This window comes from Bradyrhizobium sp. BRP23, from assembly GCF_020194135.1.
GTDB lineage: Bacteria > Pseudomonadota > Alphaproteobacteria > Rhizobiales > Xanthobacteraceae > Bradyrhizobium > Bradyrhizobium yuanmingense.
This window is the reverse complement of the sequence record NZ_JADYVW010000003.1, coordinates 550,510-605,290: the sequence shown is the minus strand read 5'-3', so window position 1 is coordinate 605,290 and position 54,781 is coordinate 550,510. Positions and strand designations below refer to the sequence as shown.

General features: G+C 64.7%; 58 protein-coding genes (1 of these 58 cut by a window edge). 38 read left to right on the top strand and 20 right to left on the bottom strand.

All coding sequences use genetic code 11. The features are described 5' to 3' along the window. Positions 1 to 98: 98 nt before the first annotated feature. Genes I6F24_RS11040 through I6F24_RS11030 form a run of 3 tightly spaced genes read left to right on the top strand, consistent with a single transcriptional unit; the run spans position 99 to position 2,733 of the window. Positions 99 to 425: a rhodanese-like domain-containing protein gene (locus tag I6F24_RS11040; RefSeq protein ID WP_036022412.1), complete on the top strand. Its 327-nt coding sequence runs from the start codon at positions 99 to 101 to the stop codon at positions 423 to 425. A gap of 7 nt (positions 426 to 432) precedes the next feature. Beyond that, positions 433 to 1,614: an aminotransferase gene (locus tag I6F24_RS11035; RefSeq protein ID WP_036022308.1), complete on the top strand. Its 1,182-nt coding sequence runs from the start codon at positions 433 to 435 to the stop codon at positions 1,612 to 1,614. A 6-nt stretch (positions 1,615 to 1,620) separates the two neighbouring features. Then, positions 1,621 to 2,733, top strand: a complete 1,113-nt coding sequence (locus tag I6F24_RS11030) for a polyamine ABC transporter substrate-binding protein (protein WP_036022311.1) — start codon at positions 1,621 to 1,623, stop codon at positions 2,731 to 2,733. Between the two features lie 99 nt (positions 2,734 to 2,832). Here the strand turns inward: I6F24_RS11030 and I6F24_RS11025 are convergent, their stop codons facing one another. From I6F24_RS11025 to I6F24_RS11000, 6 genes are all read right to left on the bottom strand, one after another. Further along, the gene (locus tag I6F24_RS11025) at positions 2,833 to 3,765 is read right to left on the bottom strand and encodes a lipid A biosynthesis lauroyl acyltransferase (protein ID WP_036022313.1); all 933 of its coding nucleotides are present in this window, start codon (positions 3,763 to 3,765) and stop codon (positions 2,833 to 2,835) included. A gap of 8 nt (positions 3,766 to 3,773) precedes the next feature. Further along, the gene (locus tag I6F24_RS11020; protein ID WP_036022315.1) at positions 3,774 to 5,051 is read right to left on the bottom strand and encodes a beta-ketoacyl-ACP synthase; all 1,278 of its coding nucleotides are present in this window, start codon (positions 5,049 to 5,051) and stop codon (positions 3,774 to 3,776) included. Positions 5,052 to 5,072: 21 nt separating this feature from the next. After that, positions 5,073 to 6,278, bottom strand: a complete 1,206-nt coding sequence (locus I6F24_RS11015) for a beta-ketoacyl-ACP synthase (protein WP_036022319.1) — start codon at positions 6,276 to 6,278, stop codon at positions 5,073 to 5,075. Continuing rightward, positions 6,275 to 6,745, bottom strand: a complete 471-nt coding sequence (locus I6F24_RS11010) for a 3-hydroxyacyl-ACP dehydratase FabZ family protein (RefSeq protein WP_036001387.1) — start codon at positions 6,743 to 6,745, stop codon at positions 6,275 to 6,277. Before I6F24_RS11010 ends, I6F24_RS11015 begins: the two co-directional genes overlap by 4 nt. 10 nt (positions 6,746 to 6,755) lie before the next feature. Further along, entirely contained in the window at positions 6,756 to 7,043 is a 288-nt protein-coding gene (locus tag I6F24_RS11005; RefSeq protein WP_007592476.1) for an acyl carrier protein, read from the bottom strand. 234 nt (positions 7,044 to 7,277) lie between these two features. Further along, a complete protein-coding gene (locus I6F24_RS11000) occupies positions 7,278 to 7,619 on the bottom strand; it encodes a hypothetical protein (protein WP_128262271.1) in 342 nt (113 codons plus the stop codon). A gap of 323 nt (positions 7,620 to 7,942) precedes the next feature. On the opposite strand from I6F24_RS11000, the gene I6F24_RS10995 reads away from it, so the two are divergent. Next, a complete protein-coding gene (locus I6F24_RS10995; RefSeq protein WP_225149446.1) occupies positions 7,943 to 8,572 on the top strand; it encodes a ParB-like protein in 630 nt (209 codons plus the stop codon). 11 nt (positions 8,573 to 8,583) lie between these two features. On the opposite strand, the gene I6F24_RS10990 is transcribed toward I6F24_RS10995, so the two are convergent. Then, on the bottom strand, positions 8,584 to 8,739 hold the full coding sequence (locus tag I6F24_RS10990) for a hypothetical protein (protein WP_165637160.1): 156 nt from the start codon (positions 8,737 to 8,739) through the stop codon (positions 8,584 to 8,586). Positions 8,740 to 8,998: 259 nt separating this feature from the next. Between I6F24_RS10990 and I6F24_RS10985 the strand changes: the two genes are divergently transcribed. The 3 genes from I6F24_RS10985 to I6F24_RS10975 all read left to right on the top strand — a co-directional run bounded on the left by I6F24_RS10985 (position 8,999) and on the right by I6F24_RS10975 (position 12,098). Continuing rightward, the gene (locus tag I6F24_RS10985) at positions 8,999 to 9,142 is read left to right on the top strand and encodes a hypothetical protein (RefSeq protein WP_167361652.1); all 144 of its coding nucleotides are present in this window, start codon (positions 8,999 to 9,001) and stop codon (positions 9,140 to 9,142) included. A 239-nt stretch (positions 9,143 to 9,381) separates the two neighbouring features. After that, positions 9,382 to 9,549 (top strand): hypothetical protein, encoded by a 168-nt coding sequence (locus I6F24_RS10980; RefSeq protein WP_167361653.1) that lies wholly within the window; start codon positions 9,382 to 9,384, stop codon positions 9,547 to 9,549. Further along, positions 9,546 to 12,098 (top strand): cation-translocating P-type ATPase, encoded by a 2,553-nt coding sequence (locus I6F24_RS10975; RefSeq protein WP_225149447.1) that lies wholly within the window; start codon positions 9,546 to 9,548, stop codon positions 12,096 to 12,098. The genes I6F24_RS10980 and I6F24_RS10975 overlap by 4 nt, the downstream gene beginning before the upstream one ends. On the opposite strand, the gene I6F24_RS10970 is transcribed toward I6F24_RS10975, so the two are convergent. From I6F24_RS10970 to I6F24_RS10960, 3 genes are all read right to left on the bottom strand, one after another. Then, positions 12,095 to 12,598 (bottom strand): MgtC/SapB family protein, encoded by a 504-nt coding sequence (locus I6F24_RS10970; protein WP_036001373.1) that lies wholly within the window; start codon positions 12,596 to 12,598, stop codon positions 12,095 to 12,097. The two genes, I6F24_RS10975 and I6F24_RS10970, sit on opposite strands and share 4 nt — an antisense overlap. A 10-nt stretch (positions 12,599 to 12,608) precedes the next feature. Then, positions 12,609 to 13,190, bottom strand: coding sequence for a peroxidase-related enzyme (locus I6F24_RS10965; protein ID WP_036001422.1), 582 nt, complete (start codon positions 13,188 to 13,190; stop codon positions 12,609 to 12,611). Positions 13,191 to 13,404: 214 nt separating this feature from the next. Continuing rightward, positions 13,405 to 15,144 (bottom strand): DUF87 domain-containing protein, encoded by a 1,740-nt coding sequence (locus I6F24_RS10960; RefSeq protein WP_036022326.1) that lies wholly within the window; start codon positions 15,142 to 15,144, stop codon positions 13,405 to 13,407. Positions 15,145 to 15,513: 369 nt separating this feature from the next. Between I6F24_RS10960 and I6F24_RS10955 the strand changes: the two genes are divergently transcribed. Beyond that, positions 15,514 to 16,479: a catechol 2,3-dioxygenase gene (locus I6F24_RS10955; RefSeq protein ID WP_036022415.1), complete on the top strand. Its 966-nt coding sequence runs from the start codon at positions 15,514 to 15,516 to the stop codon at positions 16,477 to 16,479. A 116-nt stretch (positions 16,480 to 16,595) separates the two neighbouring features. Here the strand turns inward: I6F24_RS10955 and I6F24_RS10950 are convergent, their stop codons facing one another. After that, positions 16,596 to 20,123, bottom strand: a complete 3,528-nt coding sequence (locus tag I6F24_RS10950) for a molybdopterin cofactor-binding domain-containing protein (RefSeq protein WP_036022328.1) — start codon at positions 20,121 to 20,123, stop codon at positions 16,596 to 16,598. Beyond that, positions 20,123 to 20,605, bottom strand: coding sequence for a (2Fe-2S)-binding protein (locus I6F24_RS10945; protein ID WP_036001419.1), 483 nt, complete (start codon positions 20,603 to 20,605; stop codon positions 20,123 to 20,125). Before I6F24_RS10945 ends, I6F24_RS10950 begins: the two co-directional genes overlap by 1 nt. 265 nt (positions 20,606 to 20,870) lie before the next feature. Between I6F24_RS10945 and I6F24_RS10940 the strand changes: the two genes are divergently transcribed. The 9 genes from I6F24_RS10940 to I6F24_RS10900 all read left to right on the top strand — a co-directional run bounded on the left by I6F24_RS10940 (position 20,871) and on the right by I6F24_RS10900 (position 29,617). After that, positions 20,871 to 22,328 carry a 6-hydroxynicotinate reductase gene (locus I6F24_RS10940; protein WP_193375175.1) on the top strand — a complete coding sequence of 486 codons (1,458 nt, stop codon included), beginning with the start codon at positions 20,871 to 20,873 and terminating at the stop codon, positions 22,326 to 22,328. After that, positions 22,325 to 23,221 carry a UPF0280 family protein gene (locus I6F24_RS10935; RefSeq protein ID WP_036022330.1) on the top strand — a complete coding sequence of 299 codons (897 nt, stop codon included), beginning with the start codon at positions 22,325 to 22,327 and terminating at the stop codon, positions 23,219 to 23,221. The genes I6F24_RS10940 and I6F24_RS10935 overlap by 4 nt, the downstream gene beginning before the upstream one ends. 15 nt (positions 23,222 to 23,236) lie before the next feature. Continuing rightward, positions 23,237 to 23,821 (top strand): amino acid synthesis family protein, encoded by a 585-nt coding sequence (locus tag I6F24_RS10930; RefSeq protein ID WP_025035619.1) that lies wholly within the window; start codon positions 23,237 to 23,239, stop codon positions 23,819 to 23,821. A 32-nt stretch (positions 23,822 to 23,853) separates the two neighbouring features. Further along, positions 23,854 to 25,056 carry an ABC transporter substrate-binding protein gene (locus I6F24_RS10925; protein WP_036022333.1) on the top strand — a complete coding sequence of 401 codons (1,203 nt, stop codon included), beginning with the start codon at positions 23,854 to 23,856 and terminating at the stop codon, positions 25,054 to 25,056. Between the two features lie 150 nt (positions 25,057 to 25,206). After that, positions 25,207 to 27,096, top strand: a complete 1,890-nt coding sequence (locus I6F24_RS10920) for an ABC transporter permease (protein WP_036022335.1) — start codon at positions 25,207 to 25,209, stop codon at positions 27,094 to 27,096. After that, positions 27,093 to 27,884: an ABC transporter ATP-binding protein gene (locus I6F24_RS10915; protein WP_036001349.1), complete on the top strand. Its 792-nt coding sequence runs from the start codon at positions 27,093 to 27,095 to the stop codon at positions 27,882 to 27,884. Before I6F24_RS10920 ends, I6F24_RS10915 begins: the two co-directional genes overlap by 4 nt. Then, positions 27,881 to 28,585: an ABC transporter ATP-binding protein gene (locus I6F24_RS10910; protein ID WP_036022338.1), complete on the top strand. Its 705-nt coding sequence runs from the start codon at positions 27,881 to 27,883 to the stop codon at positions 28,583 to 28,585. Before I6F24_RS10915 ends, I6F24_RS10910 begins: the two co-directional genes overlap by 4 nt. 24 nt (positions 28,586 to 28,609) lie before the next feature. Continuing rightward, the gene (locus I6F24_RS10905) at positions 28,610 to 29,065 is read left to right on the top strand and encodes a MarR family transcriptional regulator (RefSeq protein ID WP_036001344.1); all 456 of its coding nucleotides are present in this window, start codon (positions 28,610 to 28,612) and stop codon (positions 29,063 to 29,065) included. A 162-nt stretch (positions 29,066 to 29,227) separates the two neighbouring features. Beyond that, the gene (locus tag I6F24_RS10900) at positions 29,228 to 29,617 is read left to right on the top strand and encodes a hypothetical protein (protein ID WP_036022340.1); all 390 of its coding nucleotides are present in this window, start codon (positions 29,228 to 29,230) and stop codon (positions 29,615 to 29,617) included. A 4-nt stretch (positions 29,618 to 29,621) separates the two neighbouring features. On the opposite strand, the gene I6F24_RS10895 is transcribed toward I6F24_RS10900, so the two are convergent. Then, a complete protein-coding gene (locus tag I6F24_RS10895) occupies positions 29,622 to 30,323 on the bottom strand; it encodes a hypothetical protein (RefSeq protein WP_036022343.1) in 702 nt (233 codons plus the stop codon). 124 nt (positions 30,324 to 30,447) lie between these two features. Beyond that, positions 30,448 to 31,644, bottom strand: a complete 1,197-nt coding sequence (locus I6F24_RS10890; RefSeq protein ID WP_036022345.1) for an amidohydrolase family protein — start codon at positions 31,642 to 31,644, stop codon at positions 30,448 to 30,450. A gap of 157 nt (positions 31,645 to 31,801) precedes the next feature. Between I6F24_RS10890 and I6F24_RS10885 the strand changes: the two genes are divergently transcribed. The 8 genes from I6F24_RS10885 (at position 31,802) to I6F24_RS10850 (ending at position 35,785) form a co-directional block, all read left to right on the top strand. Next, entirely contained in the window at positions 31,802 to 32,575 is a 774-nt protein-coding gene (locus I6F24_RS10885; protein WP_225149448.1) for a ferredoxin--NADP reductase, read from the top strand. Positions 32,576 to 32,766: 191 nt separating this feature from the next. Continuing rightward, the gene (locus I6F24_RS10880; RefSeq protein ID WP_036001330.1) at positions 32,767 to 33,090 is read left to right on the top strand and encodes a hypothetical protein; all 324 of its coding nucleotides are present in this window, start codon (positions 32,767 to 32,769) and stop codon (positions 33,088 to 33,090) included. A gap of 101 nt (positions 33,091 to 33,191) precedes the next feature. Continuing rightward, a complete protein-coding gene (locus tag I6F24_RS10875; protein ID WP_225149449.1) occupies positions 33,192 to 34,463 on the top strand; it encodes a cytochrome P450 in 1,272 nt (423 codons plus the stop codon). 146 nt (positions 34,464 to 34,609) lie between these two features. After that, positions 34,610 to 34,795: a hypothetical protein gene (locus I6F24_RS10870; protein WP_036001413.1), complete on the top strand. Its 186-nt coding sequence runs from the start codon at positions 34,610 to 34,612 to the stop codon at positions 34,793 to 34,795. Between the two features lie 14 nt (positions 34,796 to 34,809). Then, entirely contained in the window at positions 34,810 to 35,010 is a 201-nt protein-coding gene (locus tag I6F24_RS10865; RefSeq protein WP_036001325.1) for a hypothetical protein, read from the top strand. A gap of 1 nt (position 35,011) precedes the next feature. Next, positions 35,012 to 35,239, top strand: a complete 228-nt coding sequence (locus tag I6F24_RS10860) for a hypothetical protein (RefSeq protein WP_036001323.1) — start codon at positions 35,012 to 35,014, stop codon at positions 35,237 to 35,239. Between the two features lie 15 nt (positions 35,240 to 35,254). Beyond that, positions 35,255 to 35,518: a hypothetical protein gene (locus I6F24_RS10855; RefSeq protein ID WP_036001319.1), complete on the top strand. Its 264-nt coding sequence runs from the start codon at positions 35,255 to 35,257 to the stop codon at positions 35,516 to 35,518. A 24-nt stretch (positions 35,519 to 35,542) separates the two neighbouring features. Beyond that, positions 35,543 to 35,785: a hypothetical protein gene (locus I6F24_RS10850; RefSeq protein WP_036001316.1), complete on the top strand. Its 243-nt coding sequence runs from the start codon at positions 35,543 to 35,545 to the stop codon at positions 35,783 to 35,785. 35 nt (positions 35,786 to 35,820) lie between these two features. Here I6F24_RS10850 and I6F24_RS10845 read toward each other — a convergent pair whose 3' ends face one another. Continuing rightward, positions 35,821 to 37,071: a DUF763 domain-containing protein gene (locus tag I6F24_RS10845; RefSeq protein WP_225149450.1), complete on the bottom strand. Its 1,251-nt coding sequence runs from the start codon at positions 37,069 to 37,071 to the stop codon at positions 35,821 to 35,823. A gap of 126 nt (positions 37,072 to 37,197) precedes the next feature. Between I6F24_RS10845 and I6F24_RS10840 the strand changes: the two genes are divergently transcribed. The 6 genes from I6F24_RS10840 to I6F24_RS10815 all read left to right on the top strand — a co-directional run bounded on the left by I6F24_RS10840 (position 37,198) and on the right by I6F24_RS10815 (position 42,638). Beyond that, positions 37,198 to 38,340, top strand: coding sequence for a mechanosensitive ion channel family protein (locus I6F24_RS10840; protein WP_225149451.1), 1,143 nt, complete (start codon positions 37,198 to 37,200; stop codon positions 38,338 to 38,340). An 84-nt stretch (positions 38,341 to 38,424) separates the two neighbouring features. After that, positions 38,425 to 39,135, top strand: a complete 711-nt coding sequence (locus tag I6F24_RS10835; protein WP_036001304.1) for a TetR family transcriptional regulator — start codon at positions 38,425 to 38,427, stop codon at positions 39,133 to 39,135. Between the two features lie 31 nt (positions 39,136 to 39,166). Further along, on the top strand, positions 39,167 to 40,051 hold the full coding sequence (locus I6F24_RS10830) for an amidohydrolase family protein (RefSeq protein ID WP_225149452.1): 885 nt from the start codon (positions 39,167 to 39,169) through the stop codon (positions 40,049 to 40,051). 75 nt (positions 40,052 to 40,126) lie between these two features. After that, positions 40,127 to 40,840, top strand: coding sequence for a PIG-L deacetylase family protein (locus I6F24_RS10825; protein ID WP_225149453.1), 714 nt, complete (start codon positions 40,127 to 40,129; stop codon positions 40,838 to 40,840). Next, a complete protein-coding gene (locus I6F24_RS10820) occupies positions 40,837 to 41,715 on the top strand; it encodes a hypothetical protein (RefSeq protein WP_225149454.1) in 879 nt (292 codons plus the stop codon). The genes I6F24_RS10825 and I6F24_RS10820 overlap by 4 nt, the downstream gene beginning before the upstream one ends. Then, a complete protein-coding gene (locus I6F24_RS10815; RefSeq protein WP_225149455.1) occupies positions 41,715 to 42,638 on the top strand; it encodes an NAD(P)-dependent oxidoreductase in 924 nt (307 codons plus the stop codon). Before I6F24_RS10820 ends, I6F24_RS10815 begins: the two co-directional genes overlap by 1 nt. Here the strand turns inward: I6F24_RS10815 and I6F24_RS10810 are convergent, their stop codons facing one another. Both I6F24_RS10810 and I6F24_RS10805 read right to left on the bottom strand, forming a co-directional pair. Next, complete coding sequence (locus I6F24_RS10810; protein ID WP_346656905.1) at positions 42,639 to 42,893, bottom strand: hypothetical protein; 255 nt, start codon at positions 42,891 to 42,893, stop codon at positions 42,639 to 42,641. A 264-nt stretch (positions 42,894 to 43,157) separates the two neighbouring features. Next, positions 43,158 to 44,393 (bottom strand): amidohydrolase family protein, encoded by a 1,236-nt coding sequence (locus tag I6F24_RS10805; protein ID WP_225149456.1) that lies wholly within the window; start codon positions 44,391 to 44,393, stop codon positions 43,158 to 43,160. A gap of 150 nt (positions 44,394 to 44,543) precedes the next feature. On the opposite strand from I6F24_RS10805, the gene I6F24_RS10800 reads away from it, so the two are divergent. After that, the gene (locus tag I6F24_RS10800; RefSeq protein ID WP_036022379.1) at positions 44,544 to 44,960 is read left to right on the top strand and encodes a nuclear transport factor 2 family protein; all 417 of its coding nucleotides are present in this window, start codon (positions 44,544 to 44,546) and stop codon (positions 44,958 to 44,960) included. Here the strand turns inward: I6F24_RS10800 and I6F24_RS10795 are convergent. Beyond that, positions 44,957 to 45,715, bottom strand: coding sequence for a GntR family transcriptional regulator (locus tag I6F24_RS10795; protein WP_025035646.1), 759 nt, complete (start codon positions 45,713 to 45,715; stop codon positions 44,957 to 44,959). The genes I6F24_RS10800 and I6F24_RS10795 overlap by 4 nt on opposite strands. 195 nt (positions 45,716 to 45,910) lie before the next feature. Here I6F24_RS10795 and I6F24_RS10790 point away from each other — a divergent pair, with 195 nt between their 5' ends. The 5 genes from I6F24_RS10790 to I6F24_RS10770 all read left to right on the top strand — a co-directional run bounded on the left by I6F24_RS10790 (position 45,911) and on the right by I6F24_RS10770 (position 51,097). Continuing rightward, positions 45,911 to 46,768, top strand: a complete 858-nt coding sequence (locus tag I6F24_RS10790) for an ABC transporter ATP-binding protein (RefSeq protein ID WP_036001404.1) — start codon at positions 45,911 to 45,913, stop codon at positions 46,766 to 46,768. Beyond that, positions 46,768 to 47,544 (top strand): ABC transporter permease, encoded by a 777-nt coding sequence (locus I6F24_RS10785; protein ID WP_036001283.1) that lies wholly within the window; start codon positions 46,768 to 46,770, stop codon positions 47,542 to 47,544. The genes I6F24_RS10790 and I6F24_RS10785 overlap by 1 nt, the downstream gene beginning before the upstream one ends. A gap of 39 nt (positions 47,545 to 47,583) precedes the next feature. Then, entirely contained in the window at positions 47,584 to 48,609 is a 1,026-nt protein-coding gene (locus I6F24_RS10780; RefSeq protein WP_036022384.1) for an ABC transporter substrate-binding protein, read from the top strand. A gap of 16 nt (positions 48,610 to 48,625) precedes the next feature. After that, positions 48,626 to 50,059 carry an amidohydrolase family protein gene (locus I6F24_RS10775; protein ID WP_036022386.1) on the top strand — a complete coding sequence of 478 codons (1,434 nt, stop codon included), beginning with the start codon at positions 48,626 to 48,628 and terminating at the stop codon, positions 50,057 to 50,059. Positions 50,060 to 50,188: 129 nt separating this feature from the next. Beyond that, positions 50,189 to 51,097 (top strand): amino acid ABC transporter substrate-binding protein, encoded by a 909-nt coding sequence (locus tag I6F24_RS10770; RefSeq protein ID WP_036022387.1) that lies wholly within the window; start codon positions 50,189 to 50,191, stop codon positions 51,095 to 51,097. A 21-nt stretch (positions 51,098 to 51,118) separates the two neighbouring features. On the opposite strand, the gene I6F24_RS10765 is transcribed toward I6F24_RS10770, so the two are convergent. Beyond that, positions 51,119 to 52,330: an acyl-CoA dehydrogenase family protein gene (locus I6F24_RS10765; RefSeq protein ID WP_225149457.1), complete on the bottom strand. Its 1,212-nt coding sequence runs from the start codon at positions 52,328 to 52,330 to the stop codon at positions 51,119 to 51,121. A gap of 31 nt (positions 52,331 to 52,361) precedes the next feature. Continuing rightward, on the bottom strand, positions 52,362 to 53,987 hold the full coding sequence (locus I6F24_RS10760) for a long-chain fatty acid--CoA ligase (RefSeq protein WP_225149458.1): 1,626 nt from the start codon (positions 53,985 to 53,987) through the stop codon (positions 52,362 to 52,364). Positions 53,988 to 54,163: 176 nt separating this feature from the next. Here I6F24_RS10760 and I6F24_RS10755 point away from each other — a divergent pair, with 176 nt between their 5' ends. After that, positions 54,164 to 54,781, top strand: partial view of an NAD(P)/FAD-dependent oxidoreductase gene (locus I6F24_RS10755; RefSeq protein WP_225149459.1) — the beginning only. 1,236 nt of this gene lie beyond the right edge of the window; 618 of the gene's 1,854 nt are visible here — the first part of the coding sequence; it begins with the start codon at positions 54,164 to 54,166; the stop codon falls past the right edge of the window.

The following is a 54,781-nucleotide window of genomic DNA, read 5'->3' as shown; positions in this document are numbered from 1 at the left end:
CTCAAGCCTTTGTGGCGCTTGATTTTCGTCTCCCGAGAGGCGAGGTTGCCGCCGGCCGGGATCGCCCCGGTACGCGGCCCGCGACGTTGGAGGATGATGTGGCAAATCAAGTGCAGGATCTGACCCCGGACGAGGTCGCCAAGGGTGTCGCGGAAGGGCGCTATCTGCTCGTCGACGTCCGTGAGCCGAACGAGGTCGAGGCCGAGGCGTACCCTTACGGCGTCGTGGTTCCGCTCTCGACCTTCGATCCCAAGGCGATCCCCGATCCGGCCGGCAAGGAGGTCGTGTTCGCCTGCCGTTCGGGCAAGCGCTCGGTGACAGCCTCGCTGGCGGCACAGGCGGCGGGCCTGTCTTACGACAAGCATCTGGCCGGCGGCATGCTGGGCTGGAAGGCGGCCGGGCTTCCCAGCAAGGTCGGTGGCTAACCGCGCAATGACGACCAAGAGCTCTTCGCTGAACAAGGTCTTCGCCGACCTTCCCGTCACCATCTTCGAGGCGATGTCGCAGGCCGCGCGCGACAACAATGCGATTAATCTCGGCCAGGGCTTTCCCGACGATCCCGGCCCCGAGGACATCCGCCGCGCCGCGGCCGAGGCCTCGCTGAACGGCTACAACCAGTACCCCTCGATGATGGGCCTGCCGGAGCTGCGCCAGGCGATTGCGACCCATTACGGCCATTGGCACGGCCTCAAGCTCGATCCGATGAGCGAGGTGATGGTCACCTCCGGCGGGACCGAGGCGCTGACCTCGGCGATCCTCGCGGTGGTCCAGCCCGGCGACGAGGTGGTCTGTTTCCAGCCGGTGTACGATTCCTATCTGCCGATCATCCGCCAGGCCGGTGGCATTCCGCGCTTGGTGCGTCTCGAGCCGCCGCACTGGCGGCTGAATGAAGACATGCTGAAAAGCGTTTTCAATTCAAAGACCAAGGCGGTGCTCTTCAACAACCCCTTAAATCCCAGCGCGGTGGTCTATCCGCGCGAGGACCTCGAGGTCTTGGCGCGCTACTGCCAGGAGTTCGACGTCATCGCGATCTGCGACGAGGTCTGGGAGCACGTCACCTTCGACGAGCACAAGCATATCCCGCTGATCACCATTCCCGGCATGCGCGAGCGCACCATCAAGGTCGGCTCGGCCGGCAAGATCTTCTCGCTGACGGGCTGGAAGATCGGCTTCGTCTGCGCGGCGCCACCGCTGCTCCGCGTCGCGGCCAAGGTGCACCAGTTCCTGACCTTCACCACCGCGCCGAACCTGCAGGCCGCGGTCGCCTATGGGCTCGGCAAGTCCGACGACTACTTCCTGTCGATGCGCAAGGACCTGACGCGGAGCAGGGACCGGCTGACCAAGGGACTGGAGAGCCTCGGCTTCCCCGTGCTGAAGTCGCAAGGCACCTACTTCCTCACCGTCGACCTGTCGCCGCTCGGGCTCAACGAGAGTGACACTGAGTTCTGCTGGCGCATCGTGAAAGACTACAAGGTCGCCGCGATCCCGGTCTCGGCGTTCTACGAGCAGGACCCGGTCACATCAGTGGTGCGCTTCTGCTTTGCCAAGAAGGATGAGACGCTCGACACCGCACTGGAGCGGCTGTCGGACGCGGTGCGTGGACGCAAGAGGTAGACAGAGATGACGAACGTCGGCCGCTCCGGCTTTGGCCTTGGTTTCGCGATCGCCGCCGCGCTGACGTTGCTCTCCGCTCCCGCAGGTGCCGAGGAGCGGGTCGTCAATTTCTACAACTGGTCCAACTACATGGCGCCTGACGTCCTTGAGGCCTTCACCAAGGAGACCGGCATCAAGGTCGTCTACGATACCTTCGACGCCAACGAGACGCTGGAGACGCGCCTGATGGCCGGCAAGTCCGGTTATGACGTCGTGGTGCCCACCGCTTATTTCCTGCAGCGCCAGATCAAGGCCAATATCTTCCAGAAGCTCGACAAGTCGAAGCTCCCGAACCTCGCCAATGCCTGGCCGGTGGTGACGCAGCGCCTCGCCACCTACGACCCCGGCAATGTCTACGCCGCCAACTACATGTGGGGCACGACGGGCATCGGCTACAACATCGCCAAAGTGAAGCAGATCCTTGGGGCTGATGCGAAGATCGACAGCTGGGACATCGTCTTCAAGCCGGAGAACCTCGCCAAGTTCAAGGACTGCGGCGTGCACATGCTCGACTCCGCCGACGACATCTTCCCGGCGGCGCTGAGCTGGCTCGGGCTCGATCCGAACTCGACCAAGCAGGCGGACCTGGAAAAGGCCGCCGATGCCGTGGCGAAAGTCCGCCCCTCCGTGCGCAAGTTCCACTCGTCCGAATATCTAAGCGCGCTCGCCACCGGCGAGATCTGCTTCGTGGTCGGCTGGTCCGGTGACATCATGCAGGCCCGCGCCCGCGCCGCGGAAGCCAAAAGCGGCGTCGAGATCGGCTACACCATTCCGAAGGAGGGCGCGCAGATGTTCTTCGACAATCTCGCGATCCCCGCCGACGCCAAGAACGTCAAGGAAGCCTACGAGCTGATCAACTATCTCTATCGCCCGGACGTTGCCGCCAAGAACTCGGACTTCCTGTCCTACGCGAGCGGCAATCTCGCCAGCCAGAAGCTGGTGGATCCAAAAATCCTTGATGACAAGAACATCTATCCGGACGAAGCGACGCTCGCAAAACTGTTCGTGATCACGGCGCGCGAGCCGGCCACGCAACGGATCATCAACCGGCTCTGGACGAAGGTGAAGACGGGGCGGTAGTAGCGCCTGTCATTGCGAGGAGCGAAGCGACGAAGCAATCCAGACTGCTTCCGTGGAACGATTCTGGATTGCTTCGCTGCGCTCGCAATGACGGAGTATTTACCGCCACCTTCTATGCAGCCACAGCCACTGCTCGGGATGTTCTCGTACCCAGCTTTCCACCACGCTCGTGATCGCCTGCGTGGTGCCCTGGATGTCGATCCTGCCGTCGGCATCGCGCACCGGCGGGATCTCCTCGGTCAGCTCGCCGCGGAAGCGGCCGTCGGGCAGGCGGATGATGCGCACGCCGTGGATTGGGCATTCGACCTGGCGCAAGAGGCGCGCCAGCATCGGATTGGCGCGGGTCTTGCGGCCGAAGAACGTGACCTCGACGCCGGCCGTCAGATACTGGTCGATCAGCATGGCGACGTGCTTGCCGTCCTTCAGCGCCTGCGCGAGCCGCAGCGGCGCGTCGCGGCCGGCCGGGATCAGCGTGCCCATGTTGACCTGGCGCATCTCCTGGATGATGCGATCGGCCGAGGCGATGTTCGGGCGGCGATAGAGAATCGCGGTGTCCAGGCCATGCGCGACCGCGGCGAGCGCCGGCAATTCCCAGTTCGCAAGATGTGCGGCGAAGATCAGCGCCGGCTTGCCGTCGTCGCGGATCTGGTCGAACAGCTCGATGCTGCGCGGGGAAATCTCGATGCGACTCTTCTCGGGGACATCGCGGGCGTAGTCCCAGACCTGGTCGATATGGGCGAACTCGGCGCCGACGCGGCCGAGATTGTCCCAGACGCCCATCAGGATCCGTTCGATCTCCTCCGGTGACTTCTCGGGGAAGGCGGCGGTGAGGTTGGCGCGGCCGATGCGGTGCTCGCGCAGGCGCGGCCCGATCAGCTTGACGGCACGCGCGAAGAAGTCCGAGGTCTTGGCCGGATCGAAATAGCGCGTGGTGCGCAGCATCGCGACGGTCGCGCCGCCGATCAGGCTGCCGCCGAGCGATTTGGCAGCCTCCCGCGCGCGGGCCTTCGTGCTCGCAGGAAGCAGCGCCATGCGTCCGGTCAGGCCGGTTCGCGGGTCAGGATCAGCGAAGCGTTCTGGCCGCCGAAGCCAAATGAGTTCGACATCACCGCGGTCACGCGCGCATCGCGCGCCTTGTTGCCGACGACGTCGAACAGGATCGTGGGATCTGGATTGTCGTAGTTGATCGTCGGCGGAATGCGCTGATGCTCGAGCGTGAGCAGCGAGAAGATCGCCTCGACCGCGCCGGCGGCCGAGATGGTATGGCCGACCATCGACTTGTTGGAGGTGACCGGAATCTTCTGCGCGAGCTCGCCGAACACGGCCGACGTCGTGTTGAACTCCATCTTGTCGTTCTCGGGCGTCGCGGTGCCGTGCGCGTTGATGTGGTCGATCTGATCCGGCGTCATGCCGGCATCGGCCAGCGTCTTGTTCATGCAGCCGATGATCGGCTTGCCGTCGGGCGAGGAGCGGGTGCGGTGGAAGGAATCGGTGAGCTCGCCGCAGCCGGCGATCACGCCGAGAATTTTTGCGCCGCGCGCGGTGGCGGCTTCATAGCTCTCCAACACCAGCGCGCCGGCGCCTTCCGCCATGACAAAACCGTCGCGGTTCTTGGAGAAGGGACGGGAGGCCGCCTGCGGCGGATCGTTCTGGGTCGACAGCGCCGAGAGCAGCGAGAAGCGCACCAGCGCTTCCGGGTTCACGGTGCCGTCGGTCGCGACGCAGAGCGCTGCGTCCGTCTCGCCGCGGCGGATCGCCTCGACGCCGAGCTGGATCGAGGTGGCTCCGGACGCGCACGCCGTCGACAGCGAGATCGGCGAGCCCTTGGTGCCGAAGGTCTCGGCAAGATAGGCGGCAACCGAGCCGAACATGAAGCGATGATGATAGGCGCTAAACTTGCCGCCGCCGGAGATGCGGAGCAGATCGTCATAGGTGATGTCTTGCTGGCCGACGGCGCGACCGAGCTCGCGACGCTGCGGCCATTCAACCTCGACCGGCGCCACCGCGAGGAAAAGCGGACCCGGGAAATCGGCCTTGGCGCCGATGCCGGCTTGCTCCAGCGCTTCCTGCGTCACCAGCTCGGCCATCCGCTCGGACAGAGCGGTGGAAGAGAACGGATCGGCGCTGACGAAATCGACCGTTCCGGCCATCGTGGTCTTGAGACCGTCGATCGGAAAACGCGTGATCGTGCGGATACCGGATTCGCCGGCGACGAGCTTTGCCCAATTGTCGGATTTGCCGGCGCCGAGCGAGGTCATGATGCCCATGCCGGTGACGACGACGACGGGACGCCCGAGTTTGTCGCGTGGTGCAATCATGTCGATCCCCGCTTGAGCTGATTAAATCGCCTCGACCAGCGCCATGCCTTCGCCGCGCCAGTGTCCGGCTCCCACCACCACGATCTGGGTGGGCGGGCCCTGCATTTCAATCTCGGTCCCCGTGGAATCATTCGGCGGGAACAGCGCGCCGCGCGAGATCGACAATGCGGCGAGGGCAATGCCGAGCGGGAATTGCGTTTCCATGGCGTGGCCGAACACCGTGCCGGTCGAGCGCACCGGAAAGTCGGCATGGTTCTTCAGGAAGTCGCGCTCGTCCGAGGTCGCAGGCTCCGCGCCGGTCGCCCCGGTGATGATCGCGCCCTTGCCCTCGCGCCTGGGCAGCTTGTCCCACAGTTTCTCGAGCGTCGCGGTCATGTCGCCGGGCTGCTTGCGTTTGGCGAGGTCGGCGACGACGCTCGACAGCTTTGCGAACGGCTTGGCGCCGCGCGCTTCCGCATGCGCCTTCGATTCCAGCACCAGGAAGGCGCCGGCCGAGCCGAGCGCGAAGCCGGGATGGTCCTTGCGCGCCCACACGGGCGCGAACTTGTCCTTCAGGTTGAAGTCGCCGAACTCGTAGAGGACGAGCAAGTCCTTGCGCTCGCCGTTGTACGAGCCGCCGACCAGCGCGATGTCGCTCTCGCCCGAGGCGATGCGCGCGAGCGCGATGCGGGCGGCGTCGGCGCCGGCGACCTCTTCGCCCATGAAGGTGCGCGAGGTGCCACCCAGACCGTGCACGATGGCGATGTTGCCGGCGAGCAGGTTGGAGAGCTGGGCCAGGAACAGCGTCGGCCTGAGATCGCTCATCAGCCGTTCGTTGAGGAAGCCCGGCGCGTTAGCGCCCTTGGCCTCGGCGGTGAGAATGCCGCTGTCGACGTTGATGTCGCGCTCTCCGCCGCCGGCGGCGACGACCATGTCGATCTTCGACAGGATGTCCTTGTTGCCTTTGATGCCGGCGGAATCGAGCGCAAGACCGGCGGCATAGGTGCCGATGCGCTGCCAGGCTTCCATCTGGCGCTGGTCGCCCTTCTTCGGGATCTGGCTGTCGAAGGATACCGGCATCAAGGGATGCACGATGTAGGGCGCAAAGCCCTTCTCGTCGACATTGATGCGCTTCTCGGAAAGCGCGGCCCAATTGGCGTCGAGGCCCTCGCCGAGCGAGGTGGCGAGCCCAATGCCGGTGATCCAGACCTCGGTCTGGCCCGGCTTCAAAGCGGGAGTGTCAATCATGACGATACGGCCTGTTGCGGAAAGCCGACGCGCTCGGCGACCTTCGCCATGTATCCGCGCATATCCGCATTGGGGAAGGGAATCAGCGTGAAGGTCAGCGCCGAATTGGCGCGCAGCTTGCCGCCGACCCGGATCTTGGCCTCGGTCATGGCATAGCCGGAGCCTTCATGGGTGAGGCTCGCCTCGATGCTCATGAGGTCGCCGGGGAAGACCGAGCCGCGGACCTTGGCCTCCTTCACGGCGGCCAGGATCGGCATGCGTTCGAATCGGAACACGCCGAGTTGAAGCCAGCCCGAGGCCTGCGCCATCGATTCGATCAGGAGCACGCCGGGCATCAAGGGATAACCCGGGAAGTGCCCCTCGAAGATGGTGCTTTCCTGCGGGACCTGCGCTTCGACGACGATCGTCTTCTCGTCGACCTTGAGGTCGACGATGCGATCGATCATGTGGAAGTATTCGAGTTGCATGACTGCGCCCTTAGGCGCTCGCGCCCTTGGCCGCAACCAATTCGTCGATGCGGGCGCACAGGTTCTTCAGCACGAAATATTGCTCGGTGGTCGCCTTGCCGTCGTTGACCTCCTGAGTCCACTTCTCCAGCGGCAGCTTGATGCCGAACTGCTTGTCGATCGCGAAGGCGATATCGAGGAAATCGAGGCTGTCGATGCCGAGGTCATCGATGGCATGGCTATCCGGCGTGATCGTGTCGCGCGGGATGTCGCAGGTTTCAGCGATGATCGTGGCGACCTGATCGAATGTGGAGGACATCACTAAGCCTTTGATATATTGTAGGTATTTGTCAGATTGTCCAGAGTGGCACGGTGGCTGGGCATCGCGCCCCTGATGACGCCCTCAAACCCCCCTCTGGCCGGGTCGAAAGCCCGTATATCGGAGCGCCGCCCTGAGTTCAATGGAGCCGGGCAGGCCTCCGGGGACGGCACCGGACGCGGCTGGGGATGCGGGCTGGGTCCGTCCGCTATGAGGTCCGTGCCGGGCCGGGCCTTAGATATGCGGTGTCGTGATCTTGACGCAGTCGCGGCGGCCCATCAGCACGCAATCCTGGGTCCGGCGCAGGTCGGCGATGCTGACCGCGAGCCAGATCCCGATCGCCGTCAGCGCGATTGTGAAGGCGAGCGCTGCGATGTTGGCAAGCATGCGCTGCCGGTAATTGTCGGGCTCGGCACGCGGCTGCTCGTAGCGCGACAGGTCCAGCCGTTCGGGCGTGAGGCGAAGCGGTTGCACGGAGCCATTACCGCGCTGGACCCTTGGGGCAGGCGGGGTGCGCGGCCTGAACTGGAGCACCCGGTGCTCCTCATCAGAGCTTATGGGCCGCTGGTTGTTCATGGGGCGGGGATCACTCCGAAGCAGCGATCTAGATAGCATAGGTGAGGCACGCGTTGCAGTAAATCTTTGCAATGCCAGGATGCATTTGTGCCTCCGTACTATTTGCGCATGGACCGGTGTGCCGCGATCCAGCAACGGGCCATCGTGTCCGTCGCGAGCTTTGCGCTGCAACGCGGGCATAGCGACAGCCATTGAGGACGTCTTTTTACCGGTCGGCATCGACTTGTGATCTGCGCGTCTTCCGAACGGATTTTGCCACCGCGGGACCCGTGGCATAGTCGCGGGAACCCGAACCGTTTCGTTGCTGCCAGGGGCCTTCGATCATGACCACGACCAACGCGCGCGAGCCGAGAGTGCATCCGGTTCCGATCTTGTCGCTCCGGCCGACGCAGATGACGGTCGGCATGCGCGAGGTCAAGGAGAAGCGCAGGCGCTGGCGCGAGCACGGCAAGAAGAAGCAGGCGGATCTGCTCGGCAAGCACATGATCCCCGTCGTTTACGGTCCCGACGCGCGCTACTACGTGATCGATCATCATCACCTCGGCCGCGCACTGCACGATGAAGGCGTCAAGGAAGTGCTGGTGACCGTCGTCGGCGATCTCAGGATGGTGGAGCGCGAGGCGTTCTGGGGCGTCATGGACAACAAGCGCTGGGTCTATCCTTACGACGCCAAGGGTGAGCGGCGCTCGTTCCGCGACCTGCCGAAATCCGTCGCTGACCTCAAGGACGATCCGTTCCGCAGTCTTGCCGGCGAATTGCGCCGCATGGGCGGCTTCGCCAAGGACACCACACCGTTCTCCGAATTCCTGTGGGCCGACTTCCTGCGCCGGCAGGTCTCGCGCAAGGCGGTGGAGGCCGATTTCGATAATGCGCTCGAGAAGGCGATGGCCGCGGCCAGAAGCAAGAATGCGATCTATCTGCCCGCCTGGTGCGGCCCGGCGGACGACGACTGAGGGTATTCACGTCAGTCGCGCTGGAAGATCCTGGCGCCGGGATAGGCGCGGCGGGCGTAAGTGACCACCAGCGCGCGGTCCTGGGTGTCCAGGAACGGCGTTCGGATCTGGCTCGATCCGACGATGAGGTGCCACAGGCCATTGAGCTTCTGGATCACGATCTTCATTTGCGTAGTCCTCGATGACTCCCATCCCGGCGAATGTTGCCGCCGCAGTGCCTAGGATAGCGCTCGCGGGTATCAAATTCCCAATACGGCCGGCGCTGCAAAACACGTCCACCCTTGTTAGTTGGTTACGGAATGTGCCGAGATAAGCCGGATCTCATCACAGCCGCTTGAGCGAAATCAATTTCCCCGCCCACGAAACCATCCTGAAACAGAGCGGCCCCATCTCTATGGGGTAGTCGAGCTCATACAGGAGGCGAACATGCGCCGTCTGGCTTTCGTAGTTGGCTTGCTCGCGGTCGCTTCGGCGGGAATCTCTGCATCCTTTGCCGCAGTCCACCACGCCAAGACGTTGACGTTCGCGGAGCGCTTTGCTCCGGCGCTCGAGTTGATGGCGAAGCGCTAGCCGCATACGCCTCGCAGCCGTGAGCGATGCAGCGGCTGTTGACTGTTGGCTGCTGGGTGGACATCACGTCGCAGTCGTCGACCGATGATGGCCGGGTCAGGTTTGACCTGTCGCAAACCTGCCTCGCCCTGACCGGCTAAGGTCTGCCTGCATGGTTGCAGAGACAGCGTTGTGCCCGATGGGAGGGCCCGGGCTCCAAGTCATGCAGATCTTGTCATGCAGATCTTGGAGGCACGGCCATGAGCGTCATCTTTCGCATCCTCTTTGTCCTCGCCGGCGCGATCACGGCGCTGTTCGTCGCGCGCGACGCGCTGAACTTCACCATCATACAGACCTTCGTCGCCGTCCTGCTCGCCACCGCAATCGTCGGTGCCGGCAGCTTCTGGAGCCTGCGGCGGAAACCGTGAGCGAGGTGCAACGCGGAGGTGCGGCCGGTCTGAGTGAGACCGAGGCGCGGGCGAGGCTCGCGGCAGACGGCCCCAACGAACTGCCTCGGCCGGAACGACGCAGTCCGCTGCGCATCGTGGTGGAAGTGCTGCGCGAGCCGATGCTGCTGCTGCTGCTCTGCGGCGGGCTGATCTACCTCGTGCTCGGCGATCTCAAGGAGGCGGTGATTCTGCTGGCGTTCGGGGCGATGTCCATCGTCATCACGGTGGTGCAGGAAACCCGAACCGAACGCGTGCTGGAAGCCTTGCGCGACCTGACCAGCCCGCGGGCGCTGGTGGTGCGTGACGGTGCGCGCCGGCGAATTGCCGGCCGCGAGGTCGTGCAGGGCGACCTTCTCGTCCTCGGTGAAGGCGATCGCGTTCCCGCCGACGCCGCGCTCGTCGAAGCGCGGGACCTGCAGATCGACGAGTCCCTGCTGACGGGCGAGTCGGTACCCGTCCGCAAGAAGACCGCCGACAAGATCACAGCGGCCGCTCACCGGCCCGGCGGCGAGGATCAGCCATTCGTGTATTCCGGCTCGCTCGTCGTGCGCGGCGAGGGGCTGGCGCTGGTCGAGGCCACCGGGCCGCGCAGCGAGATCGGGAAGATCGGGCTGTCGCTTCGCGGCTTGCAGGCCGAGCCGCCGCGGCTTCAGCAACAGACCGCAAGGCTGGTGCGGCTCTGCTTCCTCGGCGGCACCATCATCAGCCTGGCCGCGATTGTGCTCTACGGCGTCTCGCGCGGCGACTGGCTGCAGGCGCTGCTGGCAGGCGTCGCCATCGGCATGTCGATGCTTCCAGAAGAATTCGGTGTCGTGCTCACGGTGTTCATGGCCATGGGTGCGTGGCGGATTTCGCAGGCCCGCGTCCTGACGCGGCGCGCCGCCGCCATCGAGGTCCTCGGCTCAGCAACAGTCCTGTGCACCGACAAGACCGGAACGCTGACGCAGAATCAGATGTCGGTCGCCGAGCTGCGCCTGCTGGACGGCGCGCGCCTGCGCGCGGAGGCGTCCGGACCGGATCAGGTCGGGCGCGAATTCGCAGAGCTGGCGCGCTGCGGGGCACTGGCAAGCTCTCCGGAGCCGTTCGATCCGATGGAGAAGGCGCTGCATTCGTTCGCGCGTGGTGTCCTGCGGGACGGCGACGCGATGGATGGCGAGCGGACGCTGGTGCGCACCTATGGTCTGCGCCCCGAGCTGCTGGCCATGACCCAGGTTTGGCGGACAGCCGGAGGGGCGGACCTCGTCGCATGCGCCAAGGGCGCGCCGGAAGCGATTGCGCGCCTGTGCAGGCTGAACGAGGCCGATCGGGAGGCCGTGCAAGCTGCCGTCGGGGCCATGGCGAAGGACGGGCTCCGGGTGCTGGGGATGGCGGTTGCCGTTTGCGATGAGGCTTCCCTGCCGGCATCCCAGGAGGCTTTTGTATTTCGCTTCGTCGGCCTGGTCGGGCTTGCCGATCCGTTGCGGCCTCATGTTCCGGAGGCGGTTCGCGAATGCCGTTCGGCCGGCATCCGCGTCATCATGATCACGGGCGACTATCCGGCGACCGCCATGGCGATCGCCGCGCAAGCCGGGCTCGACGTCGATGAGGTCGCGACCGGGGAGCAGGTCAAGCTCGCGGACGACCGCGAGCTCGAGGCACTCGTCAGGAAGGTGAACGTCTTCGCGCGGGTTCTGCCGGAGCAGAAGCTGCGGATCGTGCAGGCGCTGAAGCGCAGCGGCGAGATCGTCGCGATGACGGGCGACGGCGTCAACGACGCGCCGTCGCTGAAGGCCGCCCATATCGGAATCGCGATGGGTGGCCGCGGCACCGACGTCGCTCGCGAGGCATCCTCGATCGTCCTGCTCGACGACGACTTCAGCTCCATCGTCGCATCCATCCGCCTCGGTCGCCGGATCTACGACAATCTGCGCAAGGCCATGGCCTTTATCTTTGCCGTCCACGTGCCGATCGCGGGTCTTGCGCTGCTTCCCCTGGTGTTCGGGCTGCCGCTGGTGCTCGGCCCGGTGCACATCGCCTTTCTGGAGCTGATCATCGATCCCGTCTGCTCGCTGGTGTTCGAGGCCGAGCGGGAGGAGCGCGACGTCATGAAGCGTCCGCCGCGGCGTGCCGATGCGGAGCTGTTCTCGTGGCCCCTGATCGCCTGGAGCGTTCTGCAAGGCACGATGGCCTTCGCCTTGATCGCCGTGATCTTCGTCGCAGCGCTTCGTTCCGGCCTTCCGCCCGAGGAGGCTCGCACCCTCGCATTCATCGCGCTCGTCGTCTGCGTCCTCGCGCTGGTGCTGGTCAATCGATCCTTCAGCGCATCGTTCTTGTCCGCCTTCTTCCGTCCGAACGCGGCATTGCTCTGGATCTTCCTCTTGATTGCGCTCGTTCTCGCCACAGCCTTGTTCTGGCCGCCGGCCTCAGGCCTGTTTCGCTTCGGTCCCCTGCATCTTGACGATTTGATGATCACGCTCGGCGCGGGAGTGCTGGTGCTCACGGCGCTCGAACTGCTGAAGCCGATTTGGGGCCGACGGTTGCGATTCTAATCGCTCTCCCGCTGACCCGAGCTCGGCGAGGTCTCCGTCCGCTGAGGATCTTCCTTGCCGCCAAGCATACGATGCAGCCGGCGCTCGAGGCGGCGGCCAATCGTCAGCAGCACGAAGGCCAGCGCCAGGGCGACGACGACGATCTTCCATTGTCCGGCGCCGCAGACGATGCCGAGGCAGGCGGCAAGGAAAGTGCAGGCGGCGCTGGTGAGGCCTCGAACGCGAAACCCGGTGCTTTGGTGCACGATGACGCCGGCGCCGAGAAAGCCGATGCCGGTGAGGATGCCCTGGATGACACGGCTGGCGGCGTCGACGACCCTGGCCGGTTCGGCGAGTTGCAATGCGAGCAGAACCACGCTCGCGGTGGAGAGCCCGACGATGCCGAGCGTCTTCAGCCCGATCGGCTTGCCGTGCAGGTCGCGGTTGAGGCCGATCGCGCCGCCGGCAAGCGTGGCCGTGCCGAGGCGCAGCAGGATTTCGGGCCAATCGAGCTCGGTCATGGCGCCTCGACTACGTCTTCGGCAGGCGGCCCATCAGATAGAACTCCTCGTTCGGCCGCATGCCCGTGAAATTCGCCAGCCGGTTCGACAGCGCGAAGAAGGCGGAGATCGCGGCGATGTCCCAGATGTCGTCGTCGCTGAAGCCGTGCGGCGCGAGCGCTACGAAATCATCCTCGGAAATCCGCTGCGCGTCTGCCGAGACCTTCATGGCGAAATCGAGCATCGCCTTCTGCCGCGGCGTGATGTCGGCCTTGCGGTAGTTGATCGCGACCTGGTCGGCGATCACAGGGTTCTTGGCGCGGATGCGCAGGATCGCGCCATGGGCGATCACGCAATATTGGCACTGGTTGGCCGCCGACGTCGCCACCACGATCATCTCGCGCTCGGCCTTGGTGAGGCCGCCGTCTTTTTCCATCAGCGCGTCGTGATAGGCGAAGAAGGCGCGGAACTCGTCGGGGCGATAGGCCAGCGTCAGGAACACGTTCGGGACGAAGCCGCTCTTCTCCTGCACGGCAAGGAGGCGCTTACGGATGTCGTCGGGCAGGGTGTCGAGGGCGGGGGCGGGAAAGCGTTGCGCGGCGGTCTTTGTCATGGGCATGGAGTCCGGCTTGGGGCGGGAACCATAGTCGATGCGGAAGGCGGGCTCAATCTGCCGGTCCGAAGTGGCCGCGACGAAGGTGTCAGGTGGGAACGACGTTCCATCCTCCGTCATTGCGAGCGCAGCGAAGCAATCCCGAGTCCCCCCGGCGGAAAGACTCTGGATTGCTTCGCTGCGCTCGCAATGACGATGTGGATGGAGCGAGGCCTTACCGCAGCGGCTTCTTCAGCAGCGAGAAGCGGTCCGGATCGAGGCCCATCGAGGGCTGCAGCATCGGGGCTTCGACGCTGGACATCGTCTTCGCGGGCGGTGCCGAGAACACGGGGTCGTTCGGCACGTCGCGCTGCGAGGTGGCGCCGCGCCAGCGTTCGAGCACGGCGCTGACGAAATGCATGTCGTGGCCGGAGGTGACGGAGGGCACGCTCGAGATGGTGGCCTCGCCGCGCGGCAATTGGTGCGGCGGCACCTCCTTGAAGCGCAAGCGGGTCGGCAGCGCCACGCCTTCGCCGAACGCCAGCACCTCGCGGGTGCCGAGCGACGGCACGAAGGAGAGCAGGTTCGCGGCGGCGTCCGACACGGCGGCGCGCAGCAGCGCCTGGTCGCGGTCGTTGGCGAGGCGCATCGTGAACAGCGTGTTGCACTGGGAGATGATGGTGGCGTCGAGCTCGGCGGGGCGCTGGGTGATGAGGCCAAGATAGACGCCGTATTTGCGGCCTTCCTTGGCGATGCGCGATACCGCCTTGCGGGTCGGGCCGAAGCCGATGTTGCGGTCGGCGGAGGCGTAGCGGTGCGCCTCTTCGCAGACGAACAGCAGCGGCGAGACGCCGTCGCTCCACAGCCCGAAGTCGAAGGCCATGCGGCAGAGCACGGAGACGACGGAATCGATCACCTCGGCCGGGAAGCCGGCGAGCTGCATCACCGTCATCGGCTTGCCGTTGGCGGGCAGGCGGAACAGATGGCTGATCACCTCGGCCATGGTGTCGCCGCCGACATTGGCGTTGTCGAACATGAAGGCGTAGCGAGGGTCGTTGCGCACCGCCTCGATGCGCGAGATTAGCTTGTGATAGATGATGCGCGAGGAGCGGTTCTCGAGCTTGCCCATGCGCTCGTCGATCAGCGACAGCAGGTCGACCAGGCGATAGGGCACCGGCGTATCGACGGTGTAGCCGATCTGCTTGGGATCGATGCGCTTGAGGCCGATGCGGTCGGCGTTCTGGTACTGTGTGTAGACGCCTTTGGCGAGCGGGATCACCTCGGCGAGGATGTCGAGCTCTTCCGGGACGCCGGCGCGGCCGCCGAACAGCACGTCGACGATTTCCTCGAAGTTGAACAGCCAGAACGGCAGCTTCAGGTTCCTCGGGTTGAGCACCAGCGCGCGGTCGCCGAAGCAGCGGCCATATTCGTTGTGCACGTCGAGCAGGAAGATGCGCAGGTTCGGCCGCGCCTTCAGGATCTCGTTGAGCAGCAGCGAGACGCCGGTCGATTTACCGACGCCGGTCGATCCCAGCACGGCAAAATGCTTGGACAGCATTTCCTCGACGTCGACATAGGCGATGACCGAGCGGTCCTGCTGCAGGAAGCCGACATTGATCTGGTCCGAGCCGGTCGGCGCGTAGATCGTGCGCAGCTCCTGGCTCGTGATCAGGTCGACGGCATCGCCGATGGTCGGATAGTTGGTGACGCCGCGCTGAAATTTGGCCTTGTCCGCGGCATTGAGGATCTCGCCGAGCAGGTCGACTGAGGCGATGGCAATGTAATTGTCGGAGCTCGACAGATTTTCGCAGGAGACCTCCGTGATCATCGCAACGATGACCGAGCTGGCGCAGCGAATGCTGACGAACCGGCCGACGGTGGCCCGCACCTCCGAGATCGGCATCAGGCTTTCCGCCAGAAGCCCAACCCGGGCGAGCGATCCGCGAACCGAAATCACGCGTCCAAAGGATGTCACGATGAATGAACCTGGCAAGAGCAAGGGGAGTTGCCCGGACTATGCGCGGCCGTCGCTGCACAAACGGTTAAACGCCGGACGCGCCGGCTCCGTTAAATCCGCGGTAATTCGGTCGGGAGCCTCGCCGCCAATGCCTGCTTATTGGCAAAATCGCCGGGAAAATGCTGCATTTTCCGGACCTTTCAGGTGAGATGGTCCTTAAGGAAGAGTTTACCATTCGGGCAGGCTGCCCGCTTCGTCCGGAGGATGGCGGTCAGGCGCTGATCGCAGCAGGGACATCGGTTGCTTTGTTGACTGGACCTAATGATTTGTACATTAGTACAAATGAGGTGCCGCGCAGAAAGCCCGGCGCTGCTCCAGGAGGAAAACATGCAGCCCGAACCGATCCTCGATCTTGCCCATCTCGGCCACATGGAGCTGCTGACGCCGAAGCACGACGAGAGCCTGAGGTTCTTCGTCGATGTGATGGGCATGACCGTCAGCGGCCAGAAGGGCGAGTCGGTCTATTTGCGCGGCTGGGACGATTACGAGCGCTATTCGCTCAAGCTCACGGCGTCGAAGACTTCGGGCATGGGCCACATGGCGCTCCGTGCGCGCAGCCAGCAGGCGCTGGAGCGCCGTGTTGCGGCGCTAAAAGGATCCGGCTTCGATATCGGCTGGATCGACGGCGACATGGGGCAGGGGCCGACCTTCCGTTGCCGCGATCCCGATGGCCACATCGTCGAGCTCTATTACGAGACCGAATGGTATCAGGCGCCGCCCGAACTCAAGCCTGCGCTGAAGAACCAGGCGCAGCGCTTTCCCGCCCGCGGCGTCAATGTCCGCCGCCTCGACCATCTCAATTGTCTTGCCGTCGACATCAAGGCCAACCGCGAGTTCTTCGAGACCTATCTGGGCTGCCGCCTCACCGAGCAGATTGTGCTCAACGACGGCCGTGAAGCTGCGATGTGGCTGACGATGTCGAACAAGAGCTACGACTTTGCCTATTCGCTCGATCATTCGGGCGTGCCGGGCCGCTTCCACCACGTCACCTACGCGCTCGACAGCCGGGAAGAGATTCTTCGCGCCGCGGACATTTTTCTAGAGAACGGCGTGCACATCGAGACCGGCCCGCACAAGCACGCGATCCAGCAGACCTTCTTCCTCTATGTCTACGAGCCCGGCGGCAACCGCGTCGAAGTCGCCAATGCCGGCGCGCGCCTCATTCTCGCGCCCGACTGGAAGCCGATCGTGTGGACCGAGGAGGAGCGCAAGAAGGGCCAGGCCTGGGGATTGAAGACGATCGAGTCCTTCCACACCCACGGCACGCCGCCGGTGGAGGTGAAGCACGACTAGCGTATTCACGCAGTGTCATTCCGGGGCGACGCGAAGCGGCGAGCCCGGAATCCATAACCCCGGCTGGTGGGTATGGATTCCGGGCTCCCTCGCTATGCTCGGGCCCCGGAATGACGTTAGTGGGTCGAACTTCGCACCCGCGAGATCGTCTCGCGCACGCCGGTCCAGGCCGGCTTGCTAGGTGCGAACTGCCGGCGCAGGAAGCTGACGAGCTCCTCGATCTGCGCGTCGCTCATGCTGTTCCTGAACGCGGGCATGTAGCCGAGATCACTCGAGACGGGCTCAGCGATGCCATGCAGGATCACTTGCACCAGATTGTCCGACGTGGCGCTGTGCAGGTTGCTGTTGAGTGCGAGCGAGGGCCGCGTGCCGAACAGCGGCAGGCCGCCGACCTCGTGGCAGACCGCGCAGGCGCCTTGATAGAGGCGCGCGCCCGCGGAGGAGGCGACGGTCACTTCCGTTGTGCTTTCGAGCTTGGCGGCAAGCGCATCCTGCGCCTGTTGGTCGACCGCCGTGTCATTGAACGAGTTGAGATAGACCGCCATCGCACGGATGTCCTGGTCGGGCAGAGCCTTGAGGTCGCGGATAACAGGCGCCATCGGGCCGGCCGCGACGCCGTGGTAACGCGAATGGCCGGTGCGCAAATAGGCGTAGAGCTCCTCCTCGTTCCACGGAATCGGCGCGTGCGAGAGCGAGGTCAGCGCCGGCGCTTCCCACCCCTCGGCGAAGCCGCCGGCGAGATAGGCGTTGCGCTGCTCGGCGCCGAGGGCGTTGCGGGGCGAATGACAGCCGCTGCAATGGCCGAGACTCTCAATCAGATAAGCGCCGCGATTCCAAAGCTCGGACTTTGACGGGTCCGGCTTGAATTCGTGGGTTCGGTGGAACAGCGCGTTCCAGCCCGCGAGCAGCGGGCGCAGATTGAACGGGAAGGCGAGCGCATTCGCCGGCCTCGTCGCGCGCACCGCAGGCTGCGCCATCAGATAAGCGTAGAGCGCCTGCAGATCGGCGTCGCTGGTCTTTGCAAAATGCGTGTAGGGGAAGGCCGGATAGAGCCGGCGTCCGTCGCGATGCAGGCCATCGCGCATGGCGCGCTCGAACGCGGGGTAGGACCAGGCGCCGATGCCGGTCTCGACGTCGGGCGTGATGTTGGTCGCGTAGATCGTGCCGAACGGCGTTTCCAAGGCGCGTCCGCCGGCGTTGGGAGCGCCGCCGACGGCGGTGTGGCACTCCGCGCAATTGCCGAGCGCGGCGAGCTGCGCGCCGCGGGCGATTGTCGCTGCGGAATAGACCGATGCATCCGGCCGGGTGATCGGCGCGATGGCGCGGCCGGGAAGGAGCGCCGCGCCGATACCGATCGCGGCGCTGCAGACGGCTGCGATCGTTGCAAAGATGCCGGCGCGGCTGGCGAACGGATTTTCCCAGATACGCGATGGAGGCGGGGCTGCCGGCGCAGGCAGGGACTGCGGTGTCGCCGGTGCTTCGCCGTGCAATCCCTTCAGGATTCGCTCGGGCGTGAACGGCGGCTCGCGGAAGCGCACGCCGGTGGCATCGAAGATGGCGTTCGCGATCGCCGCTGCGCTCGGCACCGAAGCAGACTCGCCGACGCCGAGCGGCGGCTGGTCCTGCCGCGGCAGCATCAAGACGTCGATCTTGGGTACGTCGGGGAAGGGGATGATGGGATAGGCGCCCCATTCGCGCGCGGCCACCGTGCCGCGCTCGAACGGCACCTCTTCCATCAGCGCGCGGCTGGTGGATTGGATGACGTTGCCCTGGATCTGGTGGCGCACGCCGTCCGGGTTAATCATCAACCCGGAATCCTGCCCCGCAACGACGCGCGTCACGCTGACGTCGCCGGTCGTCTTGTTCACCGCGACGTCGGCAACCCAGGCCGACCACGCCGCGCCGTAACCCGGAAACTTGCTGTGGACGTAGAGCGCATATGCAAAGCCGCGCCCGTGCACGACCTCGCCGTCCTTCTCCTCTCGGACCGGCCGCGGCGTCCAGCCCGCGCGCTCGGCCACCGCATTGACCAGATCGATCGCGCGCGGGTCTTTCAGATAGCGCAGGCGATATTCGATCGGATCGACGGCGGCTTCGGCCGCAGCCTCGTCGATATAGGATTCATGCGCAAAGGTGTTCGGCAATGCCGAGACGCCGCGGAACCAGGAGGCCCGCACGATCGGCGGCGTGTCGTGGGCGACGACGCGCATGTGCTCGTAATCATAGGGCGGGATCGCGGTGCGGTCGCCCATCTGGAGCACGGTGGGCTCGGGGGAGATGCGACCGGTCAGCAGCAGCGCCAGCGTCGGAGCGGCGTTCGAGGGGTAGCGCGTGGCGAGGTCGTAAGCAGCAATGCCGCCGTCAGCGTCGAGGCCGCCATTGACGTCGATGAGTTGTGCCGTGCCTTTGGGCTCCCAGGCATGCTCCTGCTCACGCGTCAGCTGCACGCGGACCGGACGGCCGACGGCGCGCGACAGCAGCAGCGCATCGGCGGTGACGTCGTCGGCGCAGTTGCGGCCGTAGCAGCCGGCCGCCTCCAGCCGGATCACCTCGATCTCGCTCTCGGGACGCTCAACCAGCAACGCGAGGTCGTTGCGCAGCACATGCGGGTTCTGCGTGCCCGACCAGACGCGGATGTTGCAGTCCTGAAAGTCGGCGACGGCGCAGGAGGGGCCGATCGAGGCGTGCATCTGATACGGCCAGAGGTAAGTGCGCTGCATCGGCTTGGCCGCGGCTGATATCGCCTTGTCGACCTCGCCCTTGTCGATCAGCGTGCGCGGCGTCGATGGATTGGCACGCAGGGCGGTCTCGACATCGCCAAGATCGGTAAGCGTCGGCGTCGGCTTCCAGCTCACCTTGAGCTGCTCTGCCGCACGGATCGCATTCTCCTCGCGCTCGGCGACGACGCCGACGAAATCGCCGATCCGCACGACGGCGACAAGGCCGGGAATGTCGCGCACGGAGGATTCGTCGACCGCAATGAGGCTGGTGCCGACGAACGGTCCGGCATCGACGCCAGCATAGGGCGGCCGCACCACGCGGCCATGCACCATTCCTGATACTCGGACGTCGTGCACGAAAGTCAGCTCGCCCGTGGCTTTAGCAGGTAGATCGACGCGCGGCACCGACTGGCCGACGATCGCGTAATCGCCGACAGGCTTGAGCTCGACGTCATCGGCGAGCTCGAGGCGGATCGCTTCGTCGCCGATGAGCTCGCCATAGCTGACGCTGCGATTGTCGTGGCCGCGAACGAGTCCGTCCTCGATCTTGAGCTCGGCTTCGGGCAAGTCCAGGCGTTCCGCCGCGCGCGCGATCAGAAAGTGCCGCGCTTGCGCCGCGGCCTTCCGCAGCGGCACGGCCGTGATCTGGATGGTCTCGCTCGCAATCGTCGCGCCCTGGTTCGGCACCAATGCCGTATTGCCGAGCACGACGACAACGCGCGCAAAGGACACGTCGAGCTCTTCGGCGACGATCTGGCCCAGCGCAGTGCGGATGCCGGTGCCGAGATCGACATGGCCGTTATAGGCCGTGACCGAACCGTCCGCGGTGATGCGGACGAAGGTTTCCGATGTGACCTCGTCCACGCTGCGCGCGACGATGAGCGAACCCGCACGCTCAGCTCCGTTCGTAACAAAGGACGCCATCAATCTGCGGCCTCGGTGAGCTGGCCCGATGCGCGCATCACCGCGCGAAGGATCTCGACATGCGTGCCGCAGCGGCAGAGATTGTAGCGCAGCGCCGCCAGCGCCTCCTGTTCGGTCGGCCGCGGGTTGATCGCGAGCAACGCCTTGGTGGTCATGATCATGCCGTTGAGACAATAGCCGCATTGTGCGGCCTGCTCGTCGATGAAGGCCTGCTGCACGACGTCGGGCTTGTCGCTTGTGCCGAGGCCTTCGAGCGTCACGATGTCGCGCCCGGCGCAGCCGCTCACCGGAATCGCGCAGGAGCGTGCCGCCAGTCCGTCGATCAGGACAGTACAGGTGCCGCATTCGCCGAGGCCGCAGCCGTATTTCGGGCCGTTCAGCGCGAGATCATTGCGCAGCACGTAGAGCAGCGGCGTGTCGCGCGCTGCCGTGAGCTCGTGGATCCTGCCGTTCACGGTGAGGCGGATCGGTGTCTGCGTCATCCTCGTTTCCAAGCCCAAGACGATATCCAAGATCATGCAATCGCGAAAATCGGACGCCGCGACGATACCGTTTGTACACAAACGTGCAAGCGGTGCATGCCGCACTGCAGCGCGGGTGCCTTCTTTGTGGACAGTGCCGATAGGCAAATGAGGTTTTATGCGGCAGTGGCATCTTTTGCGCTGCACCGCCGCTTGACAGCGCCGGGGCAGCGCGCGCAACATCGTTCGTATACGAATGATAACAGCGGTGTCCGCCAGCTCCGACATGGTGACAGAAACGACGAGCGCCGTCATCGACAAGATCCGCTGCGATGCTTGTCCGGTGATGTGCTACATCAAGCCCGGCGCGGCGGGGGCCTGCGATCGCTATGCCAATCACGACGGCAAGCTGGTCCGCGTCGATCCGCATGTCATCCTGGAGCGCACCGTCTCTCACGGCGGCAAGCTCGTCCCGTTCAGCCGCACCGAGGACTGGGACGGCAAGATCGTCCACGAGCCCTCGACTTTCGTGACGGCGATCGGGGCAGGCACGACCTATCCCGACTACAAGCCGGCGCCTTTCATCGTCTCTGCGGAGGTCGAAGGCGTCGACATGGTGACGGTCGTCACCGAGGGCATCTTCTCCTATTGCGGCATCAAGGTGAAGATCGACACCGATCGCTATCTCGGCCCGGAGACCGCGACCGTGCGCGCGCAGGGCGAGGCGGTCGGCCATGTCACCACCAGCGAATACGGCTCGCAGATGCTCTCGCTAGGCGGCGTGCATCATCTCACCGGCGGCTCCAAGAAGGAGGGCCGCGTCACCTGCGACACGCTGATGGACCTCGCCAATTGCAAGGCGGTCGAGCTCACCATCGATGGCGGCGCCACCGTGGTGGTGCAGGCCGGGCAGCCGCCGATCGTCAACGGCGTGAAGGAAGAGCGCATGCGCGTCGGCTGCGGCTCGGCGACGATCGGCATGTTCGCCAAGCAATGGCACGGCAAGGTGGACGAAGTCGTCGTGGTCGATGACCACATCACCGGCGTGCTCAGCGAGCATCAAGCGGGCAAGCTGCTCGACATCGCCGACACCGGCATCAAGATGAAGGGCCGTCGCTCGACGCCCGGCCGCTATTTCCAGGTGGCCGATCCAGGCACGGGCTGGGGCGGCACCAACATCTCAGATCCCCTGTCGATCCTTGGCCCGTTCGATGCCAAGGAAGCAAAGCCCGGTCTGACCATGCTGATGGTCTCCACCACCGGAGAGCATTCATCCTATTACGTGCTCGACCAGGCCTTGAAGCCGGTCGAGACCGAGATGCCTGACGACTTGAAGTTCTCGGTCGAGCGCATCCAGGAAAATTGCGAGCCCGCGTTGTGCACGGTGTTGTTCATGGCGGGCGCGGGCGGCTCCTTGCGCGCTGGCGTCACCGACAACCCGGTGCGGCTGACGCGCTCGGTGAAGGATGCGCTGACGCGCGTCACCAGCGGCGGCGCGCCGGTCTATGTCTGGCCCGGCGGCGGCATCACCTACATGGTCGACGTGACGCAGATGCCGTCAGGCGCGTTCGGCTATGTGCCGACACCGGCCCTGGTCGCGCCGATCGAATTCACCATGAAGCTGTCCGACTATGCCGCGCTCGGTGGCCACATGGATTATGTGAAGCCGCTCTCCGAGGTGCAGAGCGGCGACGATGTCCGCCAATTGCCCTGGCAGAACCCGATTCCGGGGCCTCGCACATGACCAGGCGCCCGCAAATCGCATTGCTGTCTGATGGCCGGCGGCTGCATTTGCAGGATGGACCGATCGATCTGATCGTGGAGGCGAGGGGACGTACGGATGCGGTGCGGGTCGCCTATGAGGCTGCGGCGCTGCGGTTCACTGGATTGCTCGACGAGCTTTGCGCGGAATTGCCAGGGCTGCGTACGGCGGTCGAGGAGAAGACCTCGCTGAAGGGCGTTGTCGCCCGCCGCATGCACGCTGCCGTCGCGCCTTATGCCGCCGATTGCTTCATCACGCCGATGGCGGCCGTTGCCGGCAGCGTCGCGGAGGAGATTCTGGCCGCGATGCTGCGCGCTGCACCGCTCGATCGGATTTACGTCAACAATGGCGGCGACATCGCGCTGCATCTCGGTGTGGGCGAGCATTTTTCGGTCGGCCTGATGGATCGTCCCGACCACGACGGCGTGATGCGGAGGATGCGGATCGATGCGAACGATCCGGTGCGGGGCGTCGCGACCAGCGGTCGGCACGGCCGCAGCTTTTCGCTCGGGATCGCCGATGCCGTGACCGTGCTGGCCGCAACCGCTTCGCAGGCCGATGCGGCCGCGACCGTGATCGCCAATGCCGTCGATCTGCCCGGGCATCCCGCAATCATCCGACAGCCTGCGAACGAGCTTCAGCCCGACAGCGATCTGGGCGCGCGCCTCGTGACGCGCGGTGTCGGCGAGCTGTCTCACAATGAGATCGCCGCCGCGCTTGAATCTGGCGCGGAATGTGCACGGCAATTGTTCGATCGCGGACTGATCGAAGGTGCCGTGCTGCGGCTTTGTGGTGATATGCTTGTCATCGGAACAAAGGATATAGAAGAGCAACGATCGCGCCCGCGTGTGCTGGAGAACGCGATCCATGCCTGAACAGGGAAGCGAAACATGAGCGCGATCATCCGCAAGATCGTCACCGTCGTCGAAGAGACGCAGATGGAGATGGGACGCCAGGTGTCGCCGCCGACCCGGCGTGCCGCCGCGATCGCCGTGATCGAAAATCCTTTCGCCGGAAAATATGTCGAGGATCTTTCGCCGCTGATCGCGATCGGCGAGGAGCTGGGCGAGCTCTTATCGAAGCGCGCGGTGGCGGCGCTCGGCATCGATGGCGCCAAGGCACATAGCTACGGCAAGGCCGCGGCCGTCGGCGAGAACGGCGAGCTGGAGCATGCCGCCGCAATCCTCCACCCCAAGATGGGCGCGCCGGTGCGTAAAGTTCTGGGGAAGGGCGCGGCGCTGATCCCGTCCTCGAAGAAGCGCAGCGGCCCCGGCACGACCCTGGACATTCCGCTGGGGCACAAGGACGCAGCCTTCGTCCGCAGCCATTTCGACGGGATGGAGGTACAGATCAACGATGCGCCGCGCGCCAACGAGATCATGGTCGCTGTCGCCGTCACCGACAGCGGCCGTCCGCTGCCGCGCGTCGGCGGGCTGACGGTCGCGGAGATCAAGGGCGAAGACGGTCTGAGATAGAAGTCGTAGGCGAGTTCAAATTGGAGGTTGGGATGCGAGCAAGAAATACTATCGTCGGCGCGGCCTTCGCGCTTCTGGCAGGCGGCATGGCCCATTCGGCCCTGGCGCAGGACATCAAGATCGGCGAGATCAACAGCTATTCGCTGCTGCCGGCATTCACCGAGCCCTATCGCAAGGGCTGGCAGCTTGCGGTCGAGGAAGTCAACGCGGCCGGCGGCATCAACGGCAAGAAGCTCGTCGTCATCTCCAAGGACGACGGCGGCAAGCCGGCGGACGCGCAGACCGCGGCCAACGAGCTCGTCTCGAGCGAGGGCGTCGCGATGCTCGCGGGAACGTTCCTGTCGAACATCGGTCTTGCGGTCTCTGACTTCGCCAACCAGAAGAAGGTGTTCTTCCTCGCGGCCGAGCCGCTCACGGACGCCATCACCTGGTCCAAGGGCAACAAATACACCTTCCGCCTGCGTCCCTCCAACTACATGCAGGCGGCGATGCTGGTGGAAGCTGCCAGCAAGCTGCCGGCGAAACGCTGGGCGACGATCGCGCCGAACTACGAATACGGCCAGTCGGCGGTCGCGGTGTTCAAGAAGCTGATGTCGGAGAAGCGCCCCGACATCCAGTGGATCGACGAGCAATGGCCGCCGCAGGGCAAGATCGACGCCGGCCCGGTGGTGCAGGCGGTTGCCGCCGCCAACCCGGAAGCGATCCTCAACGTCACGTTCGGCGCGGATCTCGTCAAACTCGTGCGCGAAGGCAACACCCGCGGCCTGTTCAAGGGGCGCGAGGTCGTCTCCTTCCTCACCGGCGAGCCCGAATATCTCGACCCGCTCAAGGACGAGACGCCGGAGGGCTGGATCGTCACCGGCTATCCCTGGTACTCGATCAAGACGCCCGAGCATGACGCGTTCCTGAAGGCGTACCAGGCCAAGTACAACGACTATCCGCGTCTCGGCTCGATCGTCGGCTACCAGACCATCAAGTCGGCCGCCGCGATCCTGGCCAAGGCAGGATCGACCGATCCGGAGAAGCTGATTGCCGCGGCGGAGGGGCTTACGATGCCATCGCCGTTCGGCGAGATCACCTTCCGCAAGATCGACCACCAGTCGACGCTCGGGGCCTTCGTCGGCAAGACCGCGCTGAAGGACGGCAAGGGCGTGATGGTGGACTCGTCTTACAAGAAAGGCGCGGACTATCTGCCCAGCGATGCCGAAGTCGCGAAGTTGCGTCCGAAGGATTGATACAACAGAGACCGGGGCCTTCATGGTTCGAGACGCGCGGCGTCGCCGCGCTCCTCACTATGAGGGTCCCGGACCTCATCCTGAGGAGGCGCGGAGCGCCGTCTCGAAGGATGAAGACCAGCACCGAGACCTAACCAACCCGGACCGCCGATGGCCTTTTACGTCGTACAGTTTCTGACCGGTCTCGCCAGCGCAGCGTCGCTGTTTCTGGTGGCCTCGGGCCTGTCGATCATCTTCGGCGTGACCCGGATCGTGAATTTCGCGCATGGCGCCTTCTACATGATCGGCGCCTACATCGCCTTCACGCTGACCGAGCGCTTGTCCGGCGCGTTCGGCTTCTGGGGCGGCATCGTCCTGGCCGCGTTCGCGGTGGCGCTGATCGGCGTCATCGTCGAGATGGTGCTGCTCCGGCGCATCTATCATGCGCCCGAGCTGTTCCAGCTGCTCGCGACCTTCGGCCTGACCTTGATGGTCGAGGATCTCGTCGTGCTGATCTGGGGGCCCGACGATCTCGTCGGCCGCCGCGCGCCGGGCTTCAGGGGCGCGATCGATTTCTTCGGCCAGAACATTCCGAGCTACGACCTGTTCCTGATCGTGCTCGGTCCCGTCGTGCTCGGCATTCTCTGGCTGCTGTTCCAGCGCACGCGCTGGGGCGTCTTGGTGCGCGCGGCGACGCAGGATCGCGACATGGTGGCCGCGCTCGGCGTCAACCAAAAGTGGCTGTTCACGTCGGTGTTCGCTGTCGGTGTCTTCCTGGCAGCGCTCGGCGGCGCGCTCCAGATCCCGCGCGATGCCGTGCACCACGCCATGGACCTGCGCATCATCGTCGAGGTCTTCGTCGTGGTCGTGATCGGCGGCCTCGGCAGCATCGTCGGCGCCTTCGTCGCGGCGGTGCTGGTCTCCGAGCTGAATGCCTTCGGCATCCTGATCTTCCCGAAGATCTCGATCATTCTCGTCTTCCTGGTCATGGCCGTGGTGCTGATCGTGCGTCCCTGGGGCCTGTTCGGCAAGCCGGAGGCGGCCGCGCGCAAGACGCCGGGTCTCACCGTCAATCCTTGGCGGCCGCTGACGTCGAACGAGCGGCTGATGGCGCTTGCGGCGCTGATCGTCGCAGCGATGCTGCCGCTGTTCGCCGGCAACTATCTGCTGACCGTGGGCTCGGAGATCGCGATCTTCGTGATCTTCGCCGTCAGCCTGCACTTCCTGATGTCGGTCGGCGGCCTCGCATCGTTCGGGCACGCCGCCTATTTTGGCCTGGGCGCCTATGGCATCGCCTTCCTCGCCAAGATGGCGGGACTGCCGATGATCGTCTGCTTGCTGCTCGGGCCGCTGCTCGGCTGCATGGGCGCGGCCGTGTTCGGCTTCTTCGCGGTGCAGCTCTCCGGCGTCTATTTCGCGATGCTGACGCTCGCCTTCGCGCAGATCGTCTGGTCGATCGCGTTCCAGTGGGTGGACGTGACCGGCGGCGACAACGGCATTCTCGGCCTCTGGCCGTCGAGCTGGGCGGCAAGCCCGTCGCGCTTCTACTGGCTTTCGCTCGGCGTCGCGGCGCTGGTGACCGTCGCGCTGCGGACCATGGTGTTCTCGCCGTTCGGCTACGCGCTTCGTGCCACGCGCGACTCGGTTCTGCGCAGCGAAGCCATCGGCATCGATGCCAAGCGCATCCAGTGGACCGCCTTCGTGATCGCCGGCACGACCGCCGGCATCGGCGGTGCGCTGTTTGCCTACCTGAAGGGCAGCGTGTTCCCCGACAATCTCGGCATCTCGCTCTCGGTCGACGCGCTGGTCATGGTGCTGCTCGGCGGCGTCGAGACGGTGTCGGGCGCGGTGATCGGCGCCATCATCTACAAGGCTTTGAATATCTGGCTGGTGAGCCAGACCGATCTGTCGAAGCTCGTGCTTGGCGGCTTCATCATGCTGATCGTCGTCGTCTTCCCCAAGGGCATCGTCGGCACGCTGGAGATGCTGGCGCAGCGCCGCAAGAAAGCATCGCCGCCGGGATCAACTTTGCTCGCCAAGCCGATCGAGTCTGCCGAATGAGCGTCGCACCTCCACTTCTCGCGGTCGAAGGCCTGACCAAATCCTATGGTGGCATCCATGCCGTGCGCGGCGTCTCGTTCTCGCTGCGGGCCGGCGAGATCCTGGCGCTGATCGGGCCGAACGGCGCGGGAAAGAGCACCTGCTTCGACATGCTCAACGGCCAGAACATGCCTGACAGCGGGCACGTCCGCCTGCTCGGCGAGGAGATCACCGGCCGGAAGCCGCGTGAGGTCTGGCGGCTCGGCGTCGGCCGCACATTCCAGATCACCGCGACCTTTGCCACCATGACCGTGCGCGAGAACGTGCAGGTCGCGCTGATCTCGCACGGCAAGCAGCTGTTCAATCTGTTCGGCTCGGCGCCGAAGTTCGACCGCGACGAGGCCGGCCGCCTGCTCGAGCTGGTCGGCATGGGCGGCTATGCGGACCGGCCCTGCGGCGAGCTTGCCTATGGCGATCTCAAGCGGCTCGAGCTTGCGGTTGCGCTCGCCAACCAGCCCAAGCTGCTGCTGATGGACGAGCCGACGGCCGGAATGGCACCGCGCGAGCGCGTCGAATTGATGCGGCTGACCGCGCGCATTGCCCGGGAAAAATCCATCGGCGTTCTCTTCACCGAGCACGACATGGACGTGGTGTTCGAGCATGCCGACCGCATCCTCGTGCTCAACCGCGGGACGTTGATCGCGGAGGGCTCGCCGGCGGAAGTGCGCGGCAATCCCCAGGTGCAGGCGGTCTATCTCGGCGAGGGCCTTGTCTACGATGCCCGGCACCGCGAGGGAGCCTCCACATGAAGCTCACGGTGCAAGACCTCAACAGCCATTATGGTCCGGCGCATATCCTCTTCGACATCGGCTTCGAGGTCGGCGAGGGCGAGGTGGTGGCACTGCTGGGACGCAACGGCGCCGGCAAGTCGACGACGTTCCGGTCGATCGTCGGCCTCGTCGCGCAGCGCTCCGGCCGCATCACGTTCGAGGGCAAGGACGTCTCGTCGAAGCCGACACACGAGATCGTGCGCGATGGCCTCGGCTACGTGCCGGAGGAGCGTCGCATCTTCACGGACCTGACCGTCGAGGAAAACCTCGAAGTCGGCCGCCAGCCGAAGCGTCCGAACGCACCGCACTGGACGCGCGAAAAGCTGTTCGCGCTGTTTCCTAACCTCGGCGAGATGAAGAACCGCCCGGGCGGACGCATGAGCGGCGGCGAGCAGCAGATGCTCACCATCGCGCGCACGCTGATGGGCAATCCCTCGCTGGTGCTGCTGGACGAGCCGTCGGAGGGCCTGTCGCCGAAGATCGTGGAGCAGATGGTCGACGCCATCCTGACCATGAAGAAGGAAGGCGTCAGCATCGTCGTCTCCGAGCAAAATCTGCATTTCGCGCGGCTGATTTCGGATCGCGCCTACATCATCGAGCGCGGCCGCATCTGCTTCGGCGGCACCATGGCCGAGCTCGACGCGCGCCCGGATATCCGCGACGCGCATCTGTCGTTGTGAGGCAAGGGGAAGGGCTGCGAACGGATGGCGAGAAGCGTTGCGGCAAAGAAAAGTGTCAAACCGGCGAAACCGCCTTACGTGCTCGACGAACAGGTTGGCTTCATCCTGCGCCAGGTCTGGCAGCGCCACAGCTCGATCTTCGCCCGCGACATCGGCACCAATCTGACGCCGACGCAATGGGCGGCGCTGTCGAAACTGGCCGAGACCGGGCCGTGCTCGCAGAATCAGCTCGGGCGCCTGACGGCGATGGACGTCGCGACCATCAAGGGCGTGATCGATCGTCTCACCGCGCGCGGCCTCACCGAGACGAGCCAGGATCCCGAGGACGGCCGCCGCCTGCTGGTGAGCCTGACCCGCGCCGGACAGCAGCTTGCCGAAAAGCTGGCGCCGAACGCGCTGGCGATCACCCGCGAGACGCTGGCGCCGCTCGAGGCGAAAGAGCGCGAGACGCTGATGATGCTGCTGAACAAGCTCAGGTGAAGGTTTCGTAGGGCGGGCAGAGCGAAGCGTGCCCGCCATCCTTTCTCGAGTCGCAAAAATCGTGGGCACGGCACTTCGCGCCGTTTGACCACCCTACGGCAGTTGAACAAGGTGCCGGAACTGGCGACTAACCTTGATGAAGGGTTTATCGAGGTTTTGGTCATGAGAGTTGCGACGCGCTTTGCGGTTGTCTTGAGTTTTGCTGCCGTGCTCGTCGGCGAAAGCGCTCCCGCCTTGGCGGCGCAGCCTTACGAAGGCTTCTGGGCCTCGACCAAAAAGGACTGTCGCGACGACGACAGTCCCAACCGCATGAGCATCGAGGGCGGCAATCGCCTGTACTGGTATGAGACGCGGTGCCGCGCCAGCCAGATCACGGCCGACGGAAGGCTCGGCTGGAAAATGAAGCTGGCCTGCGAAGGCGAGGGCGAAAAATTTCGCTCCAATCCTCGCGTCTCTCTCGCTGCGGATGGCAGGCTGGTGATGGACAACGGTCCGGTTGGGCGGGCCAAGCGCCAGACCTATGTGCGCTGTGAGATTGCGAAGAAGCGCTGATCTCTTACGTCTTTCCCGGCCATTTGGCGCGGTAGCGGATTTCGCTGCCGTCACCAAGCCGCCGCCACGTTCCGAATTCCGGCGTATGCGGCGCCCGGGCCGTCAAATCGATCGGATAGATCCGGCTCGGCTGGCCCTGGATGGTGATGGCGAGCTGCCGGTGCGAGGTTCGAAACGCCAGCTCGACTTCGCCGGCGATAACCGCCTGGTCACCATCGCGATAGAACGCGGCCGGACTGACTTCGCCCGGCATGGTGTTGATGTCGGTTTGCAGTTCGATGGTGATGTCCTGCGCCGATGTCGGCACCGTTACTCCCGCCGGAAAGCGGACCTCGAACACGAGCAGGGGATTGGCGCCGTTGCGGTTGAGCCAGGGCGTTGCGGTCGCGTATGCGTACGCAATGTAGGCGCCGAGGCCGGCGGTGCAGAGCAGGGCGACGATGCCGAGCGACTTTAAGCTGTTCCGCGCGACGCCGCCGACGCCTGCGTCCTGCCCTGCATTTTTGCCTGAACGCGTCACGAGCCAATTGGCGAGGACCGCGCCGGCGATTGCACCGGTGGGCGAGTAGACGAACAGTCCCAGCAGACCCGATGTGATCGGGTCCGCACGGTTGCCGACATCGAGCAGAGAAAACAGCACAAAGATCGCGATATAGCCCGCCACCGCGCCAGCCACGCCCACGGCTATCCGTGATGGGTCCTTCATGTCAGCCTCGATGGTCGAACAATGAACTGCCGCCGCCGAGGGCTGCCTGCGTTAGACGCAACAGGCTTGCGACTTGTTCAATGCCTTCGAGGGACGGTGCGAGCGGCGGGCCGCTCCGGCTGCATCACTTCGCCACCACCTCCGGCACCTTGCCGGCGGGCGGCGTGTTGCGGCTGCGCTGGGTGCGGACGATGCCGTCGATGATGGTCATTCCGATGCCGGGGAGATCGCCGAGCTGAACGCTCTCCAGGATGTTCTTGCCCGGCGAGTGCTGGGCCTTGTCCATGATGACGAAGTCGGCGGAGCGGCCGACCTCGATCAGGCCGCAGTCGAGCTGGCGCATCCGGGCGGTGTTGCCGGTGGCAAGGCAGAATGCGATCTCGGCCGGGAGGTCGCCGAGCGAGGACAGCATCGAGACGATGCGCAGAATGCCGAGCGGCTGCACGCCGGAGCCGGCGGGCGCGTCGGTACCAAGGATGACGCGATGCAGGTCGCCCATCTCGCGGGCGGTGCGCAGCGTGAACAGGGCCGAGCGCTCATTGCCGTTGTGCACGAGCTCAAGGCCGCGCTTGCAGCCCTCGCAGATGCAGCGGATCTGGTCGTCGGGCAGGGCGGTGTGGCCGCCGTTGATGTGACCGACCACGTCGGTGTCGGCCTCCAGCACCACGTCCTTGTCGATCAGGCCGGAGCCGGGAATCGAGGGGCCGCCGGTGTGGATGGTGCTCTGGATGCCGTATTTGCGCGCCCAGCCGACCATTTTCCGCGCGGTCGGGCCGTCCTTGACGCCGCCAAGGCCGACCTCGCCGAGCAGCTTGACGCCGTTGGCCGCCATCTCCTTGAAGTCTTCTTCCACCATCTCGCATTCGATCACCGGCGCGCCAGCGTGAACCTTCACGCCGCCGGGGCGCAAGGTCCAGAATGCGCGCTGGGCGAACACGGCCATGGCCTTGAGGCCGACGACGTCGCGGGGGCGGCCAGGCATGTGCACCTCGCCGGCGGAGATCATGGTGGTGACGCCGCCGTGGAGATAGCTGTCGATCCAGTTGATCTGGTTCTGCCGCGGCGTCCAGTCGCCGGCGACAGGGTGGACGTGGCTGTCGATCAGGCCCGGCGCCACCGTGGTGCCGTTGGCGTCGACGATGGTGGTGGCGCCTTCGGTATTGACCTCCTTGAAGCGGCCGATCGCGCTGATCTTGCCGTTCTCGGCGACGATGGTGTCGCCGTCCAGGATCGGCTTTTCCAAAGCGCCGGACAGGATCAGGCCGATATTGCGGATCACCAGCTTCGAGGGTCCGGTGGCCTGGGGTGCGTCATGCGCCATGGAAGGGGCTCCTTATTCCTAACTGCAACGCTTCCGATCTTGGGCAGCCTTGACCGCGGGATCAAGCCGGATTATTCATTAGTATACGAATGATCGTGTACAAACGACGCATAGCTGCCGGCCTCGGAACCGCAATCGACGCGACAGGGAAGGTGAGATGAGCAATTTCAATCAAGAAAGCGTTTTGAGCGTCCACCACTGGACCGATACGCTCTTCTCCTTCAAGACCACCCGCAACCCGACCTTCCGCTTCCGTAACGGCGAATTCACCATGATCGGGCTCAAGGTCGGCGAGAAGCCGCTGCTGCGGGCTTACAGCGTCGCCAGCGCCAATTACGAGGACACGCTGGAATTCTTCTCGATCAAGGTGCCAGACGGACCGCTGACCTCGCGCCTCCAACATCTGAAGGAAGGCGACGAGATCATCGTCAGCCGCAAGGCCACCGGCACACTGGTGATCGACAATCTGGAAGAGGGACGTAACCTCTACCTGATCGGCACCGGCACGGGTCTTGCGCCGTTCCTGAGCGTGATCAAGGATCCCGAGACCTACGAGCGGTTCGAGAAGGTGGTGCTGCTGCACGGCTGTCGGCACGTCAAGGAGCTCGCCTATGGCGAGATGATCACCGAGCATCTGCCGAAGGACGAGCTGCTCGGCGAGTACATCCAGAACCAGCTGATCTACTATCCGACCGTGACGCGCGATCCCTTCCGCAATCGCGGCCGCATCACCGATCTCATCACCTCAGCCAAGCTGTTCGCCGATATCGGCCTGCCGGTGCTGGAAGCTGCCCATGACCGCGTCATGATCTGCGGCAGCCCGGCCCTTGTGGCGGACACCCGCGTCCTCCTGGGTGAGCGCGGCTTCGTCGAGGGCAATCACGGCGAGCCTGCCCAGTTCGTGGTAGAGAAGGCCTTCGCCGAGCGCTGAAGCGTTTTCGAGCGAAGTGGATACCGGTTCGCGTCAAGAAGACCCGCCCAAATAAGAATCTAGGGCCCCGTTGCGGGGGCTCCAGATCCGGAATTTCTGCGCGAGAAGATCGCATTTTCGCCACCGCCGGGGCGTTGCGGCGCCGATTCGGCGCACGATACTATGTGGGACCGAATCAGCGGAGTTCCCACATGGTTGCGGACAGCGACAGCAACATCGCCTGGCACCGGGTTCAGTTGAAGAAGAACCGCGCCGAGCTGAAGGCGCTGGAGACCGCGCGCTTCACGATGGGCGAGATCGCCACCTCGAAGCGCAACGGCCAGACGCAGAAGACGATCGCGGAACTCAAGCGCAAGATCGCACAGTCGGAGCGCGCCATCGCCGATCACGACAAACGGACGCGCCGTCCACTCGCAACCGACCTGCAGAGCCTCAGCAATGGCAGCTGGAGCCATTGGGACGCCTACACCCAACAGCAGCGTAAGAGCGGCCAGCGCTCCTCCGGGCGCGGATAGGCGCGGCTCGCCACGCCTGCGGCCGACGAGCAGACGCACCCTTGCGCCGGCCGCGCCGCGCACCATCTCGGTGATACGCCACCAATCGTTCCGGTGATCACATGACAGCGCGCCTCGATTTCACCAGCGAGGCCTTCTTTCGCGATCCGCCCAAGGCGATCGCGAAATTGCGCATGTTCGCACCCGTGGTCGCGACGCGGTTTCCCATCGTCGGCGATGTCTGGATCACCACGACCCATGACGCCACGGCGCAGGTTCTGAAGGACGGCGCGACCTTCACGTTGCGCAAGGAGGATGGCGACATCGCGGGCTTGCGCTGGTGGATGCCGAGATTCGTCAGGACCATCGCCAACAACATGCTGACGATGGACGAGCCGGATCACACGCGGCTGCGCAGCATCGTCGACGAAGCGTTTCGCCGCCGCGCGATCGTTGCGATGGAGCCGCGCATCCGGGCCATCGCTGACGGTCTGGCCGACGAGCTGTTTGCGCAAGGATCCCCGGCCGATCTGGTCCAGCGCTATGCGCGCATCCTGCCGCTCGCGGTGATCTCGGAGCTGCTCGGCCTGCCGCTCGCAGATCGTCCAAAGTTCATCGCCTGGGCCAACGCGATATCCTCGCTGACGAATGTCGTCAGCTTCTTCCGCCTGCTGTTCACGGTGCGCAAGATGCGCGCCTACCTCGAGCAGCAGTTGCAGATCGCGCGTGTCCAGGGCGGCGAGGGCCTGATTGCCGAGCTGATTCAGGTCGAGCGCGAAGGCGGCCAGATCACGCCGGATGAAATGGTCTCGATGGTGTTTCTGTTGCTCGGGGCGGGATCGGAAACCACCACCCATCTCATCAGCGGTTCCATCTACGAGCTACTCAGGAATCCCGAGCTGCGCGACTGGCTGGAACAGGATTGGAGCCGCGTCGGGCTCGCGGTCGAGGAGTTTCTGCGCTTCGTCTCGCCCGTGCAATTCTCCAAGCCACGCTACGTGCGGCGCGATGTCGAGGTCGAGGGCGTGCGCCTGAAGAAGGGCGATCGCGTCATGGTGATGCTCGCCGCTGCGAACATGGATCCCGCGGTACATGATCGTCCCGAGACCCTCGATCTCGAACGCAAGCCGAACCGCCATATCTCATTCGGCACGGGAATCCACTTCTGCCTCGGCCATCAGCTCGCGCGCATCGAGGCGGCCTGCGCGCTGGAGGCGCTGTTCGTGCGTTGGCCGAAATTGAGTCTTGCCGTCGATGCCGCTGAAATCCGCTGGCGCAAGCGGCCGGGCTTGCGCGCGATCGCGAAGCTTCCTGTCACGGCAGAGGGCCGCGGAACAGAGGCGACTGCACGCAGCGGAACGAGGGGCGATCGTTCCCTCACCGCGGCAAACTGACGTCGGCGGCGCCCTTCGGAAAATCTTTGCCTGTTGTGATCGGCCAGGAACGGTGTGCCGTTCGTGCTGTTGTCATCCCGACATGGCGCGGAGGGGAGTTCCTTGGGCGCATGTCGCAGATCGACGTCTTAACGGGAGACCAGATCATGGCCAGCAAGATGCCACCTGTTCCACCGGACAATCAGAGCCGCAAGGGAACCGGCGATCGCAAGCAGATGTCCGCCGATCAGATGCCGCACGGTCAGGAGCGTGTACAGAATCCAGATCAGCAGGGACAGCAGGGCAACATCAAGCAGAACACGACCAACCAAGGCTATCAGCAAGATCGCTGAGGAGGACGACATTCATGTCGACATCCACGAAGACACCGAACAGCATTCGACAGGGCGGACCCGGCGCCTCGCATGAGAACGCGAAGGCACCGCTTCAGGTGAAGAAGCCGCCGGCGGACGATCCGCAGCGCAGCCACAGCCGGGTTTCCGGCGGCGGTGGCGAGCGCGATTCCCATCACACGCACGACGAGGCCGGAAAGGGCGGAGGCAGGTGACATGGCCAACAAGCAACCCAAGCTGTACGCGCCGACCGAGAAGGACCTGCATGACAACCCCCTGATCGGCGGATCCAAGGGCGTGAACAGGGCAGGCGTTTCGCCTGACGACCTCGAGGACGTCTTGGGCGAGAACACGATCGAAGGCGACGTCGAAAACGACGTGAACGCCGGTGGCGGTATCGACAAGGATGTCGCGCGGAGCGGTTCGCCCCGAAGAGGCCGGTAAGATTGGAGGCCCACAATGCAGGGCAAGAAGACTCACGAACAGCAAGTGCGCATCCTCGAGCGGAAGCCAGATGTTCCGGATGCGCGAGAACTCGAGCAGGCCGCCGGTCATAACCCGCAAGACACGCGCGTCCATCGTGCGAACCCCGAAGCTCGTCACAGCGAGTTTCCAGTGAGCCGCGGCGGTCTCAACCAGGAGAGCGATCACAACAAGCACAACGATCCCGGCCAGAGCGGCCACAAGCCGCCCAAACCGACGACGGCACAACAGAAGCACTAAATCATCCGAAGAGAGGAGAGACTGATGCCTGGTGGGCATGGCAGCAAGACGCACTTCAGATCGGGCATGCATGGCAAGGGCGACGGCACCGGCGCATTGACCGACGTGCCGAAGGAGATGATCGGCGACAACATGGTCCTGTCCAACCGCGACAAGAAACAGCATTCGGACATTCGTGGCATGGACGGCAAGTCCATCCAGACCGAACAATATCAGGACCACGCAGCAAACCGGCTCGATGAGAAGCCGGAGGCCGACGAGACCTGAGAGGACGTTCCTTCCGCCAACTTGCGGACCGGTGTTCAGCCGGTCCGCTTTTTTGTGGGCGCAAGGTCACGCTCCCAGCCGAACACCGAACGGCCATCGAGCTCCGGTGAGGCCGCACGCTCGCCGGCGATGAAAGCCTCGACCGAAGGCCCGCGCGCGGTCCTCTCCAACCGCCGTGCCTGGTCGTCGAGGCGTTTGATCGCCTGCATCTCCTCGTCGCGTCCGAGCTTCGCGTTTCGGATCGCGCCCTTCAGCACCCGGATGGTCTCGTCATAGACCTTGATCGGAACGGGGTAGGGATGCCGGTCCTTGCCGCCATGGGCGAGCGAGAAACGGGCGGGGTCGGTGAAGCGATAGGGCGCGCCGTGCACGACCTCGGCAACCATCGCCAGCGAGCGTACCGTGCGCGCGCCGACGCCCGGCGTCAGCAGCAGCTCCGGGAAATCGACCGGGCCGCGTTCGGCTGCGGCGGCGAGCGTGCCGTGCAGGCGGCGCGCGAACACGTCCTTCGGCCGCACATCATGATGCGCAGGCATGATCAGATGCGGCAGCATGCCTTGCGCCGGCGTGGACGGGGTCCCCGCGAGCCGCTCGAATTCGGAGACGATGCGATCCGGGCCGAGGTCGGAGAGCAGCTCGAGCTGTGCCGTCCGAGATAGATCGGCGCGATGATCGGTGAGATTGACGATCTCCCCCTGCTGCGGCCCGTCGATTGCGCTGTGCGGCGTATCGACAAAGCTCTTCAGTGCCTCGGAGTGCCAGTGATAGCGCCGCGCCTGCCGCTTGTCGCCGTTCATGCCCTGCTGCACCACCGTCCAGTTGCCCTCAGTGGTGACGAAGAAGCCGTGCAGGTAAAGGTCAAAGCCGTCCTGGACTGCGGCGCTGTCGACCTTGGCGACCAGACGGCTGGCCCGGGTCAGCTTGACGCCGTCGAATCCGACGCGGTCGCCGAGCTGCAACAGCTCGTCCGGCGTCTTGCGCGAATGCTGACCGCGACCGCCACAGACGTAAATCCCGAGCTCGTCCTGGAGCGGTCCGAGCCCGCGCTTCAGCGCGCCGATCACGGAGGTGGTGATGCCGGAGGAGTGCCAGTCCATTCCCATCACGGCGCCAAACGACTGGAACCAGAATGGATGCGACAGGCGCTGTAGGAATGCGTCGCGGCCGTAATGAAGCACGATCGCCTGGGTGACGATCGCCCCGAGCGAGGACATGCGACTTGCCAGCCAAGGCGGAACCCGCCCGGTGTGAAGAGGAAGATCGGCGCTGCCGGTTCGTCGAGTCATGGCGACAAGCCTAGCGCAGCTCAGCGACGGTTGCACCTGCGGGATGCTGCATTGCACGGGGCGGGGGAGCGAAGCCGGCCGGGATGCGTTGTGCGGGTTGCGGGAATGCAATGATGGGGACGATCCATGGATTGGCAGGCTCTGACGGCCGATATCGACAGGATGTTCGGCTGGATACCGTCATGGTTCATCGGCCTCACCCTGGTTGCCGGCGCGATCCTTCTTGCCCTGCTCGCCTACCGGGTCGCCACATGGCTGCTCAACCGCGCTTTCGGAACGCGGCTTCCGCTCTTGAGCGTGTTCATCGAGCGCACGGCGGGCCCCGCGCAAATGGCGCTTTGCCTTGCCGCCGTCGCAATGGTGCTGCCGCTGGCGCCGCTCGACGATACGATCCGCACCCCCCTGACGCGGCTGTTCGTCGTGGCCTTCATCGCGCTGATCGGCTGGATCTCGATCCGGATCGTCGACATGAGCGCGGCGCGCTACTTGCAGAACTTTCGCGATGTCACCGAGAATTTCGTCGCGCGCAAGCACGTCACGCAGGTGCGCGTGTTCAAGCGCGTCACCGACACCATCATCGTCATCATCACGGTCTCCGCCGCGCTGATGACGTTCGACTCCGTGAAGCAATACGGAGTCAGCCTGTTCGCCTCCGCAGGTGCTGCCGGCATCATCGTCGGCCTTGCCGCGCGCCCGCTGCTGAGCAATCTGATCGCCGGCCTGCAGATCGCGATCACACAGCCGATCCGCATCGAGGATGCCGTGATCATCGAGAACGAATGGGGCTGGATCGAGGACATCGCCTCGACCTATGTCGTGATCCGGCTGTGGGATTGGCGCCGCATGGTGGTGCCGCTGTCCTACTTCATCGAAAAGCCGTTCCAGAACTGGACGCGCGACACCGCATCCCTCATCGGCGTCGTCGCGCTGCATGTCGACTATCGCGCCGACGTCCCGCGCATCCGACGCTGGCTGGAGGAGGCGGTGAAGCAGTCGAAGCTGTGGGACGGGGAGGTGGTGAATCTCCAGGTGATCGATGCCGATTCGCGCACCATCGAGCTTCGGGCACTGGTCAGTGCCAGGAACGCACCGCAGTCGTGGGACCTGCGCTGCGAGATCAGGGAGAAGCTCATCGCCTTCATCCGCGACGAGATGCCGGAGGCGCTGCCGCGCGACCGCGCCATCCTGATCCCGTCGGGAGACGGAGAGGGCGATCTCGGACTGCGTCCCGTACCGCCGGAGAAGATGCGGGCGAGCGCCAGTCACTGAACGGCGCTTACGCGCCTGCGCCGTCCCGCCATTGCCACGTTCTTGTTGACGAGACCTGATCTTTTGTACGATAGTACAAATCTCATGGTACGCAAGCCCACCAGCAAGGAAGCGGCCCGCAAGCCGAACATGCGCGAGGCGATCCTCGCCGCCGCGGAGGAGCTGTTCGCCACCAACGGCTTCAATGCCGTATCGGTGCGCGACATTGCGCAAGCTGCCGGGGCAAATCCGGGCAGCGTGACCTATCATTTCAAGACCAAGGACGGTTTGCTGCTGGAGATCTACCGGCGTCATTGCGGGCCGATGAATCTGCGCCGTTCCGAGCTGCTCGCGGCCGCAAAGCGCGTGCGCGATCTCCAGGACCGGCTGGAGGCGATCGTTCGGGCCTATGTGGTGCCGGCCTTCACCTCGGGCAGCGATCTCGCCGGCGGCGGGGCGCGTTTCACGCGGCTGCGCGCGGTGATGTCGGCGGAAGGTAACGAGGTCGCGCGAAAGATCATCGCGCAGACCTTCGACGACACCAGCCACGCCTTCATCGACGCGGTGCACGAGAGTCTGCCGCACATTCCGCGCACGGACATCGTCTGGCGCAGCCATTTCCTGCTCGGCGCACTCTATTATTCACTGGTGACGCCGGAACGCGTGTCGCGCCTGTCGCGCGGCGAGGCCGACGGCAGCGATGCCGCTTGCGCCATCGAACAATTGGTGCAGGCCACCGTCGCGGCTTTCCAGGCGCCGGCGCTGGATGAGGCCGCGCCGGCGCGGCGGCGGCCGGTCGTCGCCGGCAAGGCGTGAAGCAAGAAATCTCGCTTCGGCGGTTCACCTCATGACGATGATGTACACGCCGACCATTCCACCGCCCGACCCGAACACGCGCACGCCGAAGTTCAGGCTGCCGAAGTTGTCGTGTGACGCGCATTGCCACATCTTCGGGCCCGGCACGAAATATCCGTACGCGCCGGAGCGTTCCTACACGCCGCCGGATGCGCCGCTGGAGGATTTTCGCGCGCTGCATGCCAAGCTCGGCGTGGAGCGGGCCGTCATCGTCAATGCCAGCGTGCACGGCACCGACAACAGGGTGGCGCTCGATGCGATCGCTGAGAGCAATGGCGCCTACCGTGCCGTCGCCAACATCGATGGCGCCGTCACCGAGCGCGACCTGCGCGTGCTGCATGAGGGCGGTTTTCGCGGCTGCCGTTTCAATTTCGTCCGCCATCTCGGCGGCGTCCCCGACAAGCGCGTGTTCGACCGCATCGTCGCGATGGTCAGGCCGCTCGGCTGGCACATCGATCTGCATTTCGATGCGATCGATCTGCCCGAATATGCCGACATGCTGACGAGGCTGCCGCTGACCTACACCATCGACCATATGGGCCGGGTGAAGGCGGGGGACGGGCTCGACCAGCTGCCGTTCAAGATCCTGATCGAGCTGATGCAGCGCGATGACAAGTGCTGGGTGAAGATTTGCGGCTCGGAGCGGGTGTCCTCTATCGGTCCGCCGTTCACCGATGCGGTGCCGTTCGCGCGAGAGATCGTCGAGACCGCGCCGGATCGCGTCATCTGGGGCACGGACTGGCCGCATCCCAACGTCGGGGTGATGCCGAATGACGGCGATCTCGTCGATTTGATCCCGCTGTTCGCGCCGGAGCCGGAGCTGCAGACGAAGATTCTGGTCGACAATCCCGCGCGCCTGTTCGGGTTCGAGGCGTGACGACGTCATCGCGACCGGCACGCTGGGAGGACATGTGCTGTGGACGCATGCATACGAAACAAAAAGGAGTAGCCCATGAAAACAGGCCTCGTCGTCACCGCCCATCCCGGCGATTTCGTCTGGCGCGCCGGCGGCGCCATCGCGCTGCATGCGAAGAAAGGTTATCGCGTGAAGATCGTGTGCCTGTCCTTTGGCGAGCGCGGCGAGAGCCAGTTCGCCTGGAAGGAGCAGGGTGCGACGCTGGAATCGGTCAAGGCCGGCCGCAAGGACGAAGCGGAGCGGGCAGCCAGGCTGCTGGGTGCCGAAATCGAGTTCTTCGATTGCGGTGACTATCCGCTGAAGCTCACCGAGGCGCATTTCGACCGCATGGTGGATATCTACCACGAGCTCAATCCGAGCTTCGTCCTGACGCATGCGCTGGAAGACCCCTATAATTTCGACCATCCGAACGCGGCGCATTTCGCGCAGGAGACGCGCGTGGTCGCGCAGGCCATGGGCCACAAGCCCGGCGCGCCGTACAAATATTCGGCGCCGCCGGTGTTCCTGTTCGAGCCGCACCAGCCCGAGCAGTGCAACTACAAGCCGGACACGATCCTCAAAATCGACGAGGTCTGGAAGGAGAAATACGAGGCGTTCCAGATTCTCGCCGCGCAAAAACATCTCTGGGGCTATTACGAGCGCGTCGCGCTCAACCGCGGCATCCAGGGCAGCCGCAACACCGGCGTGCCCATGACCTATGGCGAGGCCTATCAGCGCCTGTTCCCGACGGTTGCGGACGAGCTGGCATGACGCCGGTCCGCAACATCAAGCTGAAGGCCGTGCTCGGCAGTCACCACCATGTGCAGGCGGTGAAGAGCGGGGCGCTCCGTTCCGACCTGTTCGATCTCGATTTCATCGAATACACGCCGACCAACACGGCGTTCAAGCCGATGGTGCGCGAGCAGGCCTTCGACGTCTGCGAGATGGCGATCGTCACCTATCTGATGGCGAAAGCGCACGCCAAGCCGCTGGTGCTGCTGCCGGCGACCATGCTCGGCCGCTTCCAGCATTCCTACGCTCTCTATAATCCCGCGCATGGGACGCTCGGGCCCACCGATCTCGAAGGCAAGCGTGTCGGCATCCGCTCCTTCACGACCACGACGGGCGCCTGGATCAGGGGCATCCTCGCCAACGATTACGGCGTCGATCTCGACAGGATCCGCTGGATCACCTTCGAGGATCCGCACGTCGCCGAGTATGTCGACACCACGGAGCGCGCCCCGAAGGACAAGAAGATCCTCCAGATGTTGCTCGACGGCGAGCTCGATGCCGTCCTCGGCGAGACCTCCGATGATCCCAGGCTGAAGCCGCTGTTTCCCGATCCGGCCACGGAGGCCGCCAGATGGTATGCGCGACGTGGCGTGGTCCCGGTCAACCATCTCGTGGTCGTGACCGAGAGCCTGGCGAAATCGCGCCCCGACGTGGTCGCCGGCGTCTATGATCTGCTCAAGCGCAACAAGGCCCAGACGGGAGCGACGGCAACGCCGGACCTCGTTCCGTATGGGATCGAGGCCAACAGAAAACCGCTCGAGCTGATCATCGACTACGCATTCCAGCAGGCGCTGATTCCGCGCCGCTATACGGTCGATGAGCTCTTCGACGAGACGACACGAGGGCTGAACTGATGGCAGGTGATCCCAGGCGCTGGCAGATCGGGTTGGTCGGCTATGGCGAGGTCGGCAGGATACTGGCTGAGGATTTGCGCCAGCAGGACATCAAAGTCTCAGCCTACGATATCAAGCTCGGAGGCGAGCAGGGTGTGCCGCTGCAGGAGCATGCGGCGAAATTCGCTGTCGCTCTTGCGACCTCTCACGCCGAGCTGACCGCGAAATCCGACTTCATCATCTCCGCCGTCACGGCGAGCCAGGCCGTGCCGGTCGCAGAGGCCTGTGCGACGGCGATCAACCAGGGCACCTGGTTTCTCGATTTCAACTCGGCCTCTCCCGGCGCCAAGCAGCGCGCGGCGGCGCTGATCGACGGTGCCGCCGGGCGCTATGTCGAGGGCGCGGTGATGACCTCGGTGCCGCCTTATCGCATCAAGGTGCCCTTGCTGCTCGGCGGACCCGGCGCGAGAGAGCTCGAGCCGCTGCTGAACGCGATCGGTTTCGCGGCCAAGGTTGCCAGTGACAAGCTCGGCGTGTCCTCGGCCGTCAAAATGTGCCGCAGCATCATGATCAAGGGCCTGGAGGCCATGGTCATCGAGAGCTTCACGACAGCGCGCGCCTATGGTGTCGAGGATGCGGTGTTGCCTTCGCTTGCGGAGACGTTCCCCGGGATCGATTGGGAGGAGCTGGGCGCCTATTGCTTCCAGCGCGTGATCGAGCACGGCCGCCGCCGGGCCGAAGAGGTGCGGGAGGTTGCCGAGACCGTGCGGGAGGCGGGGCTGACGCCATGGTCGGCGCAAGGCACGGCCGAGCGGCAGGCCTGGATGGCTGATCTCGCCGATGAGGGGCTGTTCGGGTTGAGGGGCAGCGGGGAGTTCGCCCGCAGTGCGGACTGGCGCACCGAGGCCGACCGGATCCTCGCCAGGATCAATCGGACGAAATAGTCAGCTCAGGATCGGATCGCGGGATTCGAAGCTCACGACCTGGTCGCGCGCGCGTTCGATCAGGTCGATCAGATTGCGGGATTTACGGACGAGCTGCTCCGTGGCCGGCTGGGTGCGGAACTCCGCCAGCACGGCGCGAACGCACTTGCTGGCGGCATCGAGCGTCCAGAGCGTACGGTTCACGTCGGCCTGGGTCCGGATGGCCGAGATGTCGAGACCCGAGAGAACGTGGCCGATGCCGTCCAGCCGCTTCACCGCCGTATCGGTCGGCGTTCGGGGCGGGACGGAATCATCGATACTGGTGAATGCGCTGAACAGACTCATACTTCCCCACTGAACGCAGATGGTCAGTGCACGTCGTAGTTATGGCGGCGCGGCCTGCCTCGCAATGCGTTGAGCTACGGTCCGGGATTCTACCGAACTCGGGTCGGCGCGGACCGGCGGTAAAATCGAACTGCCGTGGCCCCGCGGCCGATCAGGTTGGCGCGCGATGCCCGAAATATCGGCCGCCAAACGCGCTCAGCTCTTGAACAGGGTCGGCCGCGGCCGTGCAAATGTCTGCCGGCCGCGCTTGAAGCCCATCAGGACGTCAGGCAGCTCGGCAATGGCGAATCGGCTGTCCTTGGTATCGAGCACGATCAGATCGGCGGGATTGCCGACCTCGATGCCGTAGTCGGCGAGGTTCATCAGCCGGGCCGGCAGCTCGGTCACGAGGTCCAGGCAGGTGTCGAAGTCGCGGACCGAGGCGTGCGCGACGTTGGCGTAGAAGTTCGCCATCCGCAGCAGCGAGGCATCGCCGAACGGCGTGAAGGGATTGAGCACGTTGTTGGTCGCGACCGAGCAGAGCACGCCGTCGCCGGCAAGCTTGTGGGCGAGGGTCAGCCCGCGCGGCGCGTTGTGCGTGGCCTCGCGCCCCATCAGATAGAGATCGGTCGCGGGCAGGACGGTGACCGCAACGCCTGACCTTGCCAGTTGCGCAGTGGCCGCCTTCATCCGTTCGGGGGGCAAGGCCGACAGTTTCGTGGCATGGCCGATCGCGACGCGTCCGCCATAATTGCGCTGCTCGGTCTGGCGGCAGACCTCGTCGAGATGCCACCAGGAGGGATCGAGGTCGAAGTCGAGATGGAGGTCGACGTCGATGTCGAATTCCCCGGCAAGGTCGAAGATGCGCGCAAGGTGCGCGTTCGGGTCGGTGTCCATGTAGGGGCAGCCGCCGATGGCTTCACCACCCTCGCGAAGCGCCTGGATCAGCAGCTCCTCCGCTCCGGGATCGTTGGTGAGGCCTTCCTGCGGGAAGACGCAGAGCTCGAGATCGATCGCCCAGGCGTAATCGCGCTTCAGCGCCTTGACCGCCTCGAAGCCGCGGAGGCCGATGCGGGGGTCGATCTCGACATGCGTGCGCATGCGCGTCGTGCCGTTGACGATGGCGCGTTCGAGCACGCTTGCGCCGCGCGCGTAGACGTCCTCGATCGTGAAATCCTTCTTCATCCCGGCGACGGCGCGGATCGCCTCCGAGACGCTGCCGTGATCGTGGCCGCAGCGGCCGAGCAGGCAGGCCTTGTCGAGATGGATGTGGGTGTCGACGAAGCCGGGCAGGGCGAGGAGGCCGTCAACGTCGACCTCGGCGGCCTCGCAGGCCAGCTTTGGCGCGATCGCGGCGATGCGGCCGTCCTTCACCCCGATATCGACCGGTGCGGCGGAAGAGCGCAACAGCGCGTTGCGGAAGATCAGGTCGAAAGCGGCTTGGGTAGTCATGGCGTTGGATTCAGCTGCAGCAGCCTAGCCGAAGCCATCGGAGCGGGCAGCTCCAGATTGTGTGCAGTGCTGAGGCCGTATTGTCTAAAAAATGTGCATGCACTTTGAGGCCCGGATTGTAAAATAGCGGCGTCCCAAGAGAACCCCGCGATGTCTACTGCGGCAAAACCCGAAAGCCCGATGACCGACGCCGAGATTGTCGAGGCCTATCTTACCGCTTCGATGATACCGGATCCCGACGCCGCTGCGGCCTATATGAAGCCGGGCACGGTGATCACGTTCACCGGCGGGCGCGCGTTCGACCATCCGCGCGGGCCGACCGGCTTCAACGCGAAACGCTATCGCTGGGTCAAGAAGAAGATGGACCGGTTCGACGTCTGCCCGGGCGCGGACGAGACCGTCGTCTACAGCGTCGGCACGCTCTATGGCGAATGGATGGACGGCACGCCGTTCGAGGGCAACCGCTATGTCGATCGCTTCGTCGTGAGGGACGGGCAGATCGTGAAGATGGATGTCTGGAACGACAGCGCCGAGCGCATCCTCGTCCAGCGCGGCATCGAGGCTTAGCCCCTCCGCGCGATTTTCGGCAGCTTGACGACGCGATTGCTCGTCACCTCGTCCGCATAGGGTGCGAGGATGTCGAGCAGATCGCGGCCACGCTGCGGAGTGGGAGCGACCAGCGCACGATTGGCCACCGAATCCAGGTGATGATGCATCAATTCCATCACCTTGGCCGCATCGCCCTTGGCAAGCGCCGCGATAATGGCGCGGTGCTCGTTGATGGCGCATTCGGTGGAATGCGGCCGGCTGTACAGCGACAGCGTCAGGCAGCAGCGATAGGCGACCTCGCTGACATAGCGCACCAGAATCGGGCTGTTCGTCATATGGGCGAGCAGAATGTGGAATTCGGTGGCGAGTCGGATCGACACCGCATCCGTGCCGCCGCGGGCGCGATCCTCGGCATCGACATGGGCGTTCAGCTCGGCGATCTGCGCCTTGGTCAGCTTGCCCGCGAGCTGGCGCACGACGAGGCGTTCGAGCTCGATGCGGATGTCGAAGGCATCGCGCGCCTCCTGCCAGCTCGGCGTCGCCACCACGGCGATCCGGTTGCGGCGGAGCTCGACCAGGCCTTCGGCGGCGAGTTGACCTAGCGCATGGCGGGCAATGGTGCGGCTGACGCCGAAACGTTCGCCGAGCGCATCTTCCGGCAGCTTGGCGCCGGGCTCCAGCGCCTGCTCGATGATGGCGCGCCGGAGCGCGCGGCAGATCACGCTGACCTTGTCCGACGATTCAGAAGTCTTGCTGCTGGCGCGCGCCGCCATCGGCGAATCCCATGGGAGTGACAATCTCTCTTTAGCACAGGCTCGCGCCGATTGTGCGCTCCAATTGCATGCAGTTTGGCCTCCGGACTGCCTAAATCGAATCCGGCGGTTTGGCACGGATTTCGGCTAGGCCTTTGATTTCGCGGGGCTCGATCGCTGGCATCCAGCTTGCATGCACTTTTTTCCGTGATGCGCATGCAACCCAACGCCCAGTTCGACGGCCAGCCCGTTCCCGAAGGCTCTGCGACGATCGCCATCGAGCTGTCGGAGGCCTCGGTGACCTTCGGGCGCGGCGACCGCGCCGTGCCTGCTTTGTCGAAGACCACGCTCAAGATCGCCGACGGCGAGTTTGTCGCATTGGTCGGCCCGTCCGGATGCGGCAAATCGACCATATTGCGTCTCGTCAGCGGCCTGGTGCAGCCGACCAGCGGCGTCGTCATTGTCGGCGGCCGCGAGGTGGCGGCCCGGGCGATGCGGGTCGGCATGGCCTTCCAGAACCCGACCATGCTGCCGTGGATGACGATCGAGCGGAATATCATGCTGCCGCTGAAGATCGTCGAGCCGTTCCGCTCGAAGTTCCGCAAGCTGCGCAAGACCGAATTCCGCGACAAGGCCAATGCGCTGCTGGAGCAGGTCGGCCTCAAAGGGTTCGGCAACCGCTATCCCTGGCAGCTCTCCGGCGGCATGCTCCAGCGCGCCAATCTCTGCCGTGCGCTGATCCACGAGCCGCGCATGCTGCTGCTCGACGAGCCCTTCGGCGCGCTCGACCAGTTCACCCGCGAGGAGCTATGGGCGATCCTCCAGAATCTCTGGATGACGCACAAGCCAACCGTGCTGCTGGTGACGCACGATCTGCGCGAGGCCGGTTTTCTCGCCAGTCGTATCTGCGTGATGAGCGCGCGTCCCGGCCGCATCCTCGACGACAGCCGCGTGGAGTTCGCGCGGCCGCGCACCGTGGCGATGACCTTTGAGCCGGATTTCGTCGCGCTGAACCAGAAGCTGCGCGCCTTCATCGAGGATGCGCGCAGCGCCGCTGAGCAGGGGGCAGGCTGATGTTCGGGATCGATGTCAGGCAGAAAGCGTGGTCGGCGGGGCTGATCGTGCTGTTCTTCGTCGCCTGGGAGCTGTTCTGCCTGATGACCGGCATGTCCGATCTGGTGCTGCCGCGGCCCTCGCAGGTCTTCGTGACGCTGGTCCAGCGCTTCCCGGTGCTGTGGCCGCACATCGTGCAGACGCTCGCCACCACTATGCTCGGCTTCGTGCTTGGCGTCGCGCTCGGCGTCGCCCTCGGCGCGATCATCGGCGTGTCGAAGACGGCCTACGACACTTGCTATCCGCTGCTGATCGGCTTCTCCTCGATCCCCAAGGTCGCGGTGGTGCCGATCTTCGTGCTGTGGTTCGGCTCCGGCACGGTGCCGGCGGTGCTGACTGCGCTGTCGATCTGCTTCTTCCCGATCGTGGTCAATATCGCGACGGGACTTGCCACCACGGAGCCCGAGCTCGAGGACGTCTTGAAGGCGCTCGGCGCCAGCAAGCTCGATATCCTCTGGAATGTCGGTCTGCCGCGCACCATGCCGTTCTTCTTTGCTTCGCTGAAGGTCGCGATCTCCTACGCCTTCGTCGGCGCGGTGCTGTCGGAGACGGTCGCCTCCAACCGCGGCATCGGCAACGTCATGATGACCGCGTCCTCCAATTTCAACGTGCCGCTGGTGTTCGCGGGCTTGTTCGTGCTCGCCGGGCTCGGTGTCGCGCTCTACGTCGTGTTCTCGCTGATCGAAGGACAGGTCACCGGCTGGGCCACGCGCAAGAACGACGTGATCGCCACCTGATTTCTTGAACCGTCACGCAACGAAGCTGAGGAGGTCTCGATGTTGAGGAAGTTAACCGCCGCGCTGCTTGGATTGGCGCTATCCGCAGGCGCCGCCACCGCGCAGGAGACCACGATCAAGTTCACGCTAGGCTGGAAAACCCAGGGCAGCGACGCTGCCTTCTTCTATGCCAAGGACAACGGCTTCTTCAAAGAGGAAGGCCTCAACGTCGTCATCGATCAGGGCGAGGGCTCCGGCGCCACCGTCACGCGCGTGATGTCGGGCGCCTATGACGCCGGCTTCGGCGACGTCAACGCCATCATCCAGAACGCCTCGACCAAGCCGCAGGAGGCGCCCGTCATGGTCTACATGATGTGGAACCAGCCGCCGTTCGCCATCGTCGCCAAGAAGAGCAGCGGCATCAACACCATCAAGGATTTCGAAGGCCGCACGCTCGGCGGTGCGCAGGGCACGCCGACCACGCGCTTGTTGCCGGTGTTCACCCGCAAGAACGGGCTCGACGGCGAGAAGATCAAGATCTCCAACATGGCGCCGAACCTGCAGGAGCCGATGCTGATCAAGGGCGACATCGATGCGGCCCTCGTCTTCAACATCACCAGCTATTTCAATCTGGTGCTCAACCGCCAGGATCCGGACAAGGACTTCAAATGGTTCTCCTTCGGTGAATATGGCCTCGATCTCTACTCCAACGGCGTGATGGTCTCCCGCAAGCTGATCGCCTCGAATCCGAAGGCCGTGGCGGGCCTGGTGCGCGCCATCAACAAGGGTGCGATCGCGATCGCCAAGGACCAGAATGCCGGCATGAAGGCGGCACTGAACTACGACAACCTCATCAACGCCGAGGTGGAGAAGCGCCGGCTGCAATATTCCTTCGAGAAGCTGATCGTCTCGTCCGAGATGAAGGAGATCGGCATCGGCGACATCAAGGACGACCGGATGACGCGCGCGATCGGCATCGTGGTCGAGGGCTATCAGCTCGCCCGTGCGCCGACGCCGGCGGAGGTGTTCTCGCGCGAATTCCTGCCGCCGCGCGCGGAGCGGGAACTGGTGTACACTGCCAACTGAGATTGGAGGAACAGCCATGGCCACGGCGATCTCGGCAACCAGCCTGTTCCGTGGCCCTGACCGTGGCGTCAGCGAGAACGTCGTGCTGCGGCACGACGAGGGCGTCATCACCGAAATCTCGGAAGGAGCGGGGCCGGCGCCTCGCTCCTTCGTCATCCCTGCCTTCGTCAACGCCCATGATCATGCCCGTGCCACGGCGTCGTCCTTCGGTGCGGTCGGCATGCCCCTGGAAAGCTGGATTTTGCGAACCGCGCTGGGCTCGCCGGTCGATCCCTATCTGACAGCCGTCTCGGCATTGGCCCGTTCCGCCAAGGCAGGCTGCGCGGCGATGATGGTCCATTACACGCGTCCGAGCGGGACGATGCCGCTGCTGGACGAGGCCAAGGCCATCGCGAAAGCCGCATCCGAGGTCGGGATTCGCATGGCGTTTGCAATGGCGGTGCGCGACCAGAACCCCGTCGTCTACGGTGATGCCGAGCCGGTGCTTTCAGGGCTTCCCGGGGACGATCGCAAGACGATCGAGGATCTCTTCGTTCGCGCGCCGCTGTCGCCGAAGGCCTATATCGAGCTGACCGATGCGATTGCCGCAGCCATCGCCGGACCGATGGTCGACGTGCAGCTCGGGCCCGCCGGCGTGCAATGGTGCTCGAAGCCGCTGCTGGAGGCCGTCGCGGAGAACTCCGCACGGACCGGTCGCCGCATTCACATGCATCTGTTGGAAACAGTTTATCAGCGCGCCTGGGCCGACCAGCACTTTCCGGACATGGTGCGCTGGCTTCGCGATGTCGGCTTTCTCTCCGGGCGGCTGACGCTGGCGCATTGCATTCACGCCCGTCCCGAAGAGCTCGAGATGATCGCGGCCTCCGGCGCGCGCATCGTCACCAATTTCAGCTCGAACATGCATCTGCGTTCGGGCCTCGCCCCGATCGCCGCCGCGCACAGATGCGGCTGCGCCATTGCCGTCGGCGTCGACGGCCTGGCGCTGGACGAGGATGACGACATCCTGCGCGAGATGCGGCTGGTGCAGATGGTCCACGGCGGCCTCGGCTTCAAGGCGACATGGACGCCGGCCGAGATGTTTTCGCTCGCCATCCGCAACGGACGCCATGCGACCGGGGCGCCCGGGAATGGTGAGCTCGCGGCGGGCAATCCCGCCGACTACGTCGTGATCGATCTTGACCGGCTGGATCGAGACCAGATCATGTCGGTTGACCCGATGGCGCTGCTGTTCGCGCGCGGCAATGCGTCGCTGGTAAAGGAGGTGGTCGTCGCCGGCAGGACGATCGCGCGGGACGGGGTCTGCACGGGCGTCGACCTTCCGGCCATCGAGCGCGAATCGCGGGCGATGTACCGCGCCAATGTCGGCAAGCTCGACAGCTTCCGGCGGATGTGGCCGTCCCTGTCGGATCGGTTGAGGGGCTGGTTCGAGCAGCAGCTGACGTGCCAGTGAAGCAGCGTCCGTTTGGCCAGTATTGAAAAGCGCGATAGCTGGTAGTCGCTGTCCCGTCTGGCGGACGCTGCATGTGTCGGTTATCACCCCCCTCGCGATAAGGCCGACGACCCCATTGAGGAGCAACTGATGCGTCTACCCGTTCTTTTCCTTGCCCTGACAAGTCTTGCAGGCGCGGCGTCAGCCGAAGACCTCGCGGGCACGCTCCAGAAGATCAAGGAGACCAAGAAGATCACGCTGGGCTATCAGGAGGCCTCCGTCCCATTCAGCTATCTCGACGGCAACCAGAAGCCGGTCGGCTTTGCCATGGACATCTGCCTCCGTATCGTCGAAGCCGTGAAGAAGCAGCTCGGCATATCAGACATTTCGGTCGAGACTGTCGCGGTGACGTCCTCGAACCGGATTCCTTTGATGGTCAACGGCACGCTCGACCTGCATTGCTCGGCGACCACCAACAATGCCGACCGCCAGAAGCAGGTCGCCTTCACCAACACGCACTTCCTCAGCGCGACGCGGTTCGCGGCCAGGAAGGCGGCGAGCATCAAGACCATCGACGATCTCAAGGGCAAGGCGGTCACGGCGGTCGCGGGATCTGTGAACCTGACGCAGCTCGCCAAGGTCAACACCGAGCGCAATCTCGGCATCAACATCATGCCGGCCAAGGACCAGGCCGAGGCCTTCCTGCTGCTGGAGACCGACCGCGCCCAGGCCTATGCGCTCGACGACGTCCAGCTCGCGGTCGCGATCGCGCGGTCGAAGGAGCCGCAAGCTTACATGATCAGCGAGGAGGCGTTCTCCAAGCCCGAGCCCTACGGCATCATGCTGCGGCGAGAGGATGCGCCGTTCAAGGCGCTCGCCGATCGCGCCACCGCGGAGCTTTATGCCAGCCCCGAGATCGAGGTGCTCTACAAGAAATGGCTGCAATCGCCGACGCCGCCGAACGGCCTCAACTATAACGTCCCAATGTCATCGGCCTTGCGCAACGCCTTCAAGAAACCGAGCTCGAGCGCCGATCCTGACGTCTATGTGGTGAACTGAAGCGAAGGAAGAGCGCCCTTCTTACGTGTTCGAGTATTTCTTCAGCTCGAGCCGCGCGATCTGGTTGCGATGGACCTCATCGGGTCCATCGGCAAGTCGCAGCAAGCGCGCGGTGGCGTAGGCCTGCGTCAGGCCGAAATCGTTCGAGGTGCCGCCGCCGCCATGGGCCTGAATGGCCCAGTCGATGATCTGACAGGCCATGTTGGGCACGGCGACCTTGATCATTGCGATCTCTGCCTTCGCCACCTTGTTGCCGACCGTGTCCATCGCATGGGCCGCGTTCAGCGTCAGTAGCCGCGCCTGCTCGATCATGATGCGCGCCTCCGCAATGCGCTCCTGCGTCACCGTCTGCTCCGAGACCGGCTTGCCGAAGGCGACCCGGCTCCGCACGCGGCGGCACATCTTCTCCAGCGTGCGTTCGGAAAGGCCGATCAGCCGCATGCAATGATGGATGCGGCCGGGCCCGAGACGGCCCTGCGCAATCTCGAAGCCGCGGCCCTCGCCGAGCAGCATGTTCTCCTTGGGCACGCGCACATTGGTGAACACCACTTCGGAGGCGCGGTCGGGCACTCCGTAGAAGCCGAACACGGGCAGGGGACGCTTGACCTCGATGCCCGGCGTGTCCATCGGCACCAGGATCATGGATTGCTGCTTGTGACGGTCGGGATTGTCGGGGTCGGTCTTGCCCATGAAGATGCAGATCTTGCAGCGCGGGTCGGTCGCGTTGGTGGTGTACCATTTGCGCCCGTTGATGACGTAATGGTCCCCGTCGCGTACGATCGAGCTCTCGATGTTGGTCGCATCGGATGATGCGACCGCCGGCTCGGTCATGGCGAAGCAGGAGCGGATTTCGCCCGCGAGCAGCGGCTTCAGCCAGCGCTCCTTGTCCTGCTCGCTGCCGTAACGCTCCAGCACCTCCATGTTGCCGGTGTCGGGCGCCGAGCAGTTGAAGACTTCAGGAGCAAGGTGCGAACGGCCCATCACCTCGCACAGTGGCGCGTATTCGAGATTGGAGAGGCCCGCGCCGTGATCGCTCTCGGGCAGAAACAGATTCCACAGCCCCTCCGCGCGCGCCAGCGGCTTAAGCTCCTCGACGACCGGATAGACCTTCCACGGCCCGAGCTCTTCAGCCTCGCGGTAGAAGCGCTCCTCGTTCGGATAGATGTGCCGGTCCATGAAGCTTTCGAGCCTGCGCTTGAGCTCGACGACTTTTGGCGACATCGGATAGAGCATTTTCTGGTCTCCTTGATCGACGGCGAGCGGGTCACGCGACCCGGTACTCTTTGAACCTATCGCGCAGAGCGGATTTCAGCACCTTGCCGGTGCCGGTCATCGGGAATTCGTCGAGGAATTCGACGGCGTCCGGCAGCCACCAGCTCGCGATCTTCGGACGCATGTGCTCGAGCAGCGCCTTGCCGTCGACGGTCGCGCCCTTCTTGCGGACGACGAGGAGCAGGGGGCGCTCCTGCCATTTCTCGTGGCTGATCGCGACGACGGCCGCTTGCAGCACGTCGGGGTGGGACAGGGCGATGTCCTCGAGCTGGATCGAGGAGATCCACTCGCCGCCGGACTTGATCACGTCCTTGGAACGGTCGGTCAGCGTGACGTGGCCTTGTGAGTCGATCACGGCCATGTCGCCGGTGATCAGCCAGCCGTCGCGATCGAGGCCTTCGTCCAGCTTCATGTAGCCGGAGGCAACCCAGGGCCCGCGGGCGCGCAAATGGCCGACCGTCTTGCCGTCGCGCGGCAGCTCAATGCCGGCGTCGTCGACGATGCGCAAATGCGTGCCGAAGCAGGCGCGGCCGGAGACCTGGCGACGGTCGAATTTCTCCTTCTCGCTGAGATGCTCCGAGCCCGGCCGCAGCCCCGGCATCGAGCAGCCCAGCGCCTCGGTCATGCCCCAGGCCTGGATGTAATCGACATTGTACTCGCGCTTCAGCTTCTCCACCATGGCGCGCGGTGGGGCCGAGCCCGACGACAACGTCGCGCGCAAGGCCGAGAATTTGTTGCCGGTCCGTCCGAGCCAGTCGAGCAGGATCAGCCAGAAGCTCGGCACGCCCGCCGACAGCGTCACCTTCTCGCCTTCCAGCAATTCATAGAGCTTGTCCGGCTCGTAGTTGCGGCCGGGCAGTACCAGCTTGGAGCCGGTATAGGGCGCGGTGAACGGCATGTTCCAGCCATTGCCGTGGAACAGCGGCGCCATCGGCATCATCACCTCGCGCACGCCTTCGACGTGTCCCGGCAGGAAGTCGAAATTGCAGCAGGTCATGGTCTGCAGGATCGCGGCGCGGTGCGAGTAGATCACGCCCTTTGGATTGCCCGTCGTGCCCGAGGTGTAGCAGATCGTGGAGGCGGACTTCTCGTCGAACTCCGGCCAGGCGAAGCCGGCATCGTTCTCGCGTTCCAGAAGCTCTTCGTAACAATGCACGTTCGCGAGCTTCGTCTCCGGCATCCGCTCGCGCGAGGACATCACGACATAGGCTTCGACCGTCGTTAGCTGCGGCGCGATCGCCTCCACGAGCGGCAGCGTGGCGCGATCGATGAAGAGCAGGCGGTCCCCGGCATGGTTGATGATGTAGATGAGCTGCTCGGGAAACAGCCTGGGATTGACCGTGTGCAGCACGTAGCCCATGCCCGGCGCGGCGTAGAACATCTCGAAATGCCGGTGCGTATTCCAGGCCAGCGTTCCGACGCGGTCGCCTTGCTCCATGCCGAGCCGCTTCAGCGCCAGCGCCATGCGCTTGATGCGCGGATGCGCGTCTGAGTAGGTGTAGCGATGGATGTCGCCCTCGATCTCGCGTGCAACGATCTCGGCTTCGCCATGATAATCGGCCGCATACTGGATCAGGCCGCTGATCAGCAGCGGCATGTCCATCATCAATCCCTGCATGGTCTCCCTCCGGATGGCCATGTCGTTGCATGGCGTAGGCTCGTGATTTGCGCTCGAGGTTAGCGGAAGGTCACGCAGCGTTCACGCAAAAACAATCAGCGTGATTGCATGCAGCGCTTTTTCGGCGCTAACGTGCGGTGAGCTGCCGGCGAAGCAGCATGCGCGGGAGGAATCGAATGTCAGCGGAAAGACACAAGACCGATGCAAGCGGCGCTTCTACGGTCGATATTTCCGCCCTCCGTGCCCGCTATCGCGACGAGCGCGACCGCCGTCTGCGCGCCGAGGGCAAGGCCCAGTATGTCGAGGTTGCGGGCGAGTTCGGCCGTTATCTCGACGACCCCTGGGCCGATCCCGGATTTGCGCGCGCGGCCATCGACGAAGCGACCGAAGTGCTCATCGTCGGCGGTGGCTTCGGCGGCCTGCTGTGTGGCGCGCGATTGCGCGAGGCCGGCATCGCGGATTTTCGTATCGTGGAAAAGGCCGCCGACTTCGGCGGCACCTGGTACTGGAATCGTTATCCCGGCGCCGCCTGCGATACCGAGAGCTATATCTACCTGCCGTTGCTGGAAGAGACCGGTTACATGCCCGTGCGCAAATATGCCCGGGCGCCGGAGATCTACGAGCACTCGCGCCGCATCGGCCGTCATTTCGACCTGTACGAGCGCGCGCTGTTTCAGACCGTCATCTCGCGGATGACCTGGCAGGAGCATGAGGCGCGGTGGCTGGTCGAGACCAACAGGGGCGACCAGATCCGCGCGCGCTTCGTCATCCTCGCCGGCGGTCCGCTGAGCCGT

Coding starts and splice junctions, on each gene's coding strand:
- I6F24_RS10950 (WP_036022328.1), bottom strand. CDS start 20,123: ATGGCGTCCTTTGTTACGAACGGAGCTGAGCGTGCGGGTTCGCTCATC.
- I6F24_RS10855 (WP_036001319.1), top strand. CDS start 35,255: ATGCAGGGCAAGAAGACTCACGAACAGCAAGTGCGCATCCTCGAGCGG.
- I6F24_RS10880 (WP_036001330.1), top strand. CDS start 32,767: ATGGTTGCGGACAGCGACAGCAACATCGCCTGGCACCGGGTTCAGTTG.
- I6F24_RS10945 (WP_036001419.1), bottom strand. CDS start 20,605: ATGACGCAGACACCGATCCGCCTCACCGTGAACGGCAGGATCCACGAG.
- I6F24_RS10995 (WP_225149446.1), top strand. CDS start 7,943: ATGACCACGACCAACGCGCGCGAGCCGAGAGTGCATCCGGTTCCGATC.
- I6F24_RS10775 (WP_036022386.1), top strand. CDS start 48,626: ATGGCCACGGCGATCTCGGCAACCAGCCTGTTCCGTGGCCCTGACCGT.
- I6F24_RS10795 (WP_025035646.1), bottom strand. CDS start 45,715: ATGGCGGCGCGCGCCAGCAGCAAGACTTCTGAATCGTCGGACAAGGTC.
- I6F24_RS10835 (WP_036001304.1), top strand. CDS start 38,425: ATGGTACGCAAGCCCACCAGCAAGGAAGCGGCCCGCAAGCCGAACATG.
- I6F24_RS11000 (WP_128262271.1), bottom strand. CDS start 7,619: ATGAACAACCAGCGGCCCATAAGCTCTGATGAGGAGCACCGGGTGCTC.
- I6F24_RS10955 (WP_036022415.1), top strand. CDS start 15,514: ATGCAGCCCGAACCGATCCTCGATCTTGCCCATCTCGGCCACATGGAG.
- I6F24_RS10830 (WP_225149452.1), top strand. CDS start 39,167: ATGACGATGATGTACACGCCGACCATTCCACCGCCCGACCCGAACACG.
- I6F24_RS10940 (WP_193375175.1), top strand. CDS start 20,871: ATGGTGACAGAAACGACGAGCGCCGTCATCGACAAGATCCGCTGCGAT.
- I6F24_RS10825 (WP_225149453.1), top strand. CDS start 40,127: ATGAAAACAGGCCTCGTCGTCACCGCCCATCCCGGCGATTTCGTCTGG.
- I6F24_RS10805 (WP_225149456.1), bottom strand. CDS start 44,393: ATGACTACCCAAGCCGCTTTCGACCTGATCTTCCGCAACGCGCTGTTG.
- I6F24_RS10970 (WP_036001373.1), bottom strand. CDS start 12,598: ATGACCGAGCTCGATTGGCCCGAAATCCTGCTGCGCCTCGGCACGGCC.
- I6F24_RS11025 (WP_036022313.1), bottom strand. CDS start 3,765: ATGGCGCTGCTTCCTGCGAGCACGAAGGCCCGCGCGCGGGAGGCTGCC.
- I6F24_RS10915 (WP_036001349.1), top strand. CDS start 27,093: ATGAGCGTCGCACCTCCACTTCTCGCGGTCGAAGGCCTGACCAAATCC.
- I6F24_RS10905 (WP_036001344.1), top strand. CDS start 28,610: ATGGCGAGAAGCGTTGCGGCAAAGAAAAGTGTCAAACCGGCGAAACCG.
- I6F24_RS11020 (WP_036022315.1), bottom strand. CDS start 5,051: ATGATTGCACCACGCGACAAACTCGGGCGTCCCGTCGTCGTCGTCACC.
- I6F24_RS10820 (WP_225149454.1), top strand. CDS start 40,837: ATGACGCCGGTCCGCAACATCAAGCTGAAGGCCGTGCTCGGCAGTCAC.
- I6F24_RS10865 (WP_036001325.1), top strand. CDS start 34,810: ATGTCGACATCCACGAAGACACCGAACAGCATTCGACAGGGCGGACCC.
- I6F24_RS10980 (WP_167361653.1), top strand. CDS start 9,382: ATGAGCGTCATCTTTCGCATCCTCTTTGTCCTCGCCGGCGCGATCACG.
- I6F24_RS10885 (WP_225149448.1), top strand. CDS start 31,802: ATGAGCAATTTCAATCAAGAAAGCGTTTTGAGCGTCCACCACTGGACC.
- I6F24_RS10765 (WP_225149457.1), bottom strand. CDS start 52,330: ATGCTCTATCCGATGTCGCCAAAAGTCGTCGAGCTCAAGCGCAGGCTC.
- I6F24_RS10930 (WP_025035619.1), top strand. CDS start 23,237: ATGAGCGCGATCATCCGCAAGATCGTCACCGTCGTCGAAGAGACGCAG.
- I6F24_RS10965 (WP_036001422.1), bottom strand. CDS start 13,190: ATGACAAAGACCGCCGCGCAACGCTTTCCCGCCCCCGCCCTCGACACC.
- I6F24_RS10925 (WP_036022333.1), top strand. CDS start 23,854: ATGCGAGCAAGAAATACTATCGTCGGCGCGGCCTTCGCGCTTCTGGCA.
- I6F24_RS10770 (WP_036022387.1), top strand. CDS start 50,189: ATGCGTCTACCCGTTCTTTTCCTTGCCCTGACAAGTCTTGCAGGCGCG.
- I6F24_RS11030 (WP_036022311.1), top strand. CDS start 1,621: ATGACGAACGTCGGCCGCTCCGGCTTTGGCCTTGGTTTCGCGATCGCC.
- I6F24_RS10860 (WP_036001323.1), top strand. CDS start 35,012: ATGGCCAACAAGCAACCCAAGCTGTACGCGCCGACCGAGAAGGACCTG.
- I6F24_RS10935 (WP_036022330.1), top strand. CDS start 22,325: ATGACCAGGCGCCCGCAAATCGCATTGCTGTCTGATGGCCGGCGGCTG.
- I6F24_RS10900 (WP_036022340.1), top strand. CDS start 29,228: ATGAGAGTTGCGACGCGCTTTGCGGTTGTCTTGAGTTTTGCTGCCGTG.
- I6F24_RS10780 (WP_036022384.1), top strand. CDS start 47,584: ATGTTGAGGAAGTTAACCGCCGCGCTGCTTGGATTGGCGCTATCCGCA.
- I6F24_RS10910 (WP_036022338.1), top strand. CDS start 27,881: ATGAAGCTCACGGTGCAAGACCTCAACAGCCATTATGGTCCGGCGCAT.
- I6F24_RS10920 (WP_036022335.1), top strand. CDS start 25,207: ATGGCCTTTTACGTCGTACAGTTTCTGACCGGTCTCGCCAGCGCAGCG.
- I6F24_RS10840 (WP_225149451.1), top strand. CDS start 37,198: ATGGATTGGCAGGCTCTGACGGCCGATATCGACAGGATGTTCGGCTGG.
- I6F24_RS11035 (WP_036022308.1), top strand. CDS start 433: ATGACGACCAAGAGCTCTTCGCTGAACAAGGTCTTCGCCGACCTTCCC.
- I6F24_RS10790 (WP_036001404.1), top strand. CDS start 45,911: ATGCAACCCAACGCCCAGTTCGACGGCCAGCCCGTTCCCGAAGGCTCT.
- I6F24_RS10845 (WP_225149450.1), bottom strand. CDS start 37,071: ATGACTCGACGAACCGGCAGCGCCGATCTTCCTCTTCACACCGGGCGG.
- I6F24_RS10875 (WP_225149449.1), top strand. CDS start 33,192: ATGACAGCGCGCCTCGATTTCACCAGCGAGGCCTTCTTTCGCGATCCG.
- I6F24_RS10895 (WP_036022343.1), bottom strand. CDS start 30,323: ATGAAGGACCCATCACGGATAGCCGTGGGCGTGGCTGGCGCGGTGGCG.
- I6F24_RS10985 (WP_167361652.1), top strand. CDS start 8,999: ATGCGCCGTCTGGCTTTCGTAGTTGGCTTGCTCGCGGTCGCTTCGGCG.
- I6F24_RS10890 (WP_036022345.1), bottom strand. CDS start 31,644: ATGGCGCATGACGCACCCCAGGCCACCGGACCCTCGAAGCTGGTGATC.
- I6F24_RS10785 (WP_036001283.1), top strand. CDS start 46,768: ATGTTCGGGATCGATGTCAGGCAGAAAGCGTGGTCGGCGGGGCTGATC.
- I6F24_RS11005 (WP_007592476.1), bottom strand. CDS start 7,043: ATGTCCTCCACATTCGATCAGGTCGCCACGATCATCGCTGAAACCTGC.
- I6F24_RS10850 (WP_036001316.1), top strand. CDS start 35,543: ATGCCTGGTGGGCATGGCAGCAAGACGCACTTCAGATCGGGCATGCAT.
- I6F24_RS10990 (WP_165637160.1), bottom strand. CDS start 8,739: ATGAAGATCGTGATCCAGAAGCTCAATGGCCTGTGGCACCTCATCGTC.
- I6F24_RS10800 (WP_036022379.1), top strand. CDS start 44,544: ATGTCTACTGCGGCAAAACCCGAAAGCCCGATGACCGACGCCGAGATT.
- I6F24_RS10815 (WP_225149455.1), top strand. CDS start 41,715: ATGGCAGGTGATCCCAGGCGCTGGCAGATCGGGTTGGTCGGCTATGGC.
- I6F24_RS11010 (WP_036001387.1), bottom strand. CDS start 6,745: ATGCAACTCGAATACTTCCACATGATCGATCGCATCGTCGACCTCAAG.
- I6F24_RS10760 (WP_225149458.1), bottom strand. CDS start 53,987: ATGCAGGGATTGATGATGGACATGCCGCTGCTGATCAGCGGCCTGATC.
- I6F24_RS10870 (WP_036001413.1), top strand. CDS start 34,610: ATGGCCAGCAAGATGCCACCTGTTCCACCGGACAATCAGAGCCGCAAG.
- I6F24_RS11015 (WP_036022319.1), bottom strand. CDS start 6,278: ATGATTGACACTCCCGCTTTGAAGCCGGGCCAGACCGAGGTCTGGATC.